Below are 56,152 nucleotides of genomic sequence, written 5' to 3' on the forward strand. Positions count from 1 at the left end.
CCGGCGGCGTCGGGGGCGTACGCGGAGGTGTAGGTCGAGTAGACGAAATCGGGGTTCGCTGCCCGGACCGCCTCCCGCGACGGGTACAGCTTGGCCAGTACCGGCACCCGCTCGTACGCCGGACGCAACTGCGGCAGCACCGGGTCGGTCTGGTAGCTGGTGCCGGCCATCCGGTCGGCGAGGCCGAGGCTGAGCATGATCTCGGTGGCGTTCTGTTCCAGCGTGATCGCGCGCTTCGGTGCCGTCGTGACGGTGAGCGGAAGTCCGCAGTTGCTCAGCTGGACCGCGCTGGCCGAACCACCCGGACCGTTCGGCGGGGTGGCTCCGCTGGCCGAGCAGCCGGCGGTGGCCAGTACCGCAGACAAGGCCATCGAAATGAAAACCATTTTCATAGCTGCGGAGAGTAGCAGCGACTCTTCGGGGAGGTGGAAGGCGGGGGTACGGCAGCCGTCGGGCGCTGGCGGCGGATCCCCCGTACCGCGTCCGGCAGGTCCGGGTCGACGGCGGCGGCCTGGGCTGGGTCTCGCGGATCAACTGATCCACCCGCTGGCCTCTGCTCCGTGCGGGTACGGCGGGCCGACGGCACGGCGATCCGCCCGAGGCGAACGGCCCGGGCGGATCGCCGTGGCGGACGGGCTCAGCGGCCGGTGAACCTGCTGTCCACGAAGACGAGCGCGTCGCCGACCGCCCGCTCGGTACCACCGCTCGGTTGGTTGACCAGTGCGCCCTCCACCGACATGGCGGTCGACCCACCACCGTCGAGGTTGATCGCGTCGTGCAGGCCCAGCGCGGCGGCGACGGCCGCGGTCTCGTCCATCGTGGTGCCGACGCTGGTCGTCATGCGACCGTCGAGCGTCGCAAGCACGATCTTGCCATCGACGGTCGTGCCCGCGATGGTTCGCGGGTTGCGAGCGAAGAAGCTGTCCGAACCGGCCGGCACCACGATCCGCCCGTCGGCGAGCAGCCGGTAACGGCCGTTCACCGCGAACATCCCCGCGTGCAGTCGGAGCTTCTTGCCCGCTTCGTCCAGCACCGTAGTGGTCTGCTTGAGGCAGCCCTTCGCCACGGCGAGCAGCGCTACGCTGTCCCGGCCGGTCGCCTGCAACGACGTCTGCTCCCTCGACAGAGTCGTACCACGGGTCGTCGAGGTCCGGACCACGCAGCCCTGCGCGTCGAGGACCACCTCGACGCCGGCCCCGGACGGAGTGGCCTCGGCGAACTCCGGGGTGAACCGCACCACGTCGCCCGGCAGGGTGCACTGCGTCTGCTGGGCAAGGTCGCCGCAGCCGGCCGGAACCACCGGTGGGTGGTTGATGAACTCCAGCGGCAGGCTGACCTTCGTCCGGGTGTTCTGGACCGTGCCGGTCCAGCGCAACCGGCCCATCAGGACCTTGTTGCTCCTCGCGTCCACGACCAGGTTGGCCTCGGCCGGATCGCCGGTCGGCTCGCTGAGCAGCTTTCCGCCGAAGACGCCCAGGCCCACCGGGTCACCCGGGTACTGCGCGCTCGCCGTGAACGTGAAGAAGGAGGCGTTGACCCCCACCAGCGCGCCGGCGGCGCGGACCAGATCGGTGGTCTTCTCCACCTCCGCCAGGTCGGGGCCGTAGGTCGCGGCCAGATGCCCCCGGGTCGTCTTCGGATCGATGGTCAGGACGTTGACGACCCACGGCCCACGGGTGGTGGTGTTGATCTGGTCGGCCGCAGCCGGGTCGGTGCCCCGGACGATCCGGGTCAGGGTGACGCCATGGCTCAGGGTCTGGCTGCTCCGGGTCTCCGCGAGGCCGTCGTCGCCCAGTGGCAGGGTTGCGGTGTCGGTCGCGGCGTGCGCCTCGGGGGCGAGGCCGAGCCCGATCGCGGCCGTCATGACGGCCGCGATGGCCCCGGCCCGCCGGACTCCGGCGAGGGAGCGGGTGTAGAAGGTCATGATCTCATCCTGTTTGGTGGGATGAACCCCTCCGCCCATTGGCGTTGAAGAGCAGGCCAACGGTGGATTACCAGAACCGAGGCGCGAGTCTTCGGCTCCCCGGCATCGGAAGCGCGGCACCGTCGGCCGGTGCGTACGCAAGTGGCCCGCGCGGCGGTACTACAGCTTCGGCACATCGCGCCAGGCAGACCACCGTCGAGGCGAAGGACTCGCGAGCCGCGAGCAACCTGCCTGGTCGACGGTCTGGCCGCCGACGCGGGGTGCGGACGATTCGAGGAGATCGACACAGATCCGGACGAGCGTGCCGACGAGCCAGGTGACCGGGCTGTCGATGTCGCCCTGTTCGTCGTCCGGCATCGTGTACCAGCGGACGTACGTCTCCCGTACGGCGTGTTCCGCGACGCGGGCCGAGCCGAGCAGGCGGTACGCGAGGTTCTGGAGGAGGCGTCGTTCGGCGACGACCGCACAGAACGCGCTCGGCAGCGTGGCCGGCCGAGGTGGCCGGCGGGGTTCGGGAAGCATCAGTTCTCCCAGTGGTTGTCGCGGGGTCGGTTCGCCCAAGGGCACGTGCCGGCTCGACGGCGCCTCCCGACGGGGTGAGCGGGCGCACCGACCCGTCGAGTTCCGTTGATCGGTGCCGGTTGTTGCCTCGTGCGCTGTCCCGGCCGGTTCCGAGATGCCCCCGGGGCCGGCCGGCGCGTCCGGCGGCCGAATGTCCGTGCCCCGGGGCGGGGGCGTGGGTCACCAGTTACGGACCGAGCAGCCCACCGGTTCGTGACAGATCACCGTCCGACGGGCTCCGCTGTCACGAATCGCGGTGCCGCTCGGTCCAGTTCGCGGATGCTGCGCCTCGTCCGGCTCCAGGGACGGCGACGAGATCAGTGACAATCCGGATTAATTCGCTTGACTAGTGATAAAAGGGACGAGGCGAGTGGTCATGGTGAGGCGAGCGGCAGAGGGGACTCTGATCGACGCGTTAGAGGTGTTCGACACGGTCCGTCCCCGACTCTTCGGCATCGCCTACCGGATGCTCGGCAGCGTCGCGGAGGCGGAGGACATCGTGCAGGACGCCTGGCTCCGGTGGCAGCAGACCGATCGCAGCCAGGTACGGGACCCGATCGGCTTCCTGGTCACCGCGACCTCGCGGCTCGCGCTCACCGCCGCGACATCGGCTCGCGCCCGACGCGAGCGGTACTCCGGGCAGTGGTTACCCGAGCCCGTCGACACGTCCGCCGACCCGATGTTCCAGGCCGAACGGAACGAGTCGCTCGAACTCGCCGTACTGCTCCTGCTGGAACGGCTCACACCGACCGAACGGGCCGTGTACGTACTGCGCGAGGCCTTCGACTACCCGTTCCGGCAGATCGGCGAGGTTCTCGGCGTCACCGAGGCGAACGCGCGACAGCTCGGTCGACGCGCCCGTACCCATCTGGCCCAGGAGCGACATGATCCGGTCGCCCGCGCGGACCACGGTCGCCTGCTGCACGCGTTCCTCGCCGCCGCGCGGTCCGGAAACCTGAACCAACTCGAGAAACTGCTCGCCGAGACAGCCGTCTCCTACGCCGACGGCGGCGGTACCGTCCGGGCCGCCCGGGTACCCGTGGTCGGCCGCGACAACGTCGCGCGTTACGTCCTGGGGCTGATCCCGAAGTTCGGCCCCGACCTGACGATGGAGATCGTCGAATCCAACGGCCAGGCCGCGATCCTCGTGTCGGGGAATGGCACAGCCATCGCGCTGGTCACCATCGACGCCTCACCGGCCGGAATCGAACGCGTGCTGATCGTCCTCAACCCGCGGAAGCTGACCCGCTTCCAGCGCTGACCGTCGGTGGCCCGACACCAACTCCCCGCAGGGCCGGCGTGGTCCTACCCGGCTGTTCGCGCCGTCACAGAGTGGGGCCGGCTGTCACGAACTGTGTCCCGGACCTCGTTGTTCTCTCGGCCCTGGCCTGGCCTCACCCATTTCCTCGATACCAACCGCGTCCCGCAACGGCGGGCCGGACGTCAACGCGTGCGCGTGGGGATGCGTCGCGTGGATTCAGCGACAATGAAAGGTGGCAAGCAATGAAACAATCGAGCGGCTCCGACAAGCGGGTCCTCATCGTAGGTCTCGGCGTCGCCGGCATGGCCGCCGCGATCAGACTCCACGAAGCCGGCTGGGAAACCGTGATCGTCGAGCGTTCCGTCGCACGGCGATCCGGAGGCTACTTCGTCCTCGTCTACGGCGCGGGCGTTGCCGCGGCCGAGCGGCTCGGCATCGGCGACGCCGTGCCGACCCTCCAGTACGAGGACCAGAAGACCAACGAGGTCCTGGGGTCCGGGCGACGCATGCCGGGACTGGGTTTCGAGGCCCTGGCCCGCCCGCCCCGGATGATGCTCCGCGGTCACGTCGAAACCGCCCTCTTCGAAGCGCTCCCCGCACAGACGCAGGTGCGCTACTCGACCACACCCACCGCCATCGGACAGGACGAGTACGGCGCCACGGTCACCCTGCGCAACACAGAAACGGGTGCCGAGAGTACCGAGGCGTTCGACCTCGTCGTCGGCGCCGACGGCGTCCGCTCCACCGTGCGATCGCTGGTGTTCGGTCCGCACCAGCAGTTTCTCAGGCCGACTGGCTACATGACCGCCGCCGCACTCATGCGCGAGCAGGTTCCCGGCTTTCTGCCGCACGAGGGCCTCGCCTACACCGCCCCTGGGCGCTGCGCCTGGACGTTTCCGATGGTCGGCGAGTCCGCCCCGTCGATCATGTTCAGCTACCGCACGAAGAACATCGACGCGGAGTTCCGCCGCTCACCCGCGGAATCCCTCCGCCGAGCCTTCGGCCGTACGTCGCTCGGCCCCGTCCTCGGCCACATGCTGCACGAGTACGAACGCGCCGACACGGTCCTGTTCGACAGCGCCGACGAGGTGGTCATGCCACGCTGGCACAACGGCCGGGTCGTCCTGCTGGGCGACGCGGCAGCCTGCCCGACGTTGTTCGTCGGCATGGGCGTCTCGAGTGCCCTTGCCGGTGCCGACCTGCTCGGCACGATGCTGGAGCAACACCCCACCTCCCTCACCCGGGCACTGTTCGCGTGGGAGGCCCGGCTTCGCCCCTTCGTCGAGGAACAGCAGTCCTCGCTGCCCCTGACGCAGAAGCTGTTTCTTCCGCCGACGTTGATCGACAGGGTGTTCCGGCTACTCATGTTCGTCCCCCTGCCAGCCATCGGGTCGATCGCCGACTGGAACATCAAGCGGAGCCCGATCTTCTCGAAGAAGGATCTCGACATTTCCGCCGCGTAGAGCTGAATGACTGATCCGAGGTCCGGGTTGGTCAGGTCGGGCCGACCGCGTCGTCGCGGCGCGACCGGCTACGCTGACGGGCAGCACAGGGCCGCAAGGGGCATGCCGGTTGGGTGGGACGGCATGCACAACCTCCTGCCCCACGGAGCCCTGCATGGCCCACTACCGCGCGCTGGTGCACGCCACCGGTCCCGGATTCCTGCTCACCTCCTTCCTCGCCCGGCTGCCCGCCGCGATGGCCCCGCTCGGCGTCATCACCCTCGTCGTCGCGGCCACCGGTAGCTATGCCGTCGCCGGTGCCGTGGCGGCCGCGTACGGTGTCGGCGCCGCGATCGGCGGTCCGGTCGTGGGCTCCCTCGTCGACCGTTTCGGACAGCGGTCCGTCGGCCTGGTCACGGCCGTCGTCGACGCGGCGGCCCTCGTCGGGGTCGTCGTCATGGTCCACAGCACCGTGGCGGTCGCCGTGGCCGCCGCCGTGGCCGGCTTCGCGACTCCCCAGATCGGTCCACTCGTACGGGTCAGATGGTGGGTTCTGCTCGGCGACCGGGGACAGGGCCGGACGCTGGGTACCGCGCTCTCCTACGAGGGCGTGGCGGACGAGCTGTCGTACATGGCTGGTCCGGCCATCGTCGGCCTGATCACGGTGACGGGGCCGGCCGGGCTGCCGCTGGTGGTCGCCGCCGGCCTGACGCTGCTCTTCGCGATCCCGTTCGCCCTGCACCACACGGCTCCACCCGTGGTACGGGTGCCCTTCGCCGGCCCCGCGCGCCCGCGCCTGCCGCTGGGTCCCCTGACGATCCTGGTGCTCGCGATGCTGGCGGTCGGGATGGTCTTCGGTGCCACCCAGACGGGGGTGACCGCGTTCGCCGACGAGTCCGGCCACCCCGGCTCGGCCGGGCTCATCTACGCCGTCCTCGGGGTCGGCAGTGCGCTCGCCGGCCTGGCGACGGGATGGCTGCCGGCGCGGATCGGCCCCGTCAGGCGGTACGTCTGCGCCGCAGCCGCGCTGGCGGTCGGCGGATGCTCGGCCATGCTGCTGTCCGGATCGCTGGCCGGACTGCTCGTGGCGATCGCCGTCCTGGGCGTGACGAGCGCGCCCTACCTCATCGCGGTCGGTGGGCTGGCGATCCTGGCCGGGCCACGGAACCGGGCGGGCTCGGTGATGACCCTGGTCGCCTCCGGCGTGGTGGCCGGTGTGGCGGTCGGAGCCGCCGTCGCGGGGCGTCTCGCCGACGCCCTGGGCGCCTCCGGTGCCTTCATCGTCCCGGCTGCCGCCGGCCTCTTCGCCGTCGCGCTCGCGGCGGCTTCCGGCCGCCTGCTCCAGGCTCGCGCGCATGCTCCTTCCGCTCCCGTTCCGCCGTCCTCAACCCGTGCTCCCCTCGCTGGCACGACAGTCGGCTGACCGGCACCGTGCCATCCGTCCCGACGCGAGGTTGAAGATTTTTCATAGCGTCCGTCGCGAATCGGCACTCCCCCGTGCCGGCCCCGGGGACTGGTCGACGTACGGCCGGCGGGTGGGCGCCGGCCGGGTACTCCACCCTGGGGGTTCGACCAGGAGGATGAGGCCGGCAAGTGCAAGTTCAGCCCAATGGTGGTCACCAGCCCGGAAAAGGATGGTTACGCTCCCTGCATCCGATTCCTTCTGGAGGGAGTACTGTGCGCCGCCTCGTCAGAAGTGTGGTGACACCGGTGACCGTGGTCCTTGCCCTGGCCGCGACCCCGGTAGCGGCCCAAGCCGCCGCCAGCCCGTTCGATCTCTATCTCGATCAGGAACTCAGTTGGGGTACCTGCCTGTTCACGCCCGGAGAGGAGGCGCGACCCTCGGAGTGTGCCCTGGTCACCGTTCCCCGCGACTGGGCGGCGCCCGACGCGGGCGTCGACCTGCGGGTCTCGATCAGCCGGGCGAAGGCCACCGGCGAGCGCCTGGGCGCCATCCTGCTCAACCCGGGCGGCCCCGGAGGTCAGGGCAGTTCCCTGGCCGGGGCCCTGGCCGCGCTCCAGCCGACCGTGAACGAGCGGTACGACTTCGTCGGCATGGACCCGCGCGGCACCGGCCAGGAGGGTGGGACCGCCCCGGACCAGTTGGGACTGGTGTGTGAGATCCCGATCGGCCGGCTCTCGACCCGGACCGACCTCGATGCCCGTGACCGGTCCCCGGAGAGCATCGCCGAGCACCAGAAGGCACCTCGGGCCATCGCCGAGGCCTGCCAGAGCAGGGCGCTGACCCCGTTCATCACCACCTGGCAGAGCGCGCACGACATGGAACTCATCCGGCAACTGCTGGGCGACTCCACGCTGAACTATCTCGGCTACTCCTACGGCACCTGGCTCGGCGCGAAGTACGCCTCGCTCTTCCCGAGCAGCGCCGGCAAGATGGTGCTCGACTCCAGCGTCAACTGGCAGGGCCGGCTGCAGGCCGCCTTCGAGGCGTTCCCGATGATCGGGCAGCGGCAACTCGACGACGTCTACCTGCCCTGGGCGGCACGCCAGTTCCCGGAGATCGTCGGCGACACCCCGGCCGAGGCGGCGCGGACCTGGGAGCAGGCCCGCGACTACGTCCAGACCCTGGGCGTCGCCGGCGACGACTACGACGGCATGTTCGTCGGCATGGGCAACGAGTTCCAGTGGCTTCTCGCCACCCTGATCTTCACGCTCGCGGCCCAGGAGATGAATGGCGAGACCCCCGAGGCCGGCGTACCGGACGTGCTGCGTACCGAGCTGGACGCGCTGGCACGGGCGGAGTACGGCGTACCGCTGGCGGAACTGACGGTCCGGCGGATCGCCACCGAGGTCCCGGAGGACTACGTAACGTTCCCCGGCACCCGGGTCTCCGTCGCCTGCGGCGACCAGCCCACCCAATCCGCCACCTGGTACCGGAACCTCAGCGACCGGCAGGGCCCCAGCTACCCGCTGTTCGGCTGGGCGTACGGGATCTCCGAGCCGTGTGGATTCTGGTCCGACGCGCCCCGGCAGACCCTGCCGAACCTGCCCGCGGCGGCCGCCTCGAAGATCCTGGTCGTGCAGGCCGAGTTCGACCCGCAGACCGGCTACGAACAGGCCCGGGCGGCGGTCCGGGCGGCGCCCGGTGTCAGCATGGTCTCGGTCGACGACGCCACCTTCCATGGCCAGTACGCGCTCGACGGCAACCCGTGCGTCGACGGCATGGTGAACGTCTTCCTGCTGCACAACTCGCGCCCGTCCAACACCACCTGCCCCGGTCGACCGCTGCCCGGTGAAACCGAGGTGCACCCGGTCGGCGGCCCGGTGCGGCAGGACAACCGGAAGCTCGACTCGGCGGCCCGGCAGTCCGCCGAGAGCCTGCCCGAACTGCGCGAGCAGGTGCGGGAGCGGATCGCCCTGGTCAACTCGGGCCGGCCCGTCCGCTGACACCCCCGGTCGCCCCGTGACCCCGTACGGTGTCACGGGGCGGCCCCGTCCCCTCGTACCGCTAGGGCGTGTCTCGCGGATCTCGGTGGAGCGGGGCGGGCCCTAGGGGTTGGGCGGGCCGAGGTAGGGGAACTGCGCCAGCATGTCGTCGTGCGGCTGGAGGCCGGTCGGGGGGACCTGACCACGGGTCAGCCAGCCGAACCGATAGCTGAAGGCGTCGTCGACGAGCTTCCGTCCGTTGGGGTAGGCCACCGGCTTGGCCGGCTCGTAGCGGAGGATGTCGGGCAGGCACTGCATGGCGACCTTTTTGGCCTCCTCCGGCGGGTAGCCGCCCTTCTCCAGCATCTGCGACCACGGACCGAGGTAGTTGGCGACGTCGTCGGCGGGTTGCCGGGAGTTGTACCGGTCCTTCTCCCCGTTGGGATTGATGAACGGGTTTATGGTCGGGTTACCGCCCCGGTCCATCTGCTCCAGTACGCCGTCCTGGCGCCGGCTGATCGATGCCCAGACGCCGATCATCGGGCCGGGCCCGAGCAGCTCGGTGGGCACCTCCAGCACGATGGAGTCCACGTTGTTGCCGGCGAAGTCGTCGTGCCCGGTCCATTTCATCCCGTGCAGGGCACCCTCGACATCGGCGAAGAACGGGTCGCTGCGCAGCCCGGCGAACAGCCGGATCCGCGCTGGTTCGTCGACCACGACAGAGCGGTCCGTGCCGTCGAAGCTGACCGGGATGGACTCGACGAGCACCTGGCCGGTCGGCTCGGGCTGCCGGGCTTCGGGGCCGGTGGCGTACCAGGCGGTCCCGGTCTGGGTTCCGTTGTCGTACTCGGAGAACGTGAACGTGAACGCGATGTCGGCCTGCGCGTCGCCGTCGGTGTCGACGTTGATCCGGTAGACGGCGCCGGGGTAGAACTCCGGACCGGTGGTGGGCTCCGGTATCGGGGGCGGAGCACTGGTCGGGTTCGAATCGATGATCAGAACCGTCTTGCCGGGATCCTCTGTCGAGGTGAAGACGTACAGGTCGGTGAGGTCGAGGCGACGGTCGTCACCGGGGAACCCGAGGTTGTCGGCGCTGAAGTGGTTGGACATGGCGGCTCCTTGGGCGGTCAGAGGCGGGTGTCAGTTGCGGAGCGCAACTCAGCAACGCCGTATTGCCGCTGGGAACGGCTGCCCGGCCTGTTCATCACCGGACGCTAGTGAGGTCGCGGGCGGCCCGCACGCGATTGGTGAACCCACGCCCGACCGGGTGAACGGATCTGGTCCGCGTTCGCTTGCAGATCGCGGCGTGGCTGGTCGGCGCGCCTCCTCGGTGGCGGGCCCGACACACCGTTCCGGTGTGCTGAGCCGAGAAACGCTAAGCTGCCCGTCACCACCTGCCAACCACGGTATGAGGAGTCGAGCGTGTCGCAGAGCCCCAGCGTCAACAAGGCTGATCGGCCCGGTTCGGGGATCGACACGACAGTGGCGCACAACGCGAGGATCTGGGACTACTGGCTGGGTGGCAAGGACAACTACGAGATCGACCGCGAGGTGGGGCACCAGATCCGGAAGATGGTCCCGCACATCGATGCGGTGGCCCGCGCGGACCGGGCGTTTCTGGCCCGAGCCGCCCGCTTTCTGGCCGGGGAGGCTGGCATCCGCCAGTTCCTCGACATCGGGACCGGCCTGCCGACCGCCGACAACACCCACGAGGTCGCCCAGGCGGTCGCTCCGGAATCCCGCATCGTCTACGTCGACAACGATCCGCTCGTGCTGGTACACGCACGGGCGTTGCTGACCAGCAACCCCGAGGGGGCGACCGACTACATCGAGGCCGACGTCCGCGACCCTGACACGATCCTGCGCCGGGCCGCCGGGACGCTCGACTTCGACCAGCCGATCGCGATCATGTTGCTCGGCGTCCTCAACTTCGTCCAGGACACCGAGCAGGTCGGGACCATCGTGGACCGGCTGTTGGACGCGGTGCCGTCCGGCAGTTACCTCGCCCTCACCCACCCGACGACCGAACTCGGCGGCGAGGGAAACGTCGCCGCGATGGCGTACTACAACCAGCACGCCACCCCGAAGATCTGCGCTCGCAGCGGTGCCGAGCTCGCCCGACTCGTCCAGCGACTGGAACTGGTCGAGCCGGGGCTGGTGTCGTGTGCGGTGTGGCGAGCCGAGGCCGACGCCGACGGCGCACTGCCGGCGCAGGTGCCACAGTACGGTCTGGTCGGGCGCAAAGCCTGAGCCGTCGCCCGGGGAATGGTTACCGCCGCTTCGGCCCACCCGCGCGGGGTGGGCCGTGGCGCGACCGCCGGTGGCTCATCGCGATGCACCGCCGTGAACGCGGGGACTCTTCCCTGGCCGGGCACTTCCTCGGCTGATCCGCGACGCCCTACCGGGAACTGCGGCGTCCCGGGTCCGACTCCCCGCTGAACCACCCCTTGGAGTGAACCCCATGGAGTGAACTCGGGCCCCGGCCACAGTCGCGAACCGCTCCGATTCGGCCCACGCACGGTACGCGGTCGGCGGTGGCGGCCCTTCTCACCGGCCGGCCCGTCGGCGCTCCCTGCCGCCGGCCGGATCCCGCGAAGCCCGGTCCGCTCCTTTCGCGCACTGCTACGGTCAGGCCAGGCCCTTGTCGACTGCGGGCTGCTCACCCCGGCCGTCGCTGCTCAGGGGACCTGACCCAGCGGGGGTACGGGTCCGCTGCCGGGAGTTCCTGCCGTGCTGTCATCGCCTCGGTTCCACGCGGTGGAGCGGGCGGTCCAGACATCCCGGGCGGAGGAAGGTTCGTGGCTCATGTTTGACGGTTTCGACGAATTCGACATCACCACGTCCGGCACGACGATTCACGGGCGCCGTGGTGGCAGCGGGCCTCCGGTACTCCTCCTGCACGGCATTCCGGAAACGCATCTCATGTGGCACCGGGTGGCGCCCCAGCTCGCCGAGCACTACACCGTCGTCGCCACCGACCTGCGCGGCTACGGCGACAGCGGCAAGCCGCCCAGCACCGCCGACCACGAGCCGTACAGCATGCGCGCGACCGCGCACGACCAGGTCGAGGTCATGCGGAGCCTGGGCTACGACCAGTTCAGGCTCGCCGGACACGATCGCGGTGCACGGTGTGCGTACCGGCTCGCGCTCGACGAACCGGAGACGGTCACCCGGCTCGCCGTCATGGACGTCGTTCCTACCGGCGACGCGTACCGCCGTGCCGAGATGAAGTTCAGCCTGGGGTACTGGGTCTGGTCCTTCCTGGCCGCACCGGAACCGGTGCCCGAACAGTTCATCGGCGCGGCACCGGCCCTGCTCGTCGACTTCATGCTCGATACCTGGCCCGAGGTGAAGGATGCCTTTCCGGCGCAGGTGCGCGCCGAGTACGTCAAGAAGTTCACCGACCCCGCAACCGTGCACGCGATCTGCGAGGAGTACCGCGCCGCCGCGACGCTCGACTACCAACGGGACGAGGCGGACCACGGCAACCGGAAGATCGCCTGTCCGGTGTTGTTCCTCTGGAGCGAACGGGGTTCGGTGGCAAAACTCTACGACGACCCGCTCGCCATCTGGCGGGAGTGGGCGGACGACGTTCGCGGCGGTCCGGTGCCGGTCGGGCATTTCATTCCGGAGGAGGCCCCCGAGGAGACCGCACGCCAACTCCTGGACTTCCTGAAGTGACAGTGGCATGACGCCCGCCCGAGTCTCCACGTCGAGCCCGCACGATTCAGCCGATGGACCGGAGTTTGACTGGACCCACCCGAAGGAAACACGATGACAAGAATCGACCCCCGACCGACCACCAAGACCACGGCGCAATCGAGGCCCAGTTCGGTGGTGCACAGGACGGCGACCGTGGCCGGGGTGGATGTGTTCTACCGCGAGGCGGGGTCGATCGGCTCTCCCAAACTGTTGCTCCTGCACGGCTATCCCGCGTCGTCGCACCAGTACCGGAACCTGATGCCCGCACTGGCGGACCGGTTCCACCTCCTCGCGCCCGACTATCCCGGATTCGGCAATACCGGCGTCCCGGACCCGTCCAGTTTCGCCTACACCTTCGAGCATCTCACCGAGATCGTCGACCAACTCCTCCACGAGGTCGACTTCACCGGGTCGATGGGCATCTACATGGAGGGGTACGGAGGTGCGATCGGGAATCGGCTCGTCGACCGGCACCGGGACTGGCTCCAGTGGCAGATCATCCAGAACGCGAACGCGTACGAAGAGGGCCTGAGTCCGGCCTGGGACCCCTTCAAAGCCTTGTGGAGCAACCGGAGCCCGGAGACCGAGCAGGCGATGATGTCGTTCCTGGAACCCGATGGCGTCAAGCTCGTGTACACCCACGGGCACAAGAACCCGGAGACGCTGAGTCCGGACAACTGGAACATGGATTCGTTCTTCCTCGCCCGACAGAACGCCAAACAGGCTCAGATGGACCTGTTCTACGACTTCCGCAGCAACGTGGCGCTGTTCCCGAAGTGGCAGGAATCCGCGCGCCGGTACCAACCGAAGACTCTGATCCTGTGGGGCTGCAACGACATCTTCTTCGTGCCGTCCGCGGGTGAAATGTACCTCCGGGACCTCCCCGACGCAGAACTGCTCTCGCTCGACTCAGGACACTTCATCGTCGAGGACAGCATCGACGATGTCGTGGCGGTGATCGACCGCTTCTTCGACGAACGTGTCGCCTGACCGCATCCTAGGGCCACGCAGCCGCCCTTATGGCTCGGGGAGGGGTTTGGGCCCGCCTCCTTCGGGAAGGCCGACATCGTCCCGAATCTTCAGATCGGCGCAGTACGAGGGGGTAGCTGTGACTTTGGCCGACGCGGCACCTGACTATTTCACACCCAAGGACGGGATGTTCCTCGCCACCTTGCTGATTGTTCGCGATATCGATCGGTCACGCGAATACTACGAGCGAGTATTCGGCGCTACCTGCGTACACGACGCCAATCCGTTGATCATGAAGTTCTTCAACAGCTACATCATCATCAACGTCGAGGGTGGCCCAACCGACGACAAGCCGACGGTGCAGGCCATGGCACCGAAGGACTCCAATACCCTGAGCTGTGCGATGAACGTTCGGGTCACCGACATCCGGAAGCTCTACAAGGAGTGGAAGTCTCGCGGCGCGGACTTCATCACCGAGCCGAAGGACCACGGCACGGAGATCCGGTGTTATCTGCGCGACCCCGACGGCTATCTCGTCGAGATCGGGCAGGGGCTCTGATCCCGCGGGGATGCGATGGGCCTGGTCGTCGCCGTGGACCCCGCCAGGTCCGGCAGCGGGGTCCACGGCGACGCGGTCAACGTCGGCGTACCGTCCAGATCACCGCTGCGCGGCCCAGAGCACGGCCCGGCCGAACTGGGACTGCAAACCCTTCGGGTGCAGCCGGAACGTGGGATTCGTGCCGAACAGCACCACCCCGTTACCCGCTGCGGTCACGCCGCGAACGATGCTGGCCTGGCCGGCCGCCGCGGCCTGCCCACCCGTACCCGTCGCGTTCGCCGCCCACCAGCCGGCGAGCAGCGGATCGGTGGCGTACGACTGCTCGACCGTGGCGCCCGCGCCCAGGTTGGTGAACCAGACGGGCTGGCTGATGAACGAGTGCGGGATGGCACCGGCGGTCACCGGTCCCCCACCGTTCACCACGTTGACGACGCCGCTGGCCAGGCTGGGTCCCGCATTGGCGGTGACGCTGAGCAGCGACGCCGCGTTGCTGAAGTTCGCCCCGGCGGTGCCCAGGCCGACGACGCCACCGCCCCGGGCGAGGAACGCGTCCAGCGCCGCGCGATTCTCGACGGACAGGTCCGCCAGATTGAGGCTGCTGCCGACGAGCAGGACGTCGACCGCCTCCGTCAGGGTGGTGGCCAGCGTCGCGGTGGTCAGGGCACGAGGTTCGACGCCGATGGCGCGCAGCGTGTCCCGTTCCTCGACCGAGCCGAGGTAGCCGACGACGACATCGTCCAGCCGGGTGCCTCGCCAGTGCCCGGGTGCGGGTCCGAAGGTGACGCCGTGCCGGCGCGCCTCGGCCGTCGCCAGCCGGCGACTGCTCGCCGTCGATGCGACAGCGACCGACCCGTCCGCCAGCCGGTACACCGGGACGCCCTGGGCCAGCAGGGAGTTGACCGCGAGCAGGTCTGCGGCATCCTGGATGTCCAGCCGCAGGTCGCCGCCGCCGCTGGGCACACCGCCGTCGGTCTCGCCGCCGTAGGTCCGCTCCAGGCGTACCCGGGGCAGTTCGTGCCACAGCGTGTCGACGGTGGCTCCCCAGGTCAGGCCATGGCTCCAGGCCGCCGGGCCGGCGTAGAGGTCGTCCACCCGGTCGGTGATGTCGATCCCGGGCTCCAGCAGTGAGTTCACCAGGCCCCGCTTCGGCTGGTGCAGGTCCACGACGTAGGCGCCGGCCCGGTAGCTCCGGCCGCCGGCGGTGAACCCCTTCTTCGCGCGCCAGACCCGGCCGCCGCTGGTCACCAGCAGGTCGACCAGGCGGGCCGCGGCGGTCTCGGAGTGCTGTCCGGGCCCGGTGGGGATGACGTAGGAGCGGGGGAACGTCGTCCGGTAGTCGTCCTCGGGTCCCCAGCCGGGGACATAGCCGTCCGGAAGGTCACGCAGCGGCTCGCCGGCCCAGCCACGGCGGTAGACCTCCGCCTGGTCGTTCAGCACCTCAGCCCGGTGGTCCTGGATGTACCGCAGCGACGTCTTGATCGCCACCTCGTGCACGTCGGTGTTGATCCGCGAGCGCCGGACCCGCTCCTCCGGGGTCAGACCGCCGCCGCGCGGGTTCAGCGGCGCCTCGATCGTGTACGGGATGCTGCTCTGCAACATGGCGAACGACGGCACGTAGATCGGCGGGAAGTCGTCCCATACCCCGGGTTCGTCATCCCGGAACGGGATCCTGGCCCGGGACGTCTCCGGGTACCCCAGGTCGCGCAGGCCCTCCTCGATCGCCAGCGCGTTCGGCAGGCCGTGCTTGATGTACAGGTCGTACTCGTTGTTGACGTTGTGCGGCGGCGTGCTCGGGTGCAGCAGCGTCGGGTTGACGTACCCGTGCAGGTCGAGCGTGATGATCGGCTTCGTGTCGATGATCAGCTCGCGGATCAGCGTCGTCTCGGGCTGCGAGACGATCGTCAGGTCCCGGTTCAGGTCGTAGCCCGCCGCGTTGGCCCGGGTGCCGGCCACCCGCCCGTCGGGGTTCGACGTGACGTTGAAGACCAGCCGGTTACGGCGGAGCAGCCGGAGCACCTCGGGATCGGTGCTGGTCGCGTACTCCTCGATGACCCGCAGGGCCGCGTCGGTGCCCTCCCACTCGTTGCCGTGGATGTTGGCGTTGACGAACAACGGCGTCTTGTATTCCGCACGCAACCGCCGGTCACGCTGTGCCCTCGACGGCTCCTCCTCGATGAGCCGCCGCCACGCGTCCTGCTGCCGCGCCTCGGCCCGGGTCTCCGGTGCGGTGACGGTCACGGCATACAGGTCGTAGCCTCCGGCGGAGCTGCCGGCCACCCGGGCGGAGACCCGGTCGCTTCCCGCCTGCAACGCGTTCAGCTTCGGCGCGATGTCGTCGTACGGGGTGACCCCGATCGGAATCGAGGCGTCGGCGGGGTTGTCCGGCCAGACCGGCAGGACGGCCCGGCGGGGAAAGCCGCCGATCTCGGCCTGGCCGGCGGTGCTCGCCGACAGCGGTGGTGGGGCCGCGGCGGCCGGCGGGAGCCAGCCGGCCGTTCCGATCAACGAGACGGTCACCGTGGCGACGGCGAACCTGAAAAGGGGTCTTCTGGCCATGCAGGCGGATCTCCTGTCGGGGTGGGGCGGTGGGTGACACGCGGACGCGCCCGGGGCCGGCACTACGGCCTCGGTGCACGCCCGCAGGGGTGGAACGGCCTCAGTCGGAGGGGCCGTAGGGGCGGTCGCCGCGCAGGGTGATCCGGTGCATCACCCGGTGCGCGGTGCCGTAGTCGCGGTTGGCGTAGTGGGCGGTGCTGCGGTTGTCCCACATCGCCACGTCGCCGGTACGCCACCGGTGCCGGACGATGTGCTCGGGCTTGGTCAGGTGAGCGTAGAGCAGGTCCAGGATTGCCCGGCTCTCCGCATCGGACACCCCGACGATGTGGGAGGTGAAGCCGGGATTGACGAAGAGGCCCTTCCGGCCGGTCTCGGGATGGACCCGGACGACCGGATGTTCGACCGGGTCGAGCCGGGTGACGACCGCGCCGTCCCAGACGCTGCCCCTGCCGCCGCGCCGCTGGGCCAGGTAGTAGCCGAACTCCCGGTTGCCGTCGTGTACGGCGGTGAGCTGGTCGACCAACTGCCGGACCGGTCCGGCGAGCGAGTCGTAGCCGAGTTGGCTGTCCGCCCAACTGGTGTCCCCGCCGCCGTCCGGAAGCGTTACGGCGCGCAGGATGGAACCAAGAGGTGGCCTGGGCATGAACGTGACGTCGGTGTGCCACACGTCGGCGAAACCGTTGTCGGTGCTGTCGAGCGCGTACACCTCGGGATGTGCCTCGTCCACGCCACCCACCACCGGATGGGAGGCGGTCAGTTCGCCGAGCCGGCGGCCGAGCCGGACCTGCGCGTCGTCGTCCAGATCCTGTCCCCGGAAGAACAGCACCTTCCGGTCGACCAGGGCGGCCCGGACCGCGGCGAGTTCCTCGTCGGAGGCCCGGTCGAGGTCGAGTCCGACGACCTCGGCGCCGAAGTGCGGGCCGAGCGGGTCGAGGGCGAGGTTGACGATCGTGTCGGTCATGCTGGTCCTCCCGGCAGTGTGGACGTTCCGGCCGCGGCCCGTACGGCGTGGCCGATGGTGGCGCGCAGGGTCGCGTACCCGGGCAGGCCACGAAGCTCGTCCGGCTCGATCCCGGTACGCGGCAGGTCGATGTCGAGGTCCAGCGCGACGCGTCCGGGGCGGCTGGTCAACACGACCACTCTGCTGCCGAGGTACACGGCCTCGTCGACGCTGTGCGTGACGAACACACAGGTACGACCGGTCTCGACGCTGACCTGGCGCAGATCCTCCTGCAGGCGTTCGCGGGTGAGGGCGTCGAGCGCGGCGAACGGCTCGTCGAGCAGCAGCAGGGGGCTGTCGACCGCCAGGGCGCGGGCGATGGCGACCCGCTGCTGCTGCCCTCCGGAGATCTGCCAGGTCCGCCGCTGCGCGACGTCGTGCAGGCCGACCCGGGCGAGTAGTTCGGGCACCCGACGGACCCGTTGCTCGCGGGGCACGCCGGCGTACCGCAGCGCGAGGGCGACGTTGCCGGCAACGGTCTTCCAGGGAAGCAGGCGTGGTTGCTGGAACACCAGGCCAGCGCCACGCCCCGGGGTCGGTGTGGCGCCACCGGTGAACACGTCACCGGCGGTGGGTCGCTCGAAGCCGGCGATCAGCCGCAGCAGGGTGCTCTTGCCGCATCCGGAGGCGCCCACCAGCACCACGAAGGCACCCGCCGGCACGTCCAGGGTGATCGGGCCGACCGCCGGAACCGCGTCCGGGCCGGTGCCGTACCGGTGTTCGACGTCGCGTACCTCCACCGCCAGCGCCGGGCTCGCGGTGGCCGCCGAGGACCGCTCAGGACGCGAGGACATCCGGCAGTCCCTTGTTGTAGATGGCTTTCTCGATCCTGTCCAGGTCCGGCACCGCATCGATCTTGTTCTGGGCCTTCAGGAACTCGGCAGCCGCCAGCAGGTTCCGGGCGAGCGCACCGACCTGGTCCGGTGTACCGAGCCACTCCGGGCTGGCCTGGTCCGCGGGCTTGAGGAACACTCCCTGGCCGAGTTGGTGCTTGGCGTCGGCGGTACTGATGTTCAGTTCCTTACCGACCGCGTCCGCCGCGGCATCGGGGTCGTCGGCGATCAGGTCGAGCGCCTCGGCCTCTACCTTGCGCCAGGCGTCGACGGCCTCGGGATGCGCCTGTACGAACGCGGTGGAGACGACGCCGAGATCGAGCGTCGGCTTGCCGGCGGTGGCCAACTCACGGCTTGTCAGCAGCACCTTGCCGCTCTTCTTGAGTTCGTCCAGCGACGGCAGCCAGGAGTAGGCGGCGTCGAGGTCGCCCCGGTTCCAGGCCGCGAGGATGTCCTGCGGTTCCAGGTCGACGATGTCGACGTCGGATTCCTTGACGCCCGCGCGGGCCAGCGCGGCGAGCAGGCTGTAGTGCGCCGTCGAGGCGAACGGCGTACCGACCTTCTTTCCACGCAGGTCGGCCACCGCGTTGATGCCGGTGCCGTTGCGGGCGACGAGCGCCTCGTTGTCGCCGGCGACGTCGAGCACAAAGGCCACCTGGTACGGGATGTTCAGCGGGGCGGAGAGACCCCGGGCCACCGGACTCGAGCCGATGGCGGCGATGTCGAGGCTCCCGGCCACGAACGCGGTGTTGATGCTGGCCCCGGAGTCGAACTTGGTCCAGGTGATCTCGTAGTCCGGCAGCGCCTTCTCCAGCAGGCGGTGGTTCTTCACGATCAGGTCACCGCTGGGAAACGCCTGGTAGGCGATCCGGATCGACTTCTCCTGCGGGTCGCCGCCACTGGCGGCTCCGTCGCCGCAGCCGGTGGAGCCACTGATCACCAGGATGGCCGCGAGGATCGCGGTGAGCGGGTGGGGACGTCGGTGCACGGCTGCTCCACTTCGTCGTCGGGCGTCGGGGCGTCGGGATCGTCGGACTCGCTGGCGCTCAGCCCCGGCCACGCCAGGGAATGAGCCGGTTCTCCGCCCCCCGCAACAGCGCGTCGATGAGCAGGCCGGACAGTCCGATGGCGAGGAGGCCGAGCACCACGGTGTCGGTCTGGGAATACCGCTGGGCATCCCGGACCATGCCCCCGATGCCGGGCACCCCGTTGATGGTCTCGGCTGCGACCACCGAGGAGTAGGCGATGCCGACCGCCAGCCGGACACCGGTGAAGATCTCCGGAAGGGCGTTCGGCAGTACCACGTCGCGGATCACCTCCCATCGGCCGGCACCCAGTGCGCGCACCGCCTCGACCAGCGCCGAGGGTGCGCCGTACACGGCCGATGCGGTCGCGACGGCGACCGGCGGCAGCGCCGCGATGGAGAGCAGCCACAACTTCGGCGTCTCGTCGATGCCGAACCAGATGACGAACAAGCTGAAGTAGGCCAGCGGGGGCAGCGCGCGGACGAACGTGACCACCGGCTCGGTGACCACCCGGACCCAGCCGACGGTGCCCATGACCACGCCGACGACGAGCCCGGCCACCACGCCGACCACCGATCCGATGAGGATCCGCCGCAGGCTGACCCCGAGGTGCTCGATCAGGTAGTGGCCGCTGTAGCCACGGGCGCCGTCGTGGGTGGTGGAGGTCTCGATCAGCCGGTCCCACACCGCGTTCGGTGCCGGGATGAACGTCGGATTCTGGGTGAGGACCGCGGCCAGTTGCCACAGCAGCAGCAGGGCGCCGATCGCCGCCACACGCAGGGCGAGCCTACGCCCACGCCCGGATCGCATCCTCCGGTCGGCCACAGTGGAGGGCGGGCGGCGCAGGAGCGTCTCCTCCGCCGGGCGCACGGTCGGAACAACGGTCACGGGGTCGCTCCTGGGGTCGTCTGGCGATGGCCGGTAGGCGCAGCACTGGCGATACCCTCTAATTCCTATCGTCTAAGTGGGAGATTCGCAAGCCTCTCACCATCGAAACCCCGCTGAGGCGCTCAGGTCTTCGGACCGGCCGTACCCGACAGGTTCAGGGACGTAGCGCCTCCCCCGGGGACGGGAACGCGGCGCGCGGCTGCCCGCCCGCCCACCACAGCCCGATCACCAACGCCGCCGTCGCCTCCAGGTACGCCGCCCGCGCCAGCCCGCCGCAGGGCGCCGGCGTACAGCCGATCGAACTGATCAGAGTCGCCGTCGTGGCGGCCGCCGTGGGATGGTCGGTGCAGAAGGGCACGGCCAGTGGCACGTTCTCGAACGTCGGGGAACGCAGCGTCCAGATACTGACGTGGCAGAGGTTGAACGCCTTGACCACGTACGCACCCGGGCCGGCGGCCGCCAACCGCCGGGCCACCGATCCGGTGTCACCGGTGTCGAGCACCGGCCCCTCGGCGGTCGGTACGAGGGGATTGGTGCAGTCGATCACCGTTCGCCCGATCAGGCTGCCGGCCAGCCCGCCCACCAGGTGCGGCGCCGCTGCCGCCGGAACCGCGACGAGGACCGCCTCACCGTGCCGCGCCGCCTCCTCGAGGCCGCCGTGCCCCACGGCGCCGATGCGTTCGGCGGTCCGCTCCGCGCGTTCCCGACTCCGGCCGCCGATCACCACGTCGTGCCCGGCTGCGGCCCATGCACCGCCGAGCGCCGCCGCCATCCCGCCCGTTCCGAGTATGCCGATCCTCATCTGTCCCGCTCCGTTCGTCTCTTCACGGCGGCTCGGTACACGCCGCTCCGCAGACGGTAGGCAGGTCGATGCAGACCAAACGGTCTGCGATACCTGGGGCAGGATGGGCGCCGTGGATGGTCTCGCGGATCGACTCGACGACTACACCTCGGACTGCCGCGCCCGGGTGGCGTTCGAGGTGCTCGGCAACCGTTGGGACAGCGTCGTGGTGTTCACGATCGCCGCCTACGGGCCAACCCGTCCGGCGGTGCTCCTCACCCGGATCGGCGGGATCAGTCCCAAGGTCCTCAACGACGCGCTGCGGCGTCTGGAGTACAACGGCCTGGTGGAACGCCGGCCCTATCAGGAGGCGCCACCGCGGGTGGACTACGTGCTCACGGACGCGGGCAGCGCACTGGTGGAACCGATGCGGGTGATGGCTGCCTGGGCCACCCGGTACGCCGACGCCGTCCTCGAGGCCCAGGAACGGTTCGGTACGCGGGAGACGTCCAGGCGCTCCCGAGCCTCCCGTCGGCCCCGCTGAGAGGAGCCGCTGGCCGTCGCACGCCGCTGCTAGCCGGGTTGCCGGGTGCCGGTGGCGAGGAACCGGTGTGCCGGGTCGTCGTAGCCGGTGAGCCGCCAGCCCGCGTGGTCGGTCAGCCGACGCAGCGGGGCCTCGGCGAGAGGTTCGTCGGGGTGCAGGGTACGACCGTGCCGGGCGGCGAGCGCGGCGCGGCCGGAGGGGTGGAAGATCACGAGACGGCCGCCGGGTCGGGTGATCCGGGCGAGTTCGCGCAGCCCGGCCTCGGGGTCGGGTAGGTGGGTGAGCAGACCGGCGGCGAAGATCACGTCGACGGCGGCGTCCCCGAAGGGAAGGTGTCGGGCGTCGCCGACGATCAGGGTCGCCGACGCGTCCCGGCTGTGCCCCCTGGCGGCGGTGAGCATCTGCGGGGTGAGGTCGAGGCCGATCACGGTGCCGTGCGGACCGACGGCGTGCCGGAGAGCGGGCAGGGCACGGCCGGTGCCGCAGCCGACGTCGACGGCCACCCCGCCGGACGGTATTCGCGCCTCGGTGACGGCACCGGCGTACGCGGGCAGGTCGTCGCCGAACCTGGTGTCCCAGGTCGCGGCCCGGATCGCGAAGAAGGCGCGGGACTCGCTGATGTACCAGCGTTCCCGGGGGGCGAGCCGGTCGGCGAGTTGCCGGATCACGGGCCAGCCGGGGTCGTGCAGGTCGATGACGACGTCACACCCGTGCCCGTGGTCGCCGTGCGCGGTGGGGCCGGCGGGTGGGGTGCGTAGCCAGATGACCACGTCCCACTTGCCGGCGGACGGGTGGGCACGCCACCGTGGTCCGTCGGCGACGGCGACGGTGTCCGGGGTCCGGTCGATGTGCCAGGTGTCCTCGTCGGCGAGCGGCGTGCTGTCGCCGAGGCGGGCGCAGGGGCGACCGACGGCGTGCAGGGTGTCGGCGAGGCGGTCGGCGACGACGCCCGAGTGCGGGCTGCCGCCGTCGACGACGACGGTGACGGCACCCGGTGGAAGTGCGGCGGCGAGGTGGTCGAGGACCTCGGTCCACCTGCGGCTCTGCTCGACGGTCAGGGTCTGCCATGCCGATAGCGGCACCGGTTCACCAGCCATCGGTCCATCATGCATGTGCCGGAGGATGACGGCTACTTCCTGCTGCGGACGCTGGCTGTTCGGCCAGTTTTAGATAGCAGTTGCGGCCGGCTACCGTGGCCGCGTGACGATGTTTCGGATCGGTGAGGCCGGCGAACTGCTCGGGGTCAGCGTGGACACGGTGCGGCGTTGGGTCGATGCCGGGCGTCTCCCCGCCGGTCGGGACGAGCACGGGCACCGGGTGATCGACGGGGTTGATCTCGCCGCATTCGTCCAGGCCCAGGCCGGCGAGCCGGAGGACCGTGCGGAGGAGTCGTCTGCGCGTAACCGGCTGCGGGGCATCGTCACCGCCGTGGTCAAGGACACGGTGATGGCACAGGTGGACATCCAGGCCGGGCCGTTCCGGCTGGTGTCGCTGATGAGCCGGGAAGCCGTCGACGAACTCGGCCTGGAGGTCGGGTCGGTCGCGGTGGCGGTGATCAAGTCGACCAACGTCATGGTGGAGAAGTCCACGGTGACCGCCGCTAGCAGAGGGAGGAACAGTTCGTGAGCGTACGACGATTCCGCACTACTCTGGCCGTACTCACCGGGCTCGCGGTCGTGGCACTGTCCGGCTGCGGTGGTGACGACACGGCCGAGCCGGGCTCAGGAAACAGCAGTCCCGGCGTTTCCAGGACGGTGACGGTGTTCGCGGCGGCGTCGCTGACCGAGTCGTTCACCACCATCGGCAAGGACTTCGAGGCGGCGAACCCCGGGGTGAAGGTCACGTTCAGCTTCGCCGGCAGTTCGGCGTTGGCGACCCAGATCAACCAGGGCGCCCCGGCGGACGTCTTCGCCTCCGCCGCTCCGACGAACATGAAGGTCGTCACCGACGCCGGCAACGGGGACGGCACGCCGACGACGTTCGTAAAGAACCAGCTCGTCATCGCCGTACCGAAAGGCAACCCGAACGGCGTGACCGGGCTGAGCGACCTGACCAAGCCGGACGCCAAGGTCGCGCTCTGCGCCGAGCAGGTCCCGTGCGGAGCAGCGGCGAAGAAGGCCCTCGACGCCGCCAGGGTGAAACTCACCCCGGTCACCCTCGAACAGGACGTCAAGGCCGCCCTGTCGAAGGTGAAGCTGGGCGAGGTCGACGCGTCGCTGGTCTACCGCACCGACGCGAAAGCCGCCACCGCCGACGTCGACGGGATCGAGTTCCCCGAGTCGGCCGGCGCGATCAACGACTACCCGATCATCGTGCTGAAGGACGCCCCCAACAAGACCGCCGCACAGGCGTTCATCGCCTACGTGCTCTCCGACACCGGCAAGAGCGTGCTCACGGCGGCCGGCTTCCAGGCCCCGTAACGGTGTCGCTCCTCGACGACGCCGGTGCGGCGCCCCGGCGGGACGGGGCCAGGTCGCCGTACCGGCGTCGGCGTACCGGCCGGATTCCGGTCGCGCTGCTCGTTCCCGCCTCGCTCGGGCTGCTGTTCCTGATCCTGCCACTGGTCGGACTGCTGGTACGCGCGCCGTGGACGACGCTGCCACAACGGCTCGCCGAGCCGGGCGTACTCACCGCGCTGCGGCTGTCGCTGCTGACCGCCACCCTCGCCACACTGCTCTGCCTCGTCCTCGGCGTACCGCTGGCGTGGCTGCTCGCCCGTGTCGAGTTCCCCGGCCGACGCGTCGTCCGCGCCCTGGTCACCGTCCCACTGGTGCTGCCGCCCGTCGTCGGCGGCGTGGCCCTGCTGCTGGTCTTCGGCCGCCGGGGACTGCTCGGCTCCTGGCTCGACTCGACCTTCGGGGTCACGCTGCCGTTCACCACCACCGGTGTCGTGCTCGCGGAGGCGTTCGTCGCGATGCCGTTCCTGATCATCGCCGTCGAGGGAGCACTCCGGGGGGCCGACACCCGTTACGAGGAGGCCGCCGCCACCCTCGGCTCCGGCCGGTGGACCACCTTCACCCACGTCACACTGCCACTGGTCGCGCCCGGCATCGCCGCCGGAGCCGTACTGTGCTGGGCGCGGGCACTCGGCGAATTCGGCGCCACCATCACCTTCGCCGGCAACTTCCCCGGCCGTACCCAGACCATGCCACTCGCCGTCTACCTCGCGCTGGAAACCGACCTGGAAGCCGCGATCGTGCTCAGCCTGATCCTGCTCACCGTCTCCGTGGTCATCCTCGCCAGCCTCCGCGACCGCTGGATCACCAGCCCATGACCGCCGTCAGCGTCGTCGGAGCCGAACCCGAGGCCGGTACGCCGGTACTCGACGCGCGCCTGGTCGTCGACCTCGGCACGTTCCGGCTGGACATCGCGCTGCGGATCCGCGCCGGCGAGGTCGTCGCACTCCTCGGACCCAACGGTGCCGGCAAGACCACCGCACTGCGTACCCTCGCCGGCCTGACCCCACTGTCCACCGGGCACATCACCCTCGGCGGTCAGGACCTCGACCGGCCGGACAACCGGCGCTGGACCCCCACCGAACGTCGCCCGATCGGCGTCGTCTTCCAGGACTACCTGCTCTTCCCACACCTGAGCGCGCTGGACAACGTCGCGTTCGGCCTGCGCCGGCACGGACTCGACCGGCGGCAGGCGCGCCAACGTGCCGGGGAGTGGCTCGACCGGATGGATCTCGCCGCGCAGTCCCGACGGAAACCACGGCAACTCTCGGGCGGGCAGGCCCAACGGGTCGCACTCGCCCGCGCCCTTGCCGTCAACCCGGCACTGCTGCTCCTCGACGAACCACTCGCGGCACTCGACGCCCGCACCCGCCTCGACACCCGCGCCGGACTACAGCACCATCTCACCGAACACCCCGGCGCCACCCTGCTGGTAACCCACGACCCACTCGACGCCCTCGTCCTCGCCGACCGGCTCGTCATCGTCGAAGACGGCCACGTCGTACAGGAAGGCGACGCCACCACCATCACCGCACGACCCCGGACCGACTACGTCGCCCGGCTCGTCGGACTCAACCTCTACCGGGGCCACGCGGACGGGCACACCGTACGGATCGGCGCCGACTTCTCCCTCACCACCGCCGAGCAGCACGCTGGCGAGGTCTTCGTCGCGTTCCCACCGTCCGCCGTCGCCCTGCACCCACACCGCCCCGACGGCAGCCCACGCAACACCTGGCCGGCCACCATCACCGGCATCCAACGCCACGGCGACAACCTACGAATCCAACTCACCGGCCCGATCGACGTCGCCGCCGACATCACCCCGGCCGCCGCCGCGCACCTGCACCTCACCCCGGGGCAGCCGCTCTGGCCGGCGGTCAAGGCCGCCGAGACCCGCGCCTATCCAGCGGCAACCACCTGACGGTACGGGGACGCTGTCCCCCGCGCGATCAATCCGACGACCGGCGAGCGGGCCTCAGCCGTCCTTGAGGTGCAAGGGCGACGTCGTACGTGGCCCTCGCAGGATCATGCAAGTGCCGAACCACCCCGCGACGGATCGTGCTGCCGGCGTACCATCTCGCCGATCCAGCTGGGCGCGTACGGGGACGTACAGCCCGGGGAGGTCGGGTAGTCCTTGAGTACCGCCAGGCGCTCGCCGATGCCGACCGCACGGGCGCGGTGCTCGGCGTGGTCGATCCCGATCTGGGCCAGGCAGTGGTTCATCGCCCACTGCAGGCGATCCGGGGCGTCCCGCATCTGCGCCTCGATGACGTCGAGCAGTCCTGGGAGGTCGAGGCCCTCGGGCTTCTTCGTCACACGTTCGGTGGTCAACGCCCAGCCGGCACTCGCTACCACCGGATCCGGATCGGCGAACCAGGCCAGACGCAGTTCTTCGGAGTGCGGGTTCTTCTTCACCACGTAGTTCACGAGCCAGTCGTGCACCTTGGGCTTGTGCGCCTCGCGCAGCATGACGTCCAACTCGTCCCGCGCGAACGCCTTCGGGCGGCAGATCAGGAGCGCCAGCAGTCTCGCCGCGGTGTCATCCGTCTCCCAGAGCTGACCGGCGAGTTCCTGCCGCGTCTTCAGCCGCTTCGCGAGTGCGCGCAGCTTGCTGAGGTTCACACCGTGATCGTCACCGTGTCTCTCGTTGACCTCACGTGCCCTCGGGTCCTCGAGCGCGGCCAGCTCGGCCATCACCTCGGCCACCGTCGTACCGGTCAGCGTCGCCTCGGCCACCTCAGCCTCCTGCCCCTCCTGCGCGGCACTCAGCCTACGACGGAAGTCGCCTCCTGTCGTACACCGAGCTACCCGGCCGACACTCGGACCGGGGTGGAGCCCTGGGGCGTACCGGATGGGCTGTCGCCGTGCTGCCCTTCCTGCGCGTCGGCGGCGGCGGACGGGAGACGTCGTTCGCCGAGCGCCATCGCCAGTGCGATGAAGCCGAGCAGGGCGCCGATCAGTACCGTGCTGCGTACACCGTGGCTCGGCAGCGCGAGGCTGCCGACCAGGGCGCCGCCGGTGATGCCGAGGTTGACGGCGGCGGAGACCGTGGCAGCGGCGAGGTCCGAGCGCCCGGGCGCCACCTGGAGCACGAGGCCGCCGAGCGACGCGGTGAACGCCGCGAACGCCAGTCCGGCCAGGGCGAGCAGGCCGACGGCCACCGCCGGCCGGTGGCCGAACGCGTACAGCCCGAGCAGGGCCACCGACTGCAACGCGACGGTCGCGACCAGGGCGAGCCAGGGGCTGCGGTCGACCACCGCTCCGAGGGCGAGGATCCCGAGCAGGCTGGCAACACCGCGCGCCAGCAGGATGGCCCCGACCGCCGAGGCCGGGAATCCGCTGATCTCGGTGACGAAGAGCGCGACATAGGTGTACGCGGCGATCGCGCCGGCGGTCGCCAGGACGGCCACGGCGACCAGCAGCCAGAATCGGCGGACGTCAGGGGTCGCACCCCGGACGGCATGTCCCTGGTCCGGCCGCGTCGGGGGCAGCAGCGAGGCCACCACGACGAACACGATCGCGCCGAGCCCGGCCACCGCCAGGAAGGGCAGCCGCCAGCCGCCGCGCTCGCCCAGCCAGGTGCCGGCCGGCACGCCCAGAATCAGCGCGACGTTGCCGCCGGCGAACACGATCGCGACCACCCGCCCGCGTAGTCCGGGTCGGAACAGCTCGGCCGCGGCCGGCACCACTACCGCCCAGAACAACGCATGAGTCGCCGCGGTCGCCATCCTGGCCGCCAGCAATAGCGCGAACGTGTCCGCGAACACCGTGATCGCGGTGCTGACGACGAAGCCGGCCAGGAGCGCCGACAACAGTCGTCGGCGCGGGACTCTCCTGGCCAGCGCCGTCAACGGAATCGAGGCGACGACGACCACCGCACCGTACGCGGTGACGAGCATGCCCACCTGCGACGGCGAGACGGCCAGATCCGTGGCCATCGGGAGGAGCAGCCCGATCGGCAGCGCCTCGGCGGTGGTGTAGAGGAACGTCCCGCCGGACAGGCCGACCAGCGCCCCCACTGCTCGTCTGCGCTCCATGTGCCCTCCACTGTTTCCATCTAAACTAGATACGGCGGCAACAGGCTAACCAGGGCGTTCGACACCCTGCAACTGGTAAAATCGGTTTCGATGGAAACAGTCGAGGACGTCACGCGGTTTCGCCTGGTGGGCGGCGATCTCGCCCTGGACTTCGTCAACACCCGTAGTGGCCCACCCGTCGGCACCCCGGACGACGACACACTCACCAGCTATCCCGAGCTGGTCGCCTGGGGCGTGTACGCGGGCGCCCTCACCGAGGCGGAGGCCGCAGCGTTGCGCCGACTCTCGCGCGACGATCCGGGCGGCGCCCACGCTGCCCTGGCGCGAGCGCTGCGCACCCGCGACTACCTCGACGAAATATTTCGGCCGCTGACCGCCGGCCGGGATCCGAACACCGCCGACCTGGCCCGGCTGCGGGACGACGAGGCGGACGCGCTCGGCCACGCACAGCTCGAGCCCGGGAGCACGTTCGCCTGGGCCTGGCGGAACGACCACACGCTCGCCCGGCCGCTACGGCCGGTGGTGCACGCGGCGGTGCAGCTCCTCACCACGGGCGCGCTGGACCGGATCAAGGGCTGTGGAGGCTGTCGCTTCCTCTTCAACGACGAGAGCAAGAACCGCAGTCGCCGCTGGTGCAGCATGGACGACTGCGGCACCGCCGAGAAGATCCGGCGCTACGTCGCTGTCCGCCGCACGCGGGCGACGCGATGAACGCCCAGGGTCCGATCACGAGCGTTGCCGCGTTCTGAACCGAGTGGCCCAGGTTCAGGGAAGGCCCTCTGAGACAAGGAACAGCTTGCCGGAAGCGGCGTTACGCTATTCGGGGCCAAGTATGGATCATGGCTGTCCACCCAGGCACGGCTGGGGCAATCGTCCTCCTCCTCGCCGTCCGGCGCTTCCGCTGGTCGCGGTGCCGGCCGGGATCGATACCCTGATGTCGTGAGCCCCGATCTCCTCCTGCTGTCACGGGTGTCCTTCCGTGGCCGGGAGATCGCGGGTCCACGGCTGCGAGGTCTCATCGCCCTGCTCGCCGGTGACCTGCGTACCGGCTGCGGCACCGGGCGGCTGGTCGAGGGGCTGTGGCCGGACGAGCAGCCGGAGAACCCGCCCAAGGCCCTGCAGATCCTCGTCTCCCGGGCGCGGTCCCAGCTCGGCGCCGAGGTCATCCTCCGGACCCCGACCGGCTACCGGCTGACGCTGACCGAGGACCAGGTCGACAGCTCGGCGGTGCTGATCCGGGCTGCGGCGGGCGCCCGGTGCTCGCGAGCCGGCGACCACGCCGCCGCGCTCTCGCACGCCGACGCCGGCCTGGCCCTGTGGGATGGCACCGAGCCCGGCCCCGCCGACAGCGCCGACGGCCCGGTGACGGCACTGCGGGCGGAGCGACGGGCCACCTACCGCACCCTGGTACGTGCCCGCGCGCTCGCCCTCGCCCGGCTCGACCGGCCCGCCGAGGCGGTGGAACGGCTGGCCAAGCTGGCCGCCGAGCGGCCGCGCGACGAGGAGGTACTGGTCGAGCTGCTGCGCTGCGAAGCAGCGACGGTCGGCCCGGCCACGGCGCTGGCCCGCTACGACGCCTACCGGCATGCGCTGCGCGATGAGCTCGGCACCGATCCCGGCGCGGCGTTGCGGGCCGAGCACCAGCGGCTGCTCCAGGGCGTGCTGCCCACGGTCCGGCACGGTGTCGTGCACGAGCCCAACCCGCTGCTCGGCCGGGACGATGACGTCGCGGCGGTGGAGGCACTGCTGCGTACCTCCCGGGTGACCTCGATCGTCGGGCCGGGCGGCCTCGGCAAGACCCGGTTCGCCAACGTCGTCGCCCGCCGCGCCGAGGTGCCGACGGTCACCGTCGTGCCGCTGGCCGGCATCGTCGCCGCCGACGACGTGGCCCGCGAGGTGGCGACCGCCCTCGGTGTGGGCGAGCACCGGACACCGGGCGCGATCGGACACGTCACCGGCACCGGTGACGTCGCCATCGCCATCGCGGCCGCGCTCGCCGGCGGCCCGTCCCTGCTGGTGCTCGACAACTGCGAGCACGTCGTCGCCAGCGCCGCCGACCTGGTCCGCACCCTGGTGTCGATGACCGCCGAGCTGCGGATCCTCACCACCAGCCGGATGCCGCTGGGACTGTCGTCGGAGTCGGTCTACCAACTGCCGGAGCTGAGCCTGTCGATGAGTGTCGAGCTGTTCGGGCAGCGGGCCCGGGCCGCGCGGCCGGGCGTCGACCTGCCCACGGCCGCCGTGGAGGAGCTGTGCCGCCACCTCGACGGGCTGCCGCTCGCGGTCGAACTGGCCGCCGCGCGGGTACGGATCATGTCTGTGGCGGAACTCGCCCGGCGGCTCGACGACCGGTTCAGCCTGTTGCGTGGCGGTGCCCGGGACGCGCCGCAGCGCCACCACACGCTGCACGCGGTCGTCGACTGGAGCTGGAACCTGCTGGATCCGGCCGGCCAGGCGGCGATGCGGGCGCTGTCGGTGTTCACCGACGGGTTCACCGCCGACGCCGCACGGTTGCTGCTCGAGGCGTTGCCTGCGGCCACCCGCGAGATGGACGTGCTCATGGTGCTCGAGCACCTGGTCGACCACTCGCTGGTCAAGGTGTTCGACACCCCGGCGGGCACCCGGCTGCGGATGCTCGAGACGGTCCGGGAGTTCAGCGCCGCACGCCTGGCGGCGGCGGGCGAAGCCGACGAGGTGACGGCGGCGTTCCTGGGGTGGGCACGGGCGTTCGGCGTGGCCAACCATGCGAACCTGTTCGGCCCCGACCCCTACGACACGGCCAGCGCGGTGCAGGTGGAGCAGGAGAATCTGCTCCAGGCTCTCCGGCACGCCCTCCGCGGCGACGACCGGCCCACCGTCGCGGCGATCGCCGCGGTCCTCGGCGGCATATGGAACATCAAGTCCAACCATCCGCGGCTCACGGCGCTGATCCGACAGACCTCCTGGCCGCTGTCGCACTACCGGCCCGAGCCGGCCTTCGTCGAGATGACCCGGACCGCCCTGACCCTGGCCGTGGCGTACACGTTCGGCACCGAGGGGCCACGGCCGATGCGGGCGGTCGTCGCGCTGCGCCGGCTCGGCCTGGCCCGGCCGGACACCCTGAGCAGGGCGGTCGGCTGGGCGATCGGCGCCCTGGGCGACCCGGTGAAGCTGCAACGGCTGTGTGACAGCACCGAGCCACTGCTGGCCGGCACCGCGAACATGCTCGCCAGCTACCACTGGGAGACCGTCGGCGATCTCGACGCGGCGTTGAAGGCGGCCCGGCAGGCGCTCAACCTCTTCACCGACCGGGAGCTACCGTGGCCGCGCTCGCTCGGCCACTGCCGGGTCGCCGAGCTCTGCCTGCAACTGGAGCAGGGCGCGAAGGCCCGCGACCAGTTGATCGCGGCGCTGCCGGTGCTCCAGCGCCTCGGTGCCCAGGCCGACGCTATCGGTGTCCGGTCGTGGCTCGTACTGGCCAATCTGCAGATCGGTGACAGCGTCGAAGCCGAGCGGTGGTTGGAAGGTCTGACCCAGATCGTGCTCGACGAGGACGAGGTCAAGGCGGTCGGCTACGACCTGGGCATCCGGGGCGAGGTACTGCTTGCCCGTGGCGAGGTGCAGGCCGGCCTGCGGCTGTGGCGCCACGTGGCCGACCAGGTCCGCGACGCCGGCGCCATCACCTCCACCGGCGTCCCGCTCGACCTGTACCCCTGGGTGGCGGAGGCACGGTCGGTGGCCGTCATCGCGCACGCCCGGTACGGCCGGCTCGACCTCATCGCCGACATCGCCGACGCGCTGCCCGAACGCCTGACGCATCTGCTGACCCATCCGCTGGTCAACCCGCCGCCGTACATGGTCGAGCAGGCGATCTGCGGCACCCTGCTGCTGGCGATGGCGGTAGCGGACGTCGCGTGTGCCCGGCAGACCGGCGATCCGGCCCTCGCCCGGTCGGCGGCCCGGATGATCGCGCTGGCCGAGCGGTTCCGGTTCCTGCGCAACTTCCAGCCGACGATGTCCGCGGCGTCGGCCCGGGCGGACGCCGAGCAGGCCGACCGGTCGGCGTACGTCGAGGCGGTGTCGTCCTACGCCGACCTGGACCAGGCCGGGATCCGCGCGGCGGCGCTGGACCTGCTGCGCGAGCGCCCGGTCGGTACGGAGACGATCGCGCACCGGCGCCTGCCCGTCGCCGAGGCCCGGCCGTGCGTCGCCAGGCCCGGCGCCGACGTCGTCCCGGCCGGGTGAAGCCGGGCCCGGCGATGAAGCTCGGGCCCGGCAGACCGCCGGGCGCGACCGTGCGGAGCGATCAGCGGCTGCGGTCGCGGTTGTAGAGCCACCTCGCCCACACGTACCCGGCCAGCGCGATCACGGCACACCAGCCGAGCGCGATCACGCCGCTGTTGCCGATCGGCGTGCCGAGGAGCAGGCCGCGCAGCGTCTCCATGATCGGGGTGAACGGCTGGTACTCGGCGAACCACCGCAGCCCGACCGGCAACGAGTCGGTGGGCACGAACCCGCTGCCGAAGAAGGGCAGCAGCATCAGGGGCATCGGCAGGTTGCTTGCCGCCTCGACCGTCTTCGTCGCCAGACCCATCGCCACGGTCAGCCACACGAGGCCGAACGTCGTCGCGGTGAGGACCCCGACGACCGCCAGCCACTCGATCGCGGTGCTGTCGGGCCGGAAGCCGACGAGCACGGCCACGCCGAGGACGGCGGCGAGCTGGAGCAGGGTCTGCAGCACGCTGCCCAGCACGTGCCCGGTCAGGACCGACACCCGCGCGATCGCCATGGTCCGGAACCGCGCGATGATGCCCTCCGCCATGTCCATCGCCACCGACATCGCGGTGCCCTGGACGGCACTGGCGATGGTGATCAGCAGGATGCCGGGCGTGACGTAGTTGACGTAGGCGCCGCGACCGCCTGACCCGCCGCCGAGACCATCGCCGAGCGTGCCGCCGAGCACGTAGACGAACAGCAGCAGGAAGATGATCGGCACGGCGAGCAGCATCAGCAGCACGGACAGGTTGCGCGACATGTGCCGCAGCTGGCGGCGCAGCATCGTGGCCGAGTCGCGGACCGCCAGGGTCATCGTGGTCATCGTGCGGTCACCTTCGCTGAGTCGGAAGCGGAAACGGTTGCCGAAGCGGGAGCGGCGGCCGCCGAGGCGGGCTGGCCGGTGACGGCGAAGAACACGTCGTCGAGGTCGGGGGTGTGAACGGTCAGCCCGTCCACCTCGACCGCGCTTGCGTCGAGGCGGTCGAGCAGGGCCTTGAGCGAGCGGACCCCGCCGTCGCCGGGTACCCGCAGGACCAGTGACTCACTGGCCGGGTCCGGCGCGACGTTCAGGATCGCGGCCGCTGCGGTCAGGGCCCGATCGTCGGCGAACCGCAGCTCGACATGGCCGCCCGGCACCCGCCGCTTGAGTTCGGCCGGGGTGCCCTGGGCGACGAGCCGGCCGTGGTCGAGCAGGGCGACCCGGTCGGCGAGCTGGTCCGCCTCCTCGAGGTACTGGGTGGTGAGAAAGATCGTCACGCCCCGGGCGACCAGGTCCCGGACGATCTGCCACATGTCGCGTCGGCTGCGCGGGTCCAGCCCGGCGGTCGGCTCGTCGAGGAAGATCACCCGGGGATCGCCGATGAGGCCCATGGCGAGGTCGAGCCGACGGCGCATGCCGCCCGAGTACGCCGCGGCCGGCTTCTTCGCCGCCGGCCCGAGGTCGAACCGGTCCAGCAGATTCGCCGTGCGTCGCCGCCGCTCGACCCGGCCCAGATGGTGCAGGTCGGCCATCAGCAACAGGTTCTCCTCGCCGGTGAGAAAGTTGTCCACCGCGGAGAACTGGCCGGTGACGCCGATCGCCGCGCGTACCCGATCGGGATCACGGGCCACGTCGTGACCGCAGATACGGACCTCACCCGCGTCGGCACGGATGAGGGTCGACAGGATCTGGACCATGGTGGTCTTGCCAGCCCCGTTGGGGCCGAGCAACGAGAAGATGGTGCCCTCGGGTACGTACAGGTCGATGCCGTCGAGCACCACCTGGTTGCCGTACGACCTGCGTAGTTCGGTAACCGCGATCGCCGGCTCGGCCGGTAAGTTCGTCATGCCCAGCACAGTGCCGCCGGGCCGGATCGCGGCGGTTTCACCGTGGTTTCCGCGCCCCCGACCGGCCTGAACCGAACTGCACCGCTCCCGGCCGACGGTAGGAAGCCACTGGCCGCGCGGACCAATAGGATTACGACATGACGCGGTGTCTTCTCGTGCCGGGGCGCGGCATACCGCTTGCGGGGCACTGGTCCCGGCTGTGGGTCGAGTCGCATCCGGACTATCGATGGGCACCCGAGCCGCCGGGGCCACCGTATATCGCCACCGAACGGGTGGCCGCGCTGCACGAGGCACTCGGCGCCGACGACGAGCCCGCGATTCTCATCGCACACAGCGCAGGTTGTCTCACTGTCGCATCCTGGGCGAGCCGGCACGTCGGTCCGGTCCGCGCCGCTCTGCTGGTAACCCCGCCCTATCTCGACCCGGACTGGACACCTGGTCCGGGCGAGCCCGACGACGACGTCGTCGACGAGATTCCGCGTCGGCCGCTGCCGTTCCCCTCGATCCTGGTTGCCAGCCGTACCGACACGTACGCCACCTTCGCGCAGTTCCAGCAGTACGCCCGGGACTGGGGCGCCGAGCTTTTCGACGCCGGTAACGTCGGGCACCTCGACAGCGCCAGCGGGTACGGCCCCTGGCCGGAAGGCGAGCGTCTGGTCGAGTCCCTCGCCGCACGGTAGCCGCGCTTCGGGCCCGGGGGCTTCCACCCGGGCATGTGGACCAAACGGCTGCCGCGGACCCGTCCCAGCCGACGCACTCCCCCAGCCGACGGACTCTGTCCTAGCCGACGAATTCGACCACCGCCCGGCGGAACAGTTCCGGCTGCTCGAGGTGGCCGAAGTGCCCGCTCTCCGACAGCTCCGTCAACCGGGAACCGGGAATGCCCTCGTACAGCAGCTTCGCCCAGCGAGGCCCGCAGATGAAGTCGTACGCCCCGACGAGGACCAGGGTGGGCGCGCTGATCTCGCCCAGCCGGGCCCGTACGTCGAACGGCGTCGGTTCCTCCCCGCGCTGTGGGTCGGCCCAGCCGCGTACGGAGGTGACCAGTGGAGCGAACCGCCGCTCGTCAGCCCAGTAGTCGGCGAAGTACAGCGGCAACATCTGGCGCAGCGCCACGGTCATCGACTCGTCGTCGGTGGCGGAGACCGCCCGCCGGAACGCCACCGGGATCTGCGCGGCCTCCGGCCGGTCCGGGTGCCGTCGCGGGAAATCGGCCACCCCGGCCGTCGCCTCGGCCCAGAAATCGGCACCTGTGACCGGGGAGGTGTCGTACAGCACCAGGCCGGCGACCCGGTCGGGGTACGTCAACGCGTACCGCTGGACGACGAACCCGCCGTGCGAGTGGCCGAGCAGGTGTACCTGCGGCAGGCCGAGCGCCCGGACGACCGCGTGCAGGAAGTCGACGTACGTACCCAGCCGGTATTCCCGGCGGTCGGCGAGCCGCCCCGAGGCGCCGGTACCGATCGGCTCCAGGTACACCATGGTCAGGTGTTGTTCGAGCGCCGGCATCCGCAGGTACCGCCACTCGATGCCGGGCCCGCCGGAGTGTGCCACGCAGACCGGCCCGTTGCCGGCCACGTGGTAGACCTGCCGTACTCCGTCGAACTCGATCTGGTGCGTCCCCTCGGCGAGCGGGCCGTTCGTGGTGGCTCCGGTGGTACCCATCGCACATCTCTCCCATCGTCTGGCCGGGCCGGAACATGCCTGGTCAGAAACCAGACGCGGCCAGGCCGGGAGAAGTTCGGTGTCGTCGGTCACCCGGTGGGCCGAGCCGGTTGCGGGTGGAATAGCCGCAGCCGCCGGATCCGTCCCTGCCGCAGGTGGTGCAGCCAGACCACACCGGGTGGGCAGTGCTCCGGGTTCTCCTGCGGGCTGAACAGGTCGGCTTCCCAGACCATCACGTCCCCGCTGGCCGCGACGTGCCGGATCCGCTGCCTGACGCCGTCCGCGAGGTCCTTCTCCATCGCCCGGACCAGGAAGTCCCGACCGGGGACCCGCTGCCCGTCCGGCAGGACGAAGTCGGCCTCGGGCCACCAGTACTCCTGGACAGCGCGGGCGAACTCACCGCGCCGGGAGGCGGCGATGATCTCCTCGGCCTCCCGGCGCCAGGCGTTGTTCACCTCGGCCGCGTCGTCGTACGCCAACTCCGTCGTGTTCCGCAGTGCCTCGGTGAGCCTCGCGCGGGCCTGGCTCAGGCGGCTGCGCACCGTACCGACCGGGATGCCGCAGAGTGCCGCGATCTGGTCGTACGACGTCACATCGGTGAAGTAGCGCAGCAACGTGACCAGGCGCACCGGCTCGGACAACTCGCCCACCGCGTGCCAGACCCAGTCCCGCAGTGCGGTGTCCTCCAGCAGGTCCTCCGGGCTCGGCTCGGTCGCCGGCAGCGGGAGTGCGGCCGGCTCGCCGAACAGGAGCGGACGGGTCGCCCGGAGCCGGGACCGGCAGTTGTTGCGGACGACCATCCGCAGCCAGCTCCCGACGGCGGCCGGGTCCCGTACGTCCCCGATCCGGCGTAGGGCCGTGAGCATGGCGTCCTGTACGGCGTCCTCCGCGTCCGGCCCGTATCCGAGGAGGCTGTACGCGACCGCTTTCATGCCGGCCTCGTGCCGGGACAGCAGTGCACCGAGACCCGACACGTCGCCGGACTGAATGCTCCGGACCAGTTCGGCGTCTGAGTTGCCCGTTGACGGCACAGTGGCGTACTCCCCCCTGGGCGCACTCCGCGCCCGTTACCCGGACGCCACGGCAGGCCGCAAAGTTCGGTCCGACGCCCAGCCTCTCCGGTCCGGCTCCAGATCCGGTCTCCCGTGTGATGTGGCACGGCCGGCCCGTGGCTGGCGCGACGGTGCAGCGTTACCCGCTCAGGCAAACGGGCATACCAGCGGTATCGAGCGGGGTTGGTCCGGTCACATCGCGGCCCGATGGCCCGTTTGTCGGAATGTCGCCGACACGGCGGTGGTTCGGGAGAGGTATGACAACGATTGGACTGATCGGCAGCGGCTACATCGGCGGCACCGTGGCCCGGCTCGCCGTGGCCGCCGGCTACGACGTGGTGCTCAGCAACTCACGCGGGCCGGAGAGCCTCACCGAACTGGTGACCGAGCTGGGTCCCCGAGCCCGGGCCGGTACAGCGGCCGAGGCCGCGGCTGCTGGGGATCTGGTCGTGGTGACCATTCCGCTGAAGGCGTACCGCAGCGTGCCGGTCGAGCCGCTGGCCGGAAAGGTCGTCATCGACACCAACAACTACTACCCGGAGCGCGACGGACAGTTCGCCGAGTTGGACGACAACTCGACCACCAGCAGTGAGTTGCTGCAACGCCACCTGCCGACGACGAAGGTGGTGAAGGCCTTCAACAACATCTTCTTCCGCCACCTCGCCGATCTGGCCCGGCCGGCCGGTGCCCCCGACCGCAGCGCACTGGCCATCGCCGGTGACGACCCGGCGGCCAAGGCCAGGGTGACCGAGTTCCTCGACGCTATCGGGTACGACACGGTCGACGCCGGGCCACTGGCCGAGGGCTGGCGCTTCCAGCCCGGCACTTCCGCCTACGGCCGACCGTACGGCTCGGGGGAGAACTTCTGGGAGTCGACGGCCGCGGAACTGCCGGCCGACCGGATCAAGGCGCTGGTCGCCTCGGCCGAGCGCTGACCGCTACGCGCTTCCCGTCGGCGAAGCCCCGTCGGACGTGACCATTGCGGCGCTCACCGGTCGACGGCCGGTGGCTCGTCGCCGGTGTGCTCCGGATCATCCGGTACGGCCACCGCGAGTGGCCCGACCAGGTCGCTGACGGCCCGACCTCCGGGACGTACTGGGACGGCATTCCCGTTGGCGCACCGCCTGCGGGAATGCCGTCGCCTCCGGTCGGGGCAGACCGGGTGGTGACCCGGAACGCGAGCACCGGTGAGCGGTGCCGGCGACGGGCGAATTTCCGTCCCCCGGCACACCCGGCTCGGGACGCGGTCCGAAGCCGCGCCTCGGAAGACGGTTCGTCGGCGAGGCCGAGGTGCGGGACGCCGGGCCTCAGACCCTGCGGCGGCTCGCGTGTTCGGCGCGCGCCGGTGCGCCCACCTCGTGCAGGTACTGCAGGGCTTGGCGGTACGACGTGACAAGACTGGTTTGTTCGTACGCGATGCCGATCTCGGCGCAGTGTGCCTGCACGATCGGCTGGGCCTTGCGCAGGTTCGGGGCCGGCATGCCGGGGAACAGGTGGTGCTCGATCTGGTAGTTCAGGCCGCCCAGCGCCGCGTCGGTCAGCCAGCCGCCTCGGACGTTACGAGAAGTCAGCACCTGCTTGCGCAGGTAGTCCTCGTCGCCGGTGGGGTGCGGCATGCCCTTGTGGTTGGGTGCGAACGTCATGCCGAGATAGACCCCGAACAGTGCCTGGTGGACCAGCAGGAAGGCGATCGCCTGTATCGGTGACAGGACGATCAGCAGCGCCGTCAGGTAGCCGACCGCGTGCAGGACCAGCAGGGTGGTTTCCAGGCCACGGCGCTTCACGACGCCGTTGCGCAGGGCCTTGATGCTCGACACCTTCAGGTCGATGGCGAGCAGGGTAAGCAGCGGGAAGAACAGCGCGGCCTGGTGCCGGGTGATGAAGCCTTTCAGCCCACGCCGGCCGAAGGCCGACTCCGTAGCCCAGATGAGCACCTCGGGCGCCACATCCGGGTCGAGGTCGTCGTGGTTCGGGTTGTTGTGGTGACGGGTGTGCTTGTCCATCCACCAGCCGTAGCTCATCCCGACGCCGAGGTTCCCGGCGATCCGTCCGGCGATCCCACTGGGACGTTTGGTGCGGAACACCTGGCGGTGTGCCAGGTCGTGCGCCACCAGCGCGACCTGGGTGAAGGTGACGGCGAGGTACACAGCCGTCACGAGCTGCCACCAGGACGAGCCGATGAGGAAGAAGGCGGTCCAGCCGCCGAGGAACATGAGCGAGACCACGCTGAGCCGTGCCACGTAGTACGCGGGCCGACGCTGCATCAACCCCGCGCCGGTGATCCGGCGGGAGAGGATGGCGAAGTCGCTGCCGCTCGTTGTCCGCGGCGGCGTCATGGTGATCGTCATACTCCTATCAAACCAACCGACGCCTCGGAAGTCAGTAGCGCTAGCGTCCGGGCCCTGACGGAGGCTAGCACTACCAATCGGGTGCTCTGGCCCGGCACGTTCTACCTGATGATCGCAGCCGTGCCGACCTGGGCGGGTGGCCTTGTGCCGCTCCAGCCGCCGGCCGGGATCGATGGTCAGCCACCGGGCCGGGCTGGGCGGATCGTCGGCTGCGTGGCGGCGAGTACGGGATTCTGTGTCACACCGACGTGGCGGCGCGCTCGCGGTGGAGAGAGCCCCGGCCGGCCTTCCGGCACCTCATGCTGTGGCCGGTGCGTCGTTGGCCGACCGGGGCGAGCGGGGTCCTCGGTACACGTCCTTATACGGCGGTGGCGGATTCGGCGGGACGGTTGTAGGTGAGGAAGGCGGGGCCGTCCGGACCGGCGGGATCGGCGCTGTCCGGACCGGCGATGAAACCGTCGAGGGTGGTGGCGTTGTAGTACACCAGCTTGCGCAGCAGGAGGCCCTCTTTTCCGGATGTCAGGCGGTGTCCGGGGCGGCCCACTCGACGAACTGGACGATCACTCCGTTGGGGTCGGTGACCTGGAACAGGCGCTCACCCCAGGGCTCCTGGCGCAGCGGCATGGTGATCTCGACACCGGCGTCGCGCAGCCGCTTCTCCTGTTCTTCCAGGCCGCTGGCGAGGGTGAAGGCCAGGATCACGCCGCTGGCGTGCTGGTCGCGCTGCTCGGGCGGCAACACCTCGATGCCGAGGGTGAGCAGGACGATATCGAACGCATCGGGGCGGGTCATCGACGCAAACCCGTCGGCGGCCTGCTGGAGGGTGTAGCCCAGGTGGGTGGTGAAGAACTCCTGGGAGGCGGTGACGTCGTCGACGGTCAGCGAAACGGTGGAGGCGGTGAACTGCACGAGTCTCCTTGGTGGGGTCAGTACCGGCGACAGGTGGCGCGTCGGTCCGTCGCAAACTTGCGACGGACGTAATTATGGCCACAAGGAGCTAGGGGTGTCAACATAAACTTGCCATGAGGATAAGATTACGTCCATGGCCATCCCCACACCCGTCGCGACCACGGGGCTACGCGAGACCAAGAAGCAGGAGACTCGCCAGATGATCTCCGACCACGCGACCCGGCTGTTCATCGCCCAGGGCTTCGAGCAGACCACCATTGCCGAGATCGGCGCGGCCGCCCGCGTGGCCAAGAAGACCGTCACCAACTACTTCCCCCGCAAGGAAGACCTGGCCCTGGACCACCAGGAGCAGTTCGCCGCCTCCCTGGCCGCCGCCGTCGCCGCCCGGCGTCCAGGAGAGTCGGCGCTGGCCGCACTGCGCCGCGCGTTCGCCGACGCCGTGGCCGCCCAGGACCCGGTCGCCGGGTTCTCCGGCCAGCAATTCGCCCGCATGATCGCCGACAGTCCGACCCTGACGGTCTGCCTACGCGGTCTGCACGACCAGCGCGAACACCACCTGGTCCGAGCCCTGGCCGAGGCGACCGGCGCCCACCCCGACGACATCACCGTCCAGACCGCCGCCGGCCTGCTGGGCGCCGTCCACCGCGTGCTGTTTCACCGCATCCAAACCCTCACCCTCGCCGGACACCCCAACGACCAGATCGCCCACACCATCGCCGCCGAGGCCGCCGAAGCCTTCGACCTGTTGGAACCCGCCCTGTCCGGCTACGGCACCGCCTGACAGGCACATCCGCGCCCCGCCCGGCTCGGGACTGCCTGCCGCCCGCTGGTTGCTTTGGGGCTGGAACACGATCTGCGGCTGAGCGCGCTCCCGGTCACGGCAGGTCGTCCGCTCCGTTCATCGGCGATCGATCGCGCCGCTGTCCGGTGAGTCGCAGTAGATGTGGAGCCGTGGGACCGGTACCCCGTGCGACCTGCGAGGGTGTGCCCTCGTTGATGATGCGCCCACCGGCCGGGCCGGCGCCGGGGCCGAGGTCGATGATCCAGTCTGCGCTGGCGGCCGCATGCGCGTCGTGCTCGGCCATGACAACCGTGTGCCCTCGGTCCAGCAGGTGGTCGAGCACGCCGATCAGCCGCTGGGCATCGGCGGGGTGCAGGCCGGTGACCGGCTCGTCGAGGACGACCAGGCCCGGCTCGCGCCCGCCTCGGCCGCGGACGATCGCCTTGGCCAGCTTCAGCCGCTGGGCTTCCCCGCCGGAGAGAGCGGTGCCGCTCTCGCCCAGCGTGAGGTAGCCGAGGCCGACGTCCACCATGGCCCGGAGAAGCGCGGGAAGCTGCCGTGGTTCGTCGAACAGGGCGGTGGCCGCGGCCACCGTGGTGGCCAGCACCTCGTCGATGGCCAGGCCGCGGTACCGGACGGCGAGGACGTCCGGGCCGTAGCGGCGGCCGTCGCACTGCGGGCAGGTCAGGTAGGTGTCGCCGAGGAACTGCATGTCGAGCTTGACCCGCCCGAGTCCCTGACAGGCTTCACAACGTCCGCCCGGGGAGTTGAAGGAGAACACGGAGGCGCTGCCGAGTCCTCGACTGCGGGCCGTGTCGGTGCCGGCGAAGAGCGGGCGGATCAGGTCGAACGCCTTGGTGTACGTCGCCGGGTTCGACCGCGGCGTACGGCCGATCGGCCGCTGGTCGGCCACGGCGATCCAACGGAGACGGTCAAGACCGGCCGCGCTGCTCGCTGCCGTCAACTGCTTCCCGGCCAGTCCGGCGCTGACGGAGTCGGCGATGACCCGGTGCAGAAGGCTGCTCTTGCCGCTGCCGCTGATCCCGGTCAGGCAGGTGAGCCTGCGCAGCGGTACCCGAACCTCACGGGCCGAGACGTTGTGCGCGGCGGCGTCACGCAGCACCAGCCATCCGTCGTCACCGCGGGCTGGACGTTGCGGGCGGTGCAGCCGGTAGTCCGGCTCCCGCAGGTACCGGCCGGTCACCGACTGCCGGTGGCGCGCGACCTCGGCGGGCGGGCCGCTGACCACCACCTGCCCGCCGTCGCGGCCCCCACCCGGTCCGAGGTCCACGATCCAGTCGGCGCGGGCGATCAGGTCGGGATCGTGTTCCACCAGCAGGACCGTGTTGCCGGCGTCGCGCAACTCCCTGAGGATGTGGAAGAGGTGATCCTTGTCGACCGGGTGCAGCCCCGCGCCGGGCTCGTCGAAGACGTACGTCAGACCGGTCAAGGCGGTGCTGATCTGCGCCGACAGCCGGGCTCGTTGCAGCTCGCCGCCGGAGAGCGTCGGTGCGCCGCGGCACAACTCCAGGTGCCCCAGCCCGAGCCGGTGCAGCAGTTCCAGGCGGTCGGCCAGCTCGGGGACCAGGACCTGACCGACGGTGCGCTGCGCATCGTTGAGTTTGGCGGCGACCGCCCGGAGCCACTCCCGGACATCGAGCACCCGCTCGTCCGTCACGTCCCGGAAGGTCTTGCCGCCCAGTGTCACGGTCCGCGCGATCTCACCGAGTCCGGTGCCGTCGCATGTCTGGCACTCCCGCCGGTCCAGGAATGGCAGATAGACTCGCTTGGCCTCCGGGCCGGCCGCCGCGTACGCCCGTTCGATCTCCGCGACCGCCCCGTCGAGCGCCTGCCTGGTGCGGTACGTCAGCTCGGTGCCCTTCCTCCGGTTGCTGCCGGTGTACACGACGTCGATCTCCTCGCCGCCGGTGCCGTACAGGACCGCCTGCCGGAACTCCTGCGGATGCTCCCGCCACGGCCGCTCCAGGTCGGTGCCGTGCTGCTTGGCGAGCGAGGACAGGGCGAGTTCCTCGTTCGACAGCCGATGGCCGAACCAGGGTGAACCACCGTCGAGGAGCGGAAGGTCGGGCCGGGGCACAATGAGATCCGGGCCCGCCCGGACGATCTCGCGGGCACCGATGCACCCGGGGCAGATCCCCTCCCGGCTGTACGGGTCGAACTGCGCCGGGTGCAGCGGCCCGGTCCACTCGTTGCCGGAGGCCAGTGGTCCGAGTCGGGCGAAGACCAACCCGAGGTAGGCCTCCAGCCCGGTCAGCGTGCCGAGCGTGGAGTTCGGGTTGCTGTTGGCGTTGCGCTGGTCGACCGCGAGCGTCGCGGTGAGCCCACGGATGCGGTCGGCCTGGGGACGGTCGCGTGGTGTGAGAAACTTCCGCACGTACGGGTCGAACCCCTCCACGTACCGCAGCCGCGCCTCGGCGTGCAGCGTGTCGAGTACCAGCGAACTCTTTCCACTGCCGCTGACGCCGGTCACCGCGACGATGGCCCGATGCGGCACCCTCACGTCGATTCCGCGCAGGTTGTGGGTACGAACGCCGACCGCCTCGATCGCATTGTGGGCGTTCATTGCGGCGGCTCCTCTGCCGTGGTGAGGATCGAGCCGAACTCGTCGAGCCAGCGCAGCTCCGCCTCCAGCAGGATCACCTGGCGGTGGAACAGCGCCGCGTCCAGCGCCCCGATCCGGCCCTGCGCGAGGTGCTCGTCGCGTTCCGCGTCCAGATCGGCGATCGTGGCGGCCAGTACCTCACGCCGACGATCGAGAAAGCCGGCCAGCTCGCTCGGGTCACCAACCCGGCCGAACAACAGGGCGACCGGCAGCGGGTCGGGCCCGAACCGCAGCTCGCAGACGGCCCTCTCGCGCAGAGTCCGAAGCTCCTGCCGGCCGGCGTCGGTGATCTCGTACACCGTGCGCACCGGCCGCCGACCGACCTGTTCCACGGCCACGGCCCGCACCAGTCGTTCGTCGTCCATCACCCGGAGTTCGCGGTAGAGAGCGCCGATGCCGATACCGCCCCACTGCGCCACCTCGGTGTCGCGGGCAATGAGCTTGATCTGATGCCCGTGCAGCGCTCCTTGGCTGGCGAGTAGACCCAGCACCATGAGTCTGGATAGATTCACGAAACTAGTATCACGAATCTATTCGCTCCGCACCAGGCCTCAGGCGGGGGCACTCGGCCGGCGACGACCTGCACTCCACGGCTCTGGACCTGCGGTGGTCACACGGCGCCGAGCAGCGATTCGAGCGGCCGGGGCAGGTTGTTCCGGTCCACTGCCGCCTCCACGAGCAGCCTCGCGTAGCGCAGCTTGCGGCGCGAGCCGCTGCCGAGGAACCGCCACATCTGCGCTTCCGGCTCCCGGCCGCGCCATGCCGGCTGGCTCTGCAACGAGCGGAACGACCCGAGATCGCCCTGCGAGTCGAAGAGTGCTTCGACCTGCGCCGTGCCCACGGCGCGGATCAACTCGTCCTCCAGATCGTCGACGCAGACGTAGAACCCGAGGTGCTCCATCTCCACGCGCGTGCGGGGTGAACCGATCTGGGCGGCGACCAACCCACGGCGGAATATCTCCGCCTCCCGCAGGTCGCAAAGACCGGCAAGCCGTACCCGGGTACCCAACGGGCCCAGCCTCGTCAGGAACCGGCCGATCGCCTGCGCCCCACCGATCGGCAGGATCACGACTCGCTCCGCCTCGAGATCCCGGCCACGGCCCCTCGCGGCCGTCTCCAGCGCGATCTGGTCGCTGACACCCTCGACGAGCACCACGGCAACCGCGCCGTCGACCTTCGCCAGGGCCTGGGCCGTCGCCCGGACCGGGGCGGCCGGGCCACTCGCGTACCCATCGAGCGCCCGGCGCGCCCGTTCGCGGCGATCGGTGACATCCATGGTCGGCTCCCGGTTCAGTTGTGATGGCAGAAGCTCCTGCGCATCCGGCCGAACCCGCGGGCTGTCCTGGTACGGCCCGTTCTCACGCGGGTGGTCGTCAGATGGCGTGCCGTCCGGGTGAACATGTCGGCTCGCGGCCATGGCCGCATCATCGGCAATGTGCATGCGGCCGACAAGCGATTAACGGCGCCTGCGCAGCTGGCAGCCACGACGCGAACAGGCTCGGCGTCACCCAAGCCCATGCGGCATCCACGGGACCACCGTCACCGCGACGCCCATCATGGGCAGTCCCGTCCGTCGTTCGACCAACTCGATCGCGCGGCGCTCAGACCAGCCCCATTGCGGCTGTGCGGGGACAGACGACGGACGAGGCACCGAGCCGAGGTCCGGCTCAGCGCACGTCGGAGTCGATCTCCTGCATCGTGCCGTCCGGTCCCATCCGGAACCGCCGGGGCGGTCCCATCCTCTGGCGCGCCCGCTGGTAGTCGGCCTCGCGCTCGACCTGCTCCCGCCCGGTCGGGTCGGTCACCCGGAAGCCGTGCAGGGAAACCATTTCCGCATCGATGTCGCCCGGGCCGGGCCGGCCTTCGATCACGAAGCCGAACAGCGCACGTAGCGCCTCCTCACCCAGCTCCAGCGGATGGAACGGCAACGGATAGGGACCCTGGGCGGGCCATCCGGGAATCGGCACGACCGGATGCTCTCCAGCCCAGAACGGCAGTTCGAAGTCGTACGGCTCGCCGATGTCCTCCTCGATGCCGCCGTCCGGTGACAGGCTCAGCGAGCGGACCAGTTTTCCCTCCTCCCAGACGGCCAGGCCCAGCCAGTCCGACACGGAATGCATCCCGTGCGTGATGATCCGCCGACCGGCGCCGGCCGCACGCAGGTGTTCGGGGAGTTCGGACGGACGATCGAGCGCGAACCTGCGATCGCAGAGCAGTTCGGCCCCGGCCAGCACGGTGGCGTAGGTGATGTCGTCCGGCGGGTACGGCCAGTCGAGCAGCGTGCCGTCGCCGACACGCGTCACCTCGTACCCCGGGTGGGCCCGCCGCACGAGTTCCTCGGACTCGGCCGGATCGCAGGCCGACGCGCCATCCAAGGCGGGGACCAGGTCCCCGTCAGTGAACGCAAGCAACGCGGTCTTCGCACCCATGCCCGCTCCCCCCACTTGTTCGCTGCGCGATGGCTGCGGACTGTGAAAGCGACCACCGCAACCGACCGTCTGACGCCTACAGCCCCAGGTACGACGTGTCGGTGGCCAGGGACCGCAGTCGCTCGACCGGCTCGGGCACGAGGCGGCGCAGCTCCCGGTCCAGCAGGCCACCGACGCTGGTTACCTGAGCGATCGGTGTGTTGTCGATGCCCGTGTAGTCCTGCTCTACCTGGAAGGTCTTGCCCTCGCCCCAAACAAAGCGGCAGGTGACGTCAACCTCGTCGCCGGCCCGCAACTCCTTCAGGTAACGGATCCTGGTCTCCAGCACCACCGGGCCTACGCCAGCCGCGAGCAGCACTTCCAGTGACAGCCCGGCAGCAAGGAAGCACTGCCAGCGGGCGTGCTCGGCGTACTGCAGGTAGACGGCCTGGTTCACGTGCCCCTGGAGGTCCAACTCGTAGCCACGCACCGCGATGCGCACCTGAAACACGTCAGCCATCGCCCGATCCTGCCATGGCCGGCGACCGGTGACCGGCCCCGGCCGGAGCGGAACAACCGGACTGGTCCACCGGACGAGCTGAACACCGCCCGGCTTCAGCCGCGATGCCACTCGCCGGTTCGTCCTCTGCTTAGATCGTTCTGACGATCGAGGAAGGGAGCGGTACGCCGTGACGCCAGAGCTTCAGGAGCAGGAAGAACGCCTCCAGTTCGACCGCTTTGACCATGACGACGCCTGGGACCTGGGGAGTCGCCTGGTCGGCCTGGCCAGAGAACGTGGTCACGCTGTCACCGTCGACATCCGCCTCGGCGACCACCAGATCTTCCACTACGCGCTGGCCGGTACCTCTGCTGACAACGACGAGTGGATCGAACGCAAGATCCGCGTCGTCCGCCGATTCGGGCACAGCTCCTACCTCGTGGGCCAGGGCTACCGCGACCGCGGCACCACCTTCGAGGAACAAGCCCACCTCGAAGCGGCCCTGTACGCCGCGCACGGCGGCTGCTTCCCGATCATCCTCCGGGGCACCGGCCCGATCGGCACGGTCACCGTCTCGGGTCTGCCCCAGCTCGACGACCACCGCCTCGTCGTCGAGGCCCTCGGACTCTTCCTGAGGTCCAAGGATTCCGAGGTATAAGGTCGCCTGCCCTGCGTGATGCGCCCGGGCCCAGTACGTCTGGGGGCCGGCCGCCGGCACGCGGCGCCGTCCCGCCTAGCCCTGGCGCAGCAAGCACCCTTCAAGTCGGGGCAGGCTCCGGGGGATCCCGCTCCTGGTGAACGGGCCGCGAAACGGCCTAACTCCCCCAACCGTCGAGCCGCAACCGCCGGGATCACGGCAGAACCCGGTGCTGAGCGGGACGTTGACGCAGCGCGGGTCGCCTGAGGCCAACGCCGGCCCGACGGCGCGGGAGCTGAAGCCCTGGCTGCGCGGGCGCTTGCCGTCGACCCGTGGGCCGACGTACCGGCCGCCGCCTCCGAACGACTGCTTTCCTGTGAGGAAAGCCACGACGACTTTCCTTGTAGGAAAGCAGTCCAATGATCAAAGATAGGTCCCATGAACCCCCGAGATGCCCAGCTTTCGCTCGACGACATCCAACGCCTGCAGGACAAGACTCGAGAGCAGATCGTCCGCCAGAGCGTCATCCCCCCGTACGTCCCGCTCGCAGCACTGGGACTCTTTGCCGGCCTGGCGTCCGTCGATCTCCAGAACCCTTGGCGTACCGCCGCCCTCCTGTCCGGGTTCGGGCTCTTCCTCGGAGTGGGGATCGTGCACGAACAACGGGCCCTCGTGCAGCGAAAGCCGACTGGCCCGGAGTGGCTGTTCTGGGTGGGAGTGTCGGCCGGGCTCATGCTGCTGTTCGGCGTCTTCCGGATCGCCGCCTGGGCGTGGATGGCTCTGCCGCCGGAAGGACTGCTGTCGCAGGGCACGCTCGCCGCTGCCGCCACGGCTGCGACCTACGTCGCGATAACGCCCCTGATCCGCCGGACCTTCAAGAAGATCGTGCTGCGCGAGAGCCGACGCGCCTGATGGACCCCCGTTTCGACGAGTTCCTGCACGTCCCGGCACGGTTGTCGATCGTCGCCCTGCTGGCGCCGGCCGCCTGGGTGGATTTCAGTTTCCTGAGGGACACGATCGGGACCAGCGATTCGGCGCTGTCCAAGCATGTCTCGGCATTGGCCGAGGCCGGATATGTCAACGTTCGCAAAGATCAGCAACGCCGGGCACGGCGTACCTCCGTCCAGCTCACCGCGCACGGACGGCACGCGTTTCAGCGCCACGCGGCCGCACTGCAGCAGATCGTCGCCGCCGCCCAGGCGTCAGCGGCGCTGACCACGCCGGACAGCCACGCCAGTGAGCCGGCCGACAGTTCCGAGATGGTCGCATCAGTCGATCTGTCGGACGACACGATCTCCAAGATCTCCTAGGCCACCGGTCCGACGCTGGCCGGGACGGAAACGTCAAGCATCAGGTGGGACCAGACCGGAACGGACCTCGGCAGCGGTGGTTGCGCAGCCAGGCACGTACACCCGTGCTCCTTGTGGACAAGAAAGTGCCCTCTTTCGGCTTCTCTGGCGGTCGGCCCAGGATGAGCAACGGCAACGGCCATCGGTAGAGGGGAGCGACATGGGCGTCGTGGTAATCAGTGGCGGCACGAACGGGATGGGACGGGCACTCGCGCTCGGGCGAGCCGAACGCGGCGACCATGTCCTGGTGCTCGGTCGCAACCGTGAACGCGGCGAGGCGCTGGCCGGCGGCTCGATCGCCTTCCTTCCCGTCGACCTGTCCAGCGTGGCCGAGACGCGGCAGGTCGTCGAGCACATCCTCGCCGAGTACCAGGTCGTCGACGCACTGACGCTGTTCGCCAACGCGGTGGCCCCACGCCGCACCGTGACCGTCGACGGCCTGGAACGCACGTTCGCGCTCTACTACCTCAGTCGCTATCTGTTGAGCTTCGGCCTGCGTCCGGCCCTCGACCGGGCCACCGGACCGGTGATCGTGAACATCGCCGGTGTCGGGGTCACCAGAGGCGGGGTGCGCTGGGCCGACCCGCAGCTGGCGTCGGGCTATTCGGTAGTCGCCGCACAGCTGCAGGCCGGTCGAGCCAACGATCTGCTCGGTGTGGGCTTCGCCCAGCGGTCCGGTAGCCGAGCCCGATATGTGCTCTACCATCCCGGCTTCACCAGGAGCGGCGATCGTAGCTCGCTTCCGCTGGTGGTCCGTGGGCTGCTAGCGGCGGCGTCGGTGGTGGCCCGACCCGTTGCCGACGCGGTAGCGCCGATTCACCAGTTCCTGGACGCGCCGCCGGCCGCGCCGCTGACCGCCGTCGACCGGAACAAGCGACTTCCGCCCAGCTTTGTGACCCTCGACCCGCATGACGCCGCGCGGTTGATGGACCTCACCGAAAAGCTGCTGGCCTGAACCGTCCCTACCATCCGTGGACGGCGTCCGACGGGAGGCGGACCTGCGTCGGGGTCCGGTCGGCCGGAGCACTCCTAAACCTGGGCAGGGTCGTCAGGCGGGAACAGTCACGGTACCGGGTCGGACAGGCTGGCCTGACGGTGCCTACGGAGTCGTTGCAACAGCCTGGCGACGATCACGGGCAGCAGGTGCAGCACGACAAGAAGCACGACCGTCAACAGGGCGATCTGGCTGACGGAAAGCCCTTGCGGTGCCAGCACCAGGCACGCGCTCAAGCAGGTGAGCAGCACGTGCGTCACCACACGCCGCAGAATTCCTCCGGTCGGCATGTCCGAGCCGGCCGTGTCGAGCTTGGCGGCACCCCGCCCCAGCGTCGTGACCGCCGCCCCGATCGCGATCAGGATGGCGAACTGCAGCGCCCAGAGGGCAGCTGTCCCGAGGCTGGCATCGTCGGTCACCGACGGCGCCGCGATGGTCGTGGCGGCGAACACGATGAAGGCCGGCGGCCAGGTGAAGACAAAGGCGGTTGTCGCTGCCAGCACGGTCCTTCTCGGCAGACTGACCTCCGGCTGAACCTGCTGTGCGATGCGGCCGATCACTTCGTCGGAGGCCCACACCAGCTTGCGGGCCGAGCGCGTGTCGGGCGTCGGGTGCGACATGCGGGCAAGCCTAGGGCGGTCAACCGCCGATGGCGAGAACGGATAAACGTGAGTCATCGTGACATCTACGATGGCCGCTTGGCATCGACGATGGCCGCCCCGTGCTCGCCCGACCGGGCACTGACGCGTCACCTGATCGCCGGCCCCGATCCGCGCACATGACCCCACGACCCGTTCCCGCCGGCCGTAGTCTCACCGACATGACGAACCCACAGACGCATATCCTCGCCGCACCCGGCGTCGACCTGGTCTACGACGTCCGCGGCCCGCTCCCCCCGTCCGGCGGGCGCCCCGCGTTGCTCATGATCGGCCAGCCGATGACGGCGGACGGCTTCGAAGCGCTCGCCGCATACTTCACCGACCGCACGGTCGTCACCTACGACCCACGAGGCCTGGGCCGCAGCGTCCGCACGGACGGCCGGTCCGACCACACACCGCAGCAGCAGGCGGACGATCTGCACCTGCTGATCGAGGCGCTCGGCGCCGGTCCGGTCGACGTGTTCGCCAGCAGCGGTGGCGCGGTGACCGCGCTCGAACTGGTCGCGAGCCATCCTGGCGACGTCGTCACGCTGGTAGCGCACGAGCCGCCGATCAACGCGGTGCTCCCCGACGCGAAGGCCGCCGAGCGCGCCCGGGCCGCCTTCCACGAGGCGTACCAGACGAGGGGCACCGGCGCCGGCATGGCCGCGTTCATCGCGATGACATCCTGGCAGGGCGAGTTCACCGACGCCTACTTCGACCAGCCTCAGCCCGACCCAGCGGCGTTTGGCATGTCGACCGACGACGACGGCAGCCGAGACGATCCGCTGCTGTCGCAGAACTCGTGGGCGGTCAGCGACTACCGCCCCGACGCGAGCACGCTCGGCGCGGCACAGACCCGGGTCGTGATCGCGGTCGGCGAGGAGTCGGCGGAAACGTACACCGCGCGTACGGCCGTAGCCACCGCGGCGTTGCTCGGCCAGGAGGCCGTGGTGTTCCCGAGCCACCACGGCGGCTTTCTCGATGGCCGGTTCGGCTACGCGGGCAAGCCGGAGGAGTTCGCGACGAGGCTGCGCGGCGTGCTGGACGCCGGCTGACCGTCGCGGGCCTGCCGGCCGGCGAAGCCGCTGTCCAGAATCGGCTCACCGGAGTTTTCGGTGCCGTGGATGTCGGCCGGCTGGACGCGGTGACCGCGAAGGTTTGCCCGGTTGGTCTGGCTACGGGCTGGGATGCTCCGCTGCGATGCGCTGTCGTAGGGTCGTGGTGGTGAAGAGGTACAGCAGGGAACACCAGCGCCTGATGGCCACGTGGGCCGCAGGTTGCGCCGAGCGGGTACTTCCGCTCTTCGAGCGGGCACACCCGGAGGATGGGCGGCCCCGACGGGCCATCGAGGTTTGCCGTAGTTGGGTTGACACGGGCGTCTTCAGGATGGCGGAGATTCGTGGAGCCTCCCTTGACGCTCACGCGGCGGCGCGGACGGCGAAGGGGAATGACGACGCGGCCTGCTTCGCCGCCCGTGCCGCAGGACAGGCGGTAGCGACGGCGCACGTGCCGCAACACGCCTTCGGCGGTTCCTACTACGCACTCAAAGCTGTGGCGGCAGCAGATCGTGAGCAGCCTGAGACTGCCGCGACGACGGAGCGCGAGTGGCAGGCACAGCAGCTCTCCGACGACCTCAAGCAGGAATTCCTTGCACGGGTGATTATCGAAACACGTCGAACTGGCATCTTCATCACCGTCAGGAAGGACGAGGATTTCTAGTGCCATGACCCATGGGCTGGCCGACTGTAGTGGGGCTGGGCCAGAAGGGGTGGCCACGATCGACCGTCAGGCGTGGAGCACCGAGAAGTATCCCCAGACGGCCCCAATGATCAGGCCGAGAACAGCGACGCTCCCCCACCGACGTCTGGGTGCCCTGACCGCAGAGAGCAGCACAACGCCGTAGAGCCCCAGGGTGACGACAGACCAGAGCGCGGCAACGGGGACCCGGCCGGAGCCGCAGCCGGCGGGCGCCGGAAGCGTCATCGCACAGATCTCGTGGCGCGGCACGGCCAACCACCAGTACGCGGCCCAGGCCCCCACCGTCAACACGGCACCGCCGACGACCAACACCCAGCAGCTCGCCCTGCCGCCCACCCGAAGCACAGACAGAACGATAGACGAGCATCGCAGGAGTGGGCCGTCACTCCGTAGGAGCGAGTGGCCACCGCCGGGCTGGTCGACCCAGCGGTGGCCGAACGGGTGCGGGAGCGCCTGTCCAGGCAGGCGCGCAGCGCCCGGCAGTGGCAGGTTCAGGCCTCTAGTAGGTGAAGGACCAGAGGAAGTAGAAACCAGGGGCGCTGGGTCCGTACTGGCGGTACTCGCAGTAGTACCAGCTCCACAAGCCGGCCTGTACACCCTCGCTGCCATAGCTGTTGCAGAACTGGCCGTCGGAGTAAACGTTACGCAACGTGCCGCCCACCGGGTCCGCAGCGGCCGGAGCGGCGCCGATCCCGAGCAGCCCGCCAAGTGCGAGCGTCACCGCTGCTACCAGGGTCGCCCATCTGTGTCCACGCATGAAGCCTCCTCTTGTTACCGTCCACAGCGCACAGACTCCCCGTCGAGCCGGGACCCGGGACATCGAAGAACGTGAAAGTAAGGCTCACACGGGTGTGCCCGTTCCGGCTCCAGACAACCGGCGGTACTCCGGCGCTGATCCGCCAGCACGATCTCCGTCGAACGGACATCCACCCTGACGGGACGGGGTCGGCTCCGGGCAGGAGTCCCGGCGCCCGCTCGGCGACGTGACAGTCGCACCGCGTGTGCGTACCCGGTGGTCGCGTGAGGCACCATGACACGGTGGCTACCAGCGATTCCCGGCGGATCCTTCTGATCGACGACCTGCGTTCGTTCGTCGACGGCCGAAGTGCCGAGGTGGCCCGTACGAGCGGAGATGGAGTGGCGTTGTTGGGGCGCCAACGTACACAGCGGGTGGACGAGTTGTGGCTTGACCATGATCTTGGTGAGGACGACACGATCTGGCCGGTCGTGGAGATGCTGGAACTGGCGGCCTTCGAAGGGCATCCGTTCGATGTCGGCGTAGTCTACGTGCACTCGGCCAACCCAACCGGTGCCGCAAGGATGGCGCAGGCTCTTGGGCGCTGGGGATATCGCGTACGTGTCGTATCCGGATCGAGCGAAGTTGGCTATCTGGGTGGGCCTCCTGTCGCGCAGTGATCGGCCGGGTACCCCTCTGCCGTCATGTTCGGGTCACGGATGGATCCCGGCGTGTGAGTTCACCGGGTGAAAGGGCTCTGCGGCCCGGTCAGGGCGACGTCGGCCCGCGCGGACGCGGGTCGACGAACCCGCGACGCGCTTACCTGACGATCGAGTGGCCGATCACTCTTCACAGCTGCCGGACGCGCAGTACGCCGGTCAGCATCGGAAGGGTGAACTGGTCCCTTGTGGTCTCCGGGCTGCTCGCGAGAAAGGCGCGGATTCGACCGAGTCCGGCCTCCCGTTCCTGTTCTGGCATGACCAGCATCCCCGCGCGTGTCGCGATCGTCGCGACGAGGGAGTCGGCGGTGCGACGCTGCCCGTGCGGGAACTCGGCCTGCTCCGGCGAGCCGAACTGGGCGACCAGGCCAACGTCCGGAAGGTGCAAGCCTGCCGTCGCGGCGCGCCAGTTGCTGAGCGTGTCACGCGGGCCGATGGCCGCGGCCCCGCTGACCCGCTCCAGTCCGGCAACCCAGTCGACCCGGTCGTCCATGACGTTCCACAGTCCGGCCAGGATGCCGCCGGGCGCGAGGACCCTGGCTATCTCGGGCCCCGCAACGGCCATGTCGAACCAGTGCAGGGCGTTCCCGGCCAGCACCGCATCGACGGACGCGTCCGGCAGTGGTATCGCCTCGGCTCCACCCGGCAGGGCACGGACAGCCGGCAGGGCACGGCGCAGCTCGGTCAGCATCGCCGGGTCGGGTTCGACCGCGGTGACGTCGACGCCCAGCGCGACCAGTGTGCCAGTTAGTTTGCCGGTTCCGGCGCCGAGGTCCAGCACTCGCGGGCCGGGCGCGGGCTCCAGCGCCCAGTGCACCGCTGCCGGCGCGTAGTCCGGGCGGTGCTCGGCGTACGCAACCGCCGCTGAGCCGAACGACGAGGCGTGACGCAGCCGCGCGTCCTGTTCCATGTGGTTACCCCTATCTGTGCCGCAGGTACCTCTACCGCTGCAATGAGATCACGGTTCTCGTCACAACCTGACGGCGTCGACCAGATGATGGCGGCCGTCGCCGGCCGCGTACGAACAGCAGCTACAGCTCGGGGCTGAGCGAGCCGTACAGCAAGTCGGCCGCCTCCTCCACCGGTAGGTCCCGCCCGTACGCCCGGCTTACCGACACGCGCCTTGACCGCCCCCTGTGTGAGGCGAGATACCGGGGGATTGTCGTGGGCTCCGGCGCGGCGACCCCGGGGGCGCTCGCGGACGCCCCGTCCAAGGTCCTGCCCATCGGCGCAACCCGCCCTCGAACCGATGTTCGTACCCGCGACGTATCAGGCGGTATGTCCAGGTCCTCGCGCGCGTCTGCCCCGAGCGCGCCTTCTGCGCCCGCTTGACAACCTCCATGACTAGAGTTTAACTCTAGACTCAGTCACTAGAAGTGAACTCTAAAGAATGGGTCTAAGTCATGGCGCTCATCAGCATCACCCGTTTTCAGGCCGATCCCGCCGACGCAGCGCAGGTTCGAGCCCAGCACGCTGCTCTGGTCACCGCGATCAGGGCCGCGCTGCCCGGCCTCACCGAGGCACGCCTCGGTCGGCTCGACGACGGGACGTGGGTCGGCATCTGGCGCTGGGATTCTGCTGCCAGCCTCCGGTCGGCCCGCCAGGCCGTGCCCGGCACCGCCGCGGCCACCGAGGCGTTCGCGCTGGTGCGCGACGTCACCGCCGAGGACATCGAGGTCCTGGCCGAGCTCTGACCACGCCTGCCCCGGCCCCGGGAGTCCGGGGCCGGGTTCGCCTCATCGAGGAGATGACATGATCGAGATTGACGCGCTGACCAAGGTGTACGGCTCGGCGCAGGTCCCGGCACGCGATCGGCGGTTCCTGGTTCCTGCAGTACGCCGCCCTGGTGATGGTGGCCGACCTCATCGCTCGTCCCGGGCCGCCAGGTCGTCGCCGTTGTCTCGGCCCTGCCCACCGCGCTGGCCGTGCCGGCCACCGGCACAACAGGCATCATCCTCCAGGGCGGCAGCATGCCCTTCGACGCGCAGGTGGTCGTGCCACTGGCCGCCATCGTGGTCGGCACCTGCGGACTGGCTCAGGTCCTGTGCGGACTGACTCTGGTGTTCAAACGCATCGAGATCGTCACGCAGCTGTCCGTGGCACTCTCGGCCGCCACTGGAAACGTGGAGATCACAATGGCATCGGACACCGTGACCCTGCGACCGGTCGGAGCGCAGCTGACCGGCTCGACCGACCGCGAGCCCGGTCAGCCGTTCAGGGTCGCGAGCAGGGCGCTGGCCATGCCCTGCTCGCCTCGGGCGTTCGGGTGGAAGGGAGCGGCCGAGTTCTGTGGTACGAGCCCTTCGACCCACCGGGTGCCGCTGCTCTTGCAGGCGTCCCGGCCGATCGACGGGGTGTAGACGTCAGCGTAGGTGGCGCCGTTCGCGGTCGCGGTGCCGGCCAGCATCGCGTTGAGCGACTTGGCGATGCCGCGCAGGTAGGGCACGTCCTGGTAGGCGATCGGGACCACGGGCCAGCAGCCGTATCCGGTGTCCGGCAGGATCGCCGGGTACCCGAGCACTACGACCCGCGCGCCCGGCGCGGCCTGGCGGACCGCCTGCAGCACGGTGGTCACCTTCGGTGCGGCAGCGGCGATCCGGGCCTGCAACTGGTCGGTGCCTCCGGCGGTGTACCGGTTTTTGCACGGCGATCCGAGCGGACTGCTGAGGCTCGCCTCCGCGCAGGCGCTGATGATGCCGGAGAAGCCGATGTCGTTGCCGCCGATCTGCACCGTCACCAGCGCCGTGTTTGGCGTGACCGCGCTGAGCTGCGGTGGCACCGTGATGCCCAACTGACCGCTGCCACCGTAAAGGATGTCGTCCGTGGTAGCGCCGGAGCAGCTCACGTCGGCGAACGAGGACGAGCCGGCGGACGCCGCGACCAGTGACGGGTAGTTTCGGCTCGACCGTAGGCAGTTCAGGTCGACCTGGGTGGGAATCAGCGGACCCGCGGTGTACGAATCGCCCAGCGCAACGTAGCGGCCGGCGGGTACCGCGGCATTTGCGGGTGTGGCGACGGCGAGCAGCA

At 70.1% G+C, this 56,152-nt stretch carries 56 protein-coding genes (2 of these 56 only partly in view); 26 read left to right on the forward strand and 30 right to left on the reverse strand.

Translation table 11 applies throughout. The annotated features are described in order from the left end of the window. From H4W31_RS31150 to H4W31_RS31160, 3 genes are all read right to left on the reverse strand, one after another. Positions 1–371 carry the start of an ABC transporter substrate-binding protein gene (locus H4W31_RS31150; protein WP_192769886.1) on the reverse strand. It extends 631 nt beyond the left edge of the window, so only the first 371 of its 1,002 coding nucleotides appear in the window; it begins with the start codon at positions 369–371; its stop codon lies off the left edge, out of view. Positions 372–637: 266 nt separating this feature from the next. Beyond that, the gene (locus H4W31_RS31155; protein ID WP_404825636.1) at positions 638–1,924 is read right to left on the reverse strand and encodes a phosphodiester glycosidase family protein; all 1,287 of its coding nucleotides are present in this window, start codon (positions 1,922–1,924) and stop codon (positions 638–640) included. Between the two features lie 159 nt (positions 1,925–2,083). Beyond that, the gene (locus tag H4W31_RS31160) at positions 2,084–2,446 is read right to left on the reverse strand and encodes a sigma factor (protein WP_192769887.1); all 363 of its coding nucleotides are present in this window, start codon (positions 2,444–2,446) and stop codon (positions 2,084–2,086) included. 415 nt (positions 2,447–2,861) lie between these two features. Here H4W31_RS31160 and H4W31_RS31165 point away from each other — a divergent pair, with 415 nt between their 5' ends. The 4 genes from H4W31_RS31165 (at position 2,862) to H4W31_RS31180 (ending at position 8,596) form a co-directional block, all read left to right on the forward strand. Continuing rightward, positions 2,862–3,746 carry an RNA polymerase sigma-70 factor gene (locus H4W31_RS31165; RefSeq protein WP_192769888.1) on the forward strand — a complete coding sequence of 295 codons (885 nt, stop codon included), beginning with the start codon at positions 2,862–2,864 and terminating at the stop codon, positions 3,744–3,746. 242 nt (positions 3,747–3,988) lie between these two features. Continuing rightward, positions 3,989–5,209, forward strand: coding sequence for an FAD-dependent monooxygenase (locus H4W31_RS31170; protein ID WP_192769889.1), 1,221 nt, complete (start codon positions 3,989–3,991; stop codon positions 5,207–5,209). Positions 5,210–5,363: 154 nt separating this feature from the next. Then, positions 5,364–6,611, forward strand: a complete 1,248-nt coding sequence (locus H4W31_RS31175) for an MFS transporter (RefSeq protein ID WP_192769890.1) — start codon at positions 5,364–5,366, stop codon at positions 6,609–6,611. A gap of 287 nt (positions 6,612–6,898) precedes the next feature. Next, a complete protein-coding gene (locus H4W31_RS31180; RefSeq protein ID WP_192769891.1) occupies positions 6,899–8,596 on the forward strand; it encodes an alpha/beta hydrolase in 1,698 nt (565 codons plus the stop codon). 102 nt (positions 8,597–8,698) lie between these two features. Here the strand turns inward: H4W31_RS31180 and H4W31_RS31185 are convergent, their stop codons facing one another. Then, on the reverse strand, positions 8,699–9,685 hold the full coding sequence (locus H4W31_RS31185) for a DUF4331 family protein (protein ID WP_192769892.1): 987 nt from the start codon (positions 9,683–9,685) through the stop codon (positions 8,699–8,701). Positions 9,686–9,997: 312 nt separating this feature from the next. Here H4W31_RS31185 and H4W31_RS31190 point away from each other — a divergent pair, with 312 nt between their 5' ends. The 4 genes from H4W31_RS31190 to H4W31_RS31205 all read left to right on the forward strand — a co-directional run bounded on the left by H4W31_RS31190 (position 9,998) and on the right by H4W31_RS31205 (position 13,805). Continuing rightward, positions 9,998–10,825 (forward strand): SAM-dependent methyltransferase, encoded by an 828-nt coding sequence (locus H4W31_RS31190; RefSeq protein ID WP_192769893.1) that lies wholly within the window; start codon positions 9,998–10,000, stop codon positions 10,823–10,825. 555 nt (positions 10,826–11,380) lie between these two features. Further along, complete coding sequence (locus H4W31_RS31195) at positions 11,381–12,256, forward strand: alpha/beta fold hydrolase (RefSeq protein WP_192769894.1); 876 nt, start codon at positions 11,381–11,383, stop codon at positions 12,254–12,256. 93 nt (positions 12,257–12,349) lie between these two features. Beyond that, positions 12,350–13,267 carry an alpha/beta fold hydrolase gene (locus H4W31_RS31200; RefSeq protein WP_192769895.1) on the forward strand — a complete coding sequence of 306 codons (918 nt, stop codon included), beginning with the start codon at positions 12,350–12,352 and terminating at the stop codon, positions 13,265–13,267. A 118-nt stretch (positions 13,268–13,385) separates the two neighbouring features. Next, on the forward strand, positions 13,386–13,805 hold the full coding sequence (locus H4W31_RS31205) for a VOC family protein (protein ID WP_192769896.1): 420 nt from the start codon (positions 13,386–13,388) through the stop codon (positions 13,803–13,805). Positions 13,806–13,904: 99 nt separating this feature from the next. Here the strand turns inward: H4W31_RS31205 and H4W31_RS31210 are convergent, their stop codons facing one another. The 6 genes from H4W31_RS31210 to H4W31_RS31235 all read right to left on the reverse strand — a co-directional run bounded on the left by H4W31_RS31210 (position 13,905) and on the right by H4W31_RS31235 (position 20,909). After that, positions 13,905–16,361, reverse strand: coding sequence for a M14 family zinc carboxypeptidase (locus tag H4W31_RS31210; RefSeq protein WP_192769897.1), 2,457 nt, complete (start codon positions 16,359–16,361; stop codon positions 13,905–13,907). Positions 16,362–16,461: 100 nt separating this feature from the next. Then, positions 16,462–17,322, reverse strand: coding sequence for a TauD/TfdA dioxygenase family protein (locus tag H4W31_RS31215; protein ID WP_192769898.1), 861 nt, complete (start codon positions 17,320–17,322; stop codon positions 16,462–16,464). Further along, on the reverse strand, positions 17,319–18,155 hold the full coding sequence (locus tag H4W31_RS31220; protein ID WP_192769899.1) for an ABC transporter ATP-binding protein: 837 nt from the start codon (positions 18,153–18,155) through the stop codon (positions 17,319–17,321). The genes H4W31_RS31215 and H4W31_RS31220 overlap by 4 nt, the downstream gene beginning before the upstream one ends. Beyond that, the gene (locus H4W31_RS31225) at positions 18,139–19,182 is read right to left on the reverse strand and encodes a taurine ABC transporter substrate-binding protein (RefSeq protein WP_192769900.1); all 1,044 of its coding nucleotides are present in this window, start codon (positions 19,180–19,182) and stop codon (positions 18,139–18,141) included. Before H4W31_RS31225 ends, H4W31_RS31220 begins: the two co-directional genes overlap by 17 nt. Positions 19,183–19,240: 58 nt before the next feature. Continuing rightward, positions 19,241–20,107, reverse strand: coding sequence for an ABC transporter permease (locus H4W31_RS31230; RefSeq protein WP_318783508.1), 867 nt, complete (start codon positions 20,105–20,107; stop codon positions 19,241–19,243). A gap of 154 nt (positions 20,108–20,261) precedes the next feature. Beyond that, complete coding sequence (locus tag H4W31_RS31235) at positions 20,262–20,909, reverse strand: NADPH-dependent F420 reductase (protein WP_192769901.1); 648 nt, start codon at positions 20,907–20,909, stop codon at positions 20,262–20,264. A 112-nt stretch (positions 20,910–21,021) separates the two neighbouring features. Here H4W31_RS31235 and H4W31_RS31240 point away from each other — a divergent pair, with 112 nt between their 5' ends. Beyond that, positions 21,022–21,432 (forward strand): winged helix-turn-helix transcriptional regulator, encoded by a 411-nt coding sequence (locus H4W31_RS31240; protein ID WP_318783509.1) that lies wholly within the window; start codon positions 21,022–21,024, stop codon positions 21,430–21,432. A gap of 29 nt (positions 21,433–21,461) precedes the next feature. Here H4W31_RS31240 and H4W31_RS31245 read toward each other — a convergent pair whose 3' ends face one another. Beyond that, entirely contained in the window at positions 21,462–22,529 is a 1,068-nt protein-coding gene (locus H4W31_RS31245; protein WP_192769903.1) for a class I SAM-dependent methyltransferase, read from the reverse strand. A 103-nt stretch (positions 22,530–22,632) separates the two neighbouring features. Between H4W31_RS31245 and H4W31_RS31250 the strand changes: the two genes are divergently transcribed. The 4 genes from H4W31_RS31250 to H4W31_RS31265 are packed head-to-tail and all read left to right on the forward strand — an operon-like array spanning position 22,633 to position 25,809. After that, complete coding sequence (locus H4W31_RS31250; RefSeq protein ID WP_192769904.1) at positions 22,633–23,058, forward strand: TOBE domain-containing protein; 426 nt, start codon at positions 22,633–22,635, stop codon at positions 23,056–23,058. Beyond that, complete coding sequence (gene modA, locus H4W31_RS31255) at positions 23,055–23,852, forward strand: molybdate ABC transporter substrate-binding protein (RefSeq protein WP_192769905.1); 798 nt, start codon at positions 23,055–23,057, stop codon at positions 23,850–23,852. The genes H4W31_RS31250 and modA overlap by 4 nt, the downstream gene beginning before the upstream one ends. A 2-nt stretch (positions 23,853–23,854) precedes the next feature. Then, entirely contained in the window at positions 23,855–24,706 is an 852-nt protein-coding gene (locus tag H4W31_RS31260) for an ABC transporter permease (protein ID WP_192769906.1), read from the forward strand. Continuing rightward, entirely contained in the window at positions 24,703–25,809 is a 1,107-nt protein-coding gene (locus H4W31_RS31265) for an ABC transporter ATP-binding protein (protein WP_192769907.1), read from the forward strand. Before H4W31_RS31260 ends, H4W31_RS31265 begins: the two co-directional genes overlap by 4 nt. Before the next feature lie 104 nt (positions 25,810–25,913). Here H4W31_RS31265 and H4W31_RS31270 read toward each other — a convergent pair whose 3' ends face one another. After that, positions 25,914–26,582 (reverse strand): DNA alkylation repair protein, encoded by a 669-nt coding sequence (locus H4W31_RS31270; RefSeq protein WP_225947340.1) that lies wholly within the window; start codon positions 26,580–26,582, stop codon positions 25,914–25,916. A gap of 110 nt (positions 26,583–26,692) precedes the next feature. Continuing rightward, positions 26,693–27,925 (reverse strand): MFS transporter, encoded by a 1,233-nt coding sequence (locus H4W31_RS31275; RefSeq protein ID WP_192769909.1) that lies wholly within the window; start codon positions 27,923–27,925, stop codon positions 26,693–26,695. Positions 27,926–28,015: 90 nt separating this feature from the next. On the opposite strand from H4W31_RS31275, the gene H4W31_RS31280 reads away from it, so the two are divergent. After that, on the forward strand, positions 28,016–28,636 hold the full coding sequence (locus H4W31_RS31280) for a CGNR zinc finger domain-containing protein (protein WP_192769910.1): 621 nt from the start codon (positions 28,016–28,018) through the stop codon (positions 28,634–28,636). 228 nt (positions 28,637–28,864) lie between these two features. After that, on the forward strand, positions 28,865–32,149 hold the full coding sequence (locus H4W31_RS31285; RefSeq protein ID WP_192769911.1) for an ATP-binding protein: 3,285 nt from the start codon (positions 28,865–28,867) through the stop codon (positions 32,147–32,149). A gap of 61 nt (positions 32,150–32,210) precedes the next feature. Here H4W31_RS31285 and H4W31_RS31290 read toward each other — a convergent pair whose 3' ends face one another. Continuing rightward, positions 32,211–33,002, reverse strand: a complete 792-nt coding sequence (locus tag H4W31_RS31290) for an ABC transporter permease (RefSeq protein ID WP_192769912.1) — start codon at positions 33,000–33,002, stop codon at positions 32,211–32,213. Continuing rightward, entirely contained in the window at positions 32,999–34,006 is a 1,008-nt protein-coding gene (locus H4W31_RS31295) for an ATP-binding cassette domain-containing protein (RefSeq protein ID WP_192769913.1), read from the reverse strand. The genes H4W31_RS31290 and H4W31_RS31295 overlap by 4 nt, the downstream gene beginning before the upstream one ends. Before the next feature lie 137 nt (positions 34,007–34,143). Between H4W31_RS31295 and H4W31_RS31300 the strand changes: the two genes are divergently transcribed. Beyond that, positions 34,144–34,686, forward strand: coding sequence for an RBBP9/YdeN family alpha/beta hydrolase (locus H4W31_RS31300; protein ID WP_192769914.1), 543 nt, complete (start codon positions 34,144–34,146; stop codon positions 34,684–34,686). Positions 34,687–34,786: 100 nt separating this feature from the next. Here H4W31_RS31300 and H4W31_RS31305 read toward each other — a convergent pair whose 3' ends face one another. Both H4W31_RS31305 and H4W31_RS31310 read right to left on the reverse strand, forming a co-directional pair. After that, positions 34,787–35,671 carry an alpha/beta fold hydrolase gene (locus tag H4W31_RS31305; RefSeq protein ID WP_192769915.1) on the reverse strand — a complete coding sequence of 295 codons (885 nt, stop codon included), beginning with the start codon at positions 35,669–35,671 and terminating at the stop codon, positions 34,787–34,789. A gap of 89 nt (positions 35,672–35,760) precedes the next feature. Beyond that, positions 35,761–36,702, reverse strand: coding sequence for an RNA polymerase sigma factor (locus tag H4W31_RS31310; protein WP_192769916.1), 942 nt, complete (start codon positions 36,700–36,702; stop codon positions 35,761–35,763). Between the two features lie 278 nt (positions 36,703–36,980). On the opposite strand from H4W31_RS31310, the gene H4W31_RS31315 reads away from it, so the two are divergent. Then, on the forward strand, positions 36,981–37,658 hold the full coding sequence (locus H4W31_RS31315) for an NADPH-dependent F420 reductase (RefSeq protein WP_192769917.1): 678 nt from the start codon (positions 36,981–36,983) through the stop codon (positions 37,656–37,658). A gap of 372 nt (positions 37,659–38,030) precedes the next feature. On the opposite strand, the gene H4W31_RS31320 is transcribed toward H4W31_RS31315, so the two are convergent. The 3 genes from H4W31_RS31320 to H4W31_RS31330 form a co-directional block, all read right to left on the reverse strand. Next, a complete protein-coding gene (locus H4W31_RS31320; RefSeq protein WP_192769918.1) occupies positions 38,031–39,071 on the reverse strand; it encodes a fatty acid desaturase family protein in 1,041 nt (346 codons plus the stop codon). Between the two features lie 358 nt (positions 39,072–39,429). After that, positions 39,430–39,615 (reverse strand): hypothetical protein, encoded by a 186-nt coding sequence (locus H4W31_RS43265; protein WP_225945766.1) that lies wholly within the window; start codon positions 39,613–39,615, stop codon positions 39,430–39,432. Then, positions 39,591–39,980 carry a VOC family protein gene (locus tag H4W31_RS31330; protein ID WP_192769919.1) on the reverse strand — a complete coding sequence of 130 codons (390 nt, stop codon included), beginning with the start codon at positions 39,978–39,980 and terminating at the stop codon, positions 39,591–39,593. The genes H4W31_RS43265 and H4W31_RS31330 overlap by 25 nt, the downstream gene beginning before the upstream one ends. A 133-nt stretch (positions 39,981–40,113) precedes the next feature. On the opposite strand from H4W31_RS31330, the gene H4W31_RS31335 reads away from it, so the two are divergent. Next, complete coding sequence (locus tag H4W31_RS31335; protein WP_192769920.1) at positions 40,114–40,761, forward strand: TetR/AcrR family transcriptional regulator; 648 nt, start codon at positions 40,114–40,116, stop codon at positions 40,759–40,761. A gap of 94 nt (positions 40,762–40,855) precedes the next feature. Here H4W31_RS31335 and H4W31_RS31340 read toward each other — a convergent pair whose 3' ends face one another. The 5 genes from H4W31_RS31340 to H4W31_RS31360 form a co-directional block, all read right to left on the reverse strand. Further along, positions 40,856–43,345, reverse strand: coding sequence for an excinuclease ABC subunit UvrA (locus H4W31_RS31340; protein ID WP_192769921.1), 2,490 nt, complete (start codon positions 43,343–43,345; stop codon positions 40,856–40,858). Then, on the reverse strand, positions 43,342–43,896 hold the full coding sequence (locus H4W31_RS31345; protein ID WP_192769922.1) for a PadR family transcriptional regulator: 555 nt from the start codon (positions 43,894–43,896) through the stop codon (positions 43,342–43,344). The genes H4W31_RS31340 and H4W31_RS31345 overlap by 4 nt, the downstream gene beginning before the upstream one ends. 98 nt (positions 43,897–43,994) lie before the next feature. Then, positions 43,995–44,660 (reverse strand): TOPRIM nucleotidyl transferase/hydrolase domain-containing protein, encoded by a 666-nt coding sequence (locus tag H4W31_RS31350; RefSeq protein ID WP_225945767.1) that lies wholly within the window; start codon positions 44,658–44,660, stop codon positions 43,995–43,997. Positions 44,661–45,051: 391 nt separating this feature from the next. Further along, positions 45,052–45,813, reverse strand: coding sequence for a DUF6928 family protein (locus tag H4W31_RS31355; protein ID WP_192769923.1), 762 nt, complete (start codon positions 45,811–45,813; stop codon positions 45,052–45,054). Between the two features lie 76 nt (positions 45,814–45,889). Next, positions 45,890–46,312, reverse strand: coding sequence for an acyl-CoA thioesterase (locus H4W31_RS31360; RefSeq protein ID WP_192769924.1), 423 nt, complete (start codon positions 46,310–46,312; stop codon positions 45,890–45,892). Positions 46,313–46,481: 169 nt separating this feature from the next. Between H4W31_RS31360 and H4W31_RS31365 the strand changes: the two genes are divergently transcribed. From H4W31_RS31365 to H4W31_RS31380, 4 genes are all read left to right on the forward strand, one after another. Beyond that, complete coding sequence (locus H4W31_RS31365) at positions 46,482–46,949, forward strand: heme-degrading domain-containing protein (protein WP_192769925.1); 468 nt, start codon at positions 46,482–46,484, stop codon at positions 46,947–46,949. 417 nt (positions 46,950–47,366) lie between these two features. Then, entirely contained in the window at positions 47,367–47,840 is a 474-nt protein-coding gene (locus H4W31_RS31370) for a hypothetical protein (protein WP_192769926.1), read from the forward strand. Further along, positions 47,840–48,238 carry a transcriptional regulator gene (locus H4W31_RS31375; RefSeq protein ID WP_192769927.1) on the forward strand — a complete coding sequence of 133 codons (399 nt, stop codon included), beginning with the start codon at positions 47,840–47,842 and terminating at the stop codon, positions 48,236–48,238. The genes H4W31_RS31370 and H4W31_RS31375 overlap by 1 nt, the downstream gene beginning before the upstream one ends. A gap of 199 nt (positions 48,239–48,437) precedes the next feature. Then, positions 48,438–49,232, forward strand: coding sequence for an SDR family NAD(P)-dependent oxidoreductase (locus tag H4W31_RS31380; RefSeq protein WP_192769928.1), 795 nt, complete (start codon positions 48,438–48,440; stop codon positions 49,230–49,232). A 107-nt stretch (positions 49,233–49,339) separates the two neighbouring features. Here the strand turns inward: H4W31_RS31380 and H4W31_RS31385 are convergent, their stop codons facing one another. Next, entirely contained in the window at positions 49,340–49,891 is a 552-nt protein-coding gene (locus tag H4W31_RS31385; protein ID WP_192769929.1) for a hypothetical protein, read from the reverse strand. Between the two features lie 200 nt (positions 49,892–50,091). Between H4W31_RS31385 and H4W31_RS31390 the strand changes: the two genes are divergently transcribed. Further along, positions 50,092–50,967 carry an alpha/beta fold hydrolase gene (locus tag H4W31_RS31390; RefSeq protein WP_192769930.1) on the forward strand — a complete coding sequence of 292 codons (876 nt, stop codon included), beginning with the start codon at positions 50,092–50,094 and terminating at the stop codon, positions 50,965–50,967. Between the two features lie 169 nt (positions 50,968–51,136). Next, a complete protein-coding gene (locus H4W31_RS31395) occupies positions 51,137–51,631 on the forward strand; it encodes a putative immunity protein (RefSeq protein WP_192769931.1) in 495 nt (164 codons plus the stop codon). 66 nt (positions 51,632–51,697) lie between these two features. Here H4W31_RS31395 and H4W31_RS31400 read toward each other — a convergent pair whose 3' ends face one another. Together H4W31_RS31400 and H4W31_RS31405 are read right to left on the reverse strand one after the other, a co-directional pair. After that, positions 51,698–52,015, reverse strand: coding sequence for a hypothetical protein (locus H4W31_RS31400; RefSeq protein ID WP_192769932.1), 318 nt, complete (start codon positions 52,013–52,015; stop codon positions 51,698–51,700). A 154-nt stretch (positions 52,016–52,169) separates the two neighbouring features. Continuing rightward, the gene (locus H4W31_RS31405) at positions 52,170–52,427 is read right to left on the reverse strand and encodes a hypothetical protein (RefSeq protein ID WP_192769933.1); all 258 of its coding nucleotides are present in this window, start codon (positions 52,425–52,427) and stop codon (positions 52,170–52,172) included. A gap of 281 nt (positions 52,428–52,708) precedes the next feature. Between H4W31_RS31405 and H4W31_RS31410 the strand changes: the two genes are divergently transcribed. Beyond that, on the forward strand, positions 52,709–53,086 hold the full coding sequence (locus tag H4W31_RS31410; protein WP_192769934.1) for a cyclic-phosphate processing receiver domain-containing protein: 378 nt from the start codon (positions 52,709–52,711) through the stop codon (positions 53,084–53,086). A 169-nt stretch (positions 53,087–53,255) separates the two neighbouring features. Here the strand turns inward: H4W31_RS31410 and H4W31_RS31415 are convergent, their stop codons facing one another. After that, positions 53,256–54,035 (reverse strand): class I SAM-dependent methyltransferase, encoded by a 780-nt coding sequence (locus H4W31_RS31415; protein WP_192769935.1) that lies wholly within the window; start codon positions 54,033–54,035, stop codon positions 53,256–53,258. 493 nt (positions 54,036–54,528) lie between these two features. On the opposite strand from H4W31_RS31415, the gene H4W31_RS31420 reads away from it, so the two are divergent. Then, on the forward strand, positions 54,529–54,819 hold the full coding sequence (locus H4W31_RS31420) for an antibiotic biosynthesis monooxygenase (protein WP_192769936.1): 291 nt from the start codon (positions 54,529–54,531) through the stop codon (positions 54,817–54,819). A 512-nt stretch (positions 54,820–55,331) separates the two neighbouring features. Here H4W31_RS31420 and H4W31_RS31425 read toward each other — a convergent pair. Then, positions 55,332–56,152, reverse strand: partial view of an SGNH/GDSL hydrolase family protein gene (locus tag H4W31_RS31425; RefSeq protein WP_192769937.1) — the 3' portion only. It continues 73 nt past the right edge of the window; 821 of the gene's 894 nt are visible here — the last part of the coding sequence; its start codon lies beyond the right edge, outside the window; the stop codon is at positions 55,332–55,334.

Source organism: Plantactinospora soyae, assembly GCF_014874095.1.
GTDB lineage: Bacteria > Actinomycetota > Actinomycetes > Mycobacteriales > Micromonosporaceae > Plantactinospora > Plantactinospora soyae.

What these genes read in the sequence shown, in the direction of transcription:
- H4W31_RS31380 (WP_192769928.1), top strand. Translation starts at nt 48,438, where the DNA reads ATGGGCGTCGTGGTAATCAGTGGCGGCACGAACGGGATGGGACGGGCA.
- H4W31_RS31280 (WP_192769910.1), top strand. Translation starts at nt 28,016, where the DNA reads ATGGAAACAGTCGAGGACGTCACGCGGTTTCGCCTGGTGGGCGGCGAT.
- H4W31_RS31245 (WP_192769903.1), bottom strand. Translation starts at nt 22,529, where the DNA reads ATGGCTGGTGAACCGGTGCCGCTATCGGCATGGCAGACCCTGACCGTC.
- H4W31_RS31235 (WP_192769901.1), bottom strand. Translation starts at nt 20,909, where the DNA reads ATGAGGATCGGCATACTCGGAACGGGCGGGATGGCGGCGGCGCTCGGC.
- H4W31_RS31315 (WP_192769917.1), top strand. Translation starts at nt 36,981, where the DNA reads ATGACAACGATTGGACTGATCGGCAGCGGCTACATCGGCGGCACCGTG.
- H4W31_RS31390 (WP_192769930.1), top strand. Translation starts at nt 50,092, where the DNA reads ATGACGAACCCACAGACGCATATCCTCGCCGCACCCGGCGTCGACCTG.
- H4W31_RS31295 (WP_192769913.1), bottom strand. Translation starts at nt 34,006, where the DNA reads ATGACGAACTTACCGGCCGAGCCGGCGATCGCGGTTACCGAACTACGC.
- H4W31_RS31320 (WP_192769918.1), bottom strand. Translation starts at nt 39,071, where the DNA reads ATGACGATCACCATGACGCCGCCGCGGACAACGAGCGGCAGCGACTTC.
- H4W31_RS31175 (WP_192769890.1), top strand. Translation starts at nt 5,364, where the DNA reads ATGGCCCACTACCGCGCGCTGGTGCACGCCACCGGTCCCGGATTCCTG.
- H4W31_RS31305 (WP_192769915.1), bottom strand. Translation starts at nt 35,671, where the DNA reads ATGGGTACCACCGGAGCCACCACGAACGGCCCGCTCGCCGAGGGGACG.
- H4W31_RS31275 (WP_192769909.1), bottom strand. Translation starts at nt 27,925, where the DNA reads ATGGAGCGCAGACGAGCAGTGGGGGCGCTGGTCGGCCTGTCCGGCGGG.
- H4W31_RS31265 (WP_192769907.1), top strand. Translation starts at nt 24,703, where the DNA reads ATGACCGCCGTCAGCGTCGTCGGAGCCGAACCCGAGGCCGGTACGCCG.
- H4W31_RS31415 (WP_192769935.1), bottom strand. Translation starts at nt 54,035, where the DNA reads ATGGAACAGGACGCGCGGCTGCGTCACGCCTCGTCGTTCGGCTCAGCG.
- H4W31_RS31350 (WP_225945767.1), bottom strand. Translation starts at nt 44,660, where the DNA reads ATGGATGTCACCGATCGCCGCGAACGGGCGCGCCGGGCGCTCGATGGG.
- H4W31_RS31185 (WP_192769892.1), bottom strand. Translation starts at nt 9,685, where the DNA reads ATGTCCAACCACTTCAGCGCCGACAACCTCGGGTTCCCCGGTGACGAC.
- H4W31_RS31215 (WP_192769898.1), bottom strand. Translation starts at nt 17,322, where the DNA reads ATGACCGACACGATCGTCAACCTCGCCCTCGACCCGCTCGGCCCGCAC.
- H4W31_RS31375 (WP_192769927.1), top strand. Translation starts at nt 47,840, where the DNA reads ATGGACCCCCGTTTCGACGAGTTCCTGCACGTCCCGGCACGGTTGTCG.
- H4W31_RS31165 (WP_192769888.1), top strand. Translation starts at nt 2,862, where the DNA reads ATGGTGAGGCGAGCGGCAGAGGGGACTCTGATCGACGCGTTAGAGGTG.
- H4W31_RS31270 (WP_225947340.1), bottom strand. Translation starts at nt 26,582, where the DNA reads ATGGCCGAGCTGGCCGCGCTCGAGGACCCGAGGGCACGTGAGGTCAAC.
- H4W31_RS31420 (WP_192769936.1), top strand. Translation starts at nt 54,529, where the DNA reads ATGGCGCTCATCAGCATCACCCGTTTTCAGGCCGATCCCGCCGACGCA.
- H4W31_RS31370 (WP_192769926.1), top strand. Translation starts at nt 47,367, where the DNA reads ATGAACCCCCGAGATGCCCAGCTTTCGCTCGACGACATCCAACGCCTG.
- H4W31_RS31360 (WP_192769924.1), bottom strand. Translation starts at nt 46,312, where the DNA reads ATGGCTGACGTGTTTCAGGTGCGCATCGCGGTGCGTGGCTACGAGTTG.
- H4W31_RS31340 (WP_192769921.1), bottom strand. Translation starts at nt 43,345, where the DNA reads ATGAACGCCCACAATGCGATCGAGGCGGTCGGCGTTCGTACCCACAAC.
- H4W31_RS31195 (WP_192769894.1), top strand. Translation starts at nt 11,381, where the DNA reads ATGTTTGACGGTTTCGACGAATTCGACATCACCACGTCCGGCACGACG.
- H4W31_RS31355 (WP_192769923.1), bottom strand. Translation starts at nt 45,813, where the DNA reads ATGGGTGCGAAGACCGCGTTGCTTGCGTTCACTGACGGGGACCTGGTC.
- H4W31_RS31200 (WP_192769895.1), top strand. Translation starts at nt 12,350, where the DNA reads ATGACAAGAATCGACCCCCGACCGACCACCAAGACCACGGCGCAATCG.
- H4W31_RS31385 (WP_192769929.1), bottom strand. Translation starts at nt 49,891, where the DNA reads ATGTCGCACCCGACGCCCGACACGCGCTCGGCCCGCAAGCTGGTGTGG.
- H4W31_RS31335 (WP_192769920.1), top strand. Translation starts at nt 40,114, where the DNA reads ATGGCCATCCCCACACCCGTCGCGACCACGGGGCTACGCGAGACCAAG.
- H4W31_RS31220 (WP_192769899.1), bottom strand. Translation starts at nt 18,155, where the DNA reads ATGTCCTCGCGTCCTGAGCGGTCCTCGGCGGCCACCGCGAGCCCGGCG.
- H4W31_RS31155 (WP_404825636.1), bottom strand. Translation starts at nt 1,924, where the DNA reads ATGACCTTCTACACCCGCTCCCTCGCCGGAGTCCGGCGGGCCGGGGCC.
- H4W31_RS31405 (WP_192769933.1), bottom strand. Translation starts at nt 52,427, where the DNA reads ATGCGTGGACACAGATGGGCGACCCTGGTAGCAGCGGTGACGCTCGCA.
- H4W31_RS31290 (WP_192769912.1), bottom strand. Translation starts at nt 33,002, where the DNA reads ATGACCACGATGACCCTGGCGGTCCGCGACTCGGCCACGATGCTGCGC.
- H4W31_RS31210 (WP_192769897.1), bottom strand. Translation starts at nt 16,361, where the DNA reads ATGGCCAGAAGACCCCTTTTCAGGTTCGCCGTCGCCACGGTGACCGTC.
- H4W31_RS31160 (WP_192769887.1), bottom strand. Translation starts at nt 2,446, where the DNA reads ATGCTTCCCGAACCCCGCCGGCCACCTCGGCCGGCCACGCTGCCGAGC.
- H4W31_RS31300 (WP_192769914.1), top strand. Translation starts at nt 34,144, where the DNA reads ATGACGCGGTGTCTTCTCGTGCCGGGGCGCGGCATACCGCTTGCGGGG.
- H4W31_RS31170 (WP_192769889.1), top strand. Translation starts at nt 3,989, where the DNA reads ATGAAACAATCGAGCGGCTCCGACAAGCGGGTCCTCATCGTAGGTCTC.